45 protein-coding genes and 1 pseudogene (1 of these 46 running past the window's edge) are annotated in these 57671 nt (G+C 68.0%); 23 read left to right on the top strand and 23 right to left on the bottom strand.

Translation table 11 applies throughout. The features are described from left to right. A protein-coding gene (locus LGR69_RS16965; RefSeq protein ID WP_050732348.1) for an SH3 domain-containing protein crosses the window boundary here: on the bottom strand, window positions 1-190 show its 5' end (the start). 374 nt of this gene lie to the left of the window's left edge; only the first 190 of its 564 coding nucleotides appear in the window; it begins with the start codon at window positions 188-190; the stop codon falls past the left edge of the window. Window positions 191-522: 332 nt separating this feature from the next. Here LGR69_RS16965 and LGR69_RS16960 point away from each other — a divergent pair, with 332 nt between their 5' ends. Then, window positions 523-1521: a 2-hydroxyacid dehydrogenase gene (locus LGR69_RS16960; protein WP_007559794.1), complete on the top strand. Its 999-nt coding sequence runs from the start codon at window positions 523-525 to the stop codon at window positions 1519-1521. Window positions 1522-1536: 15 nt separating this feature from the next. Here the strand turns inward: LGR69_RS16960 and LGR69_RS16955 are convergent, their stop codons facing one another. Continuing rightward, entirely contained in the window at window positions 1537-2163 is a 627-nt protein-coding gene (locus LGR69_RS16955) for a cyclic nucleotide-binding domain-containing protein (RefSeq protein ID WP_050732350.1), read from the bottom strand. 91 nt (window positions 2164-2254) lie between these two features. After that, window positions 2255-3604, bottom strand: a complete 1350-nt coding sequence (locus LGR69_RS16950; RefSeq protein WP_230366746.1) for a flavin monoamine oxidase family protein — start codon at window positions 3602-3604, stop codon at window positions 2255-2257. A 178-nt stretch (window positions 3605-3782) separates the two neighbouring features. On the opposite strand from LGR69_RS16950, the gene LGR69_RS16945 reads away from it, so the two are divergent. Continuing rightward, window positions 3783-4487 (top strand): sulfate transporter family protein, encoded by a 705-nt coding sequence (locus LGR69_RS16945; protein WP_007559788.1) that lies wholly within the window; start codon window positions 3783-3785, stop codon window positions 4485-4487. A 93-nt stretch (window positions 4488-4580) separates the two neighbouring features. Continuing rightward, window positions 4581-5867, top strand: coding sequence for an efflux RND transporter periplasmic adaptor subunit (locus tag LGR69_RS16940; protein ID WP_007559786.1), 1287 nt, complete (start codon window positions 4581-4583; stop codon window positions 5865-5867). Window positions 5868-6186: 319 nt separating this feature from the next. On the opposite strand, the gene LGR69_RS16935 is transcribed toward LGR69_RS16940, so the two are convergent. Further along, window positions 6187-6564 (bottom strand): plastocyanin/azurin family copper-binding protein, encoded by a 378-nt coding sequence (locus tag LGR69_RS16935; RefSeq protein WP_007559784.1) that lies wholly within the window; start codon window positions 6562-6564, stop codon window positions 6187-6189. A 214-nt stretch (window positions 6565-6778) separates the two neighbouring features. On the opposite strand from LGR69_RS16935, the gene LGR69_RS16930 reads away from it, so the two are divergent. Beyond that, a complete protein-coding gene (locus LGR69_RS16930) occupies window positions 6779-9646 on the top strand; it encodes an EAL domain-containing protein (protein WP_370881384.1) in 2868 nt (955 codons plus the stop codon). A 42-nt stretch (window positions 9647-9688) separates the two neighbouring features. Here LGR69_RS16930 and LGR69_RS16925 read toward each other — a convergent pair whose 3' ends face one another. The 7 genes from LGR69_RS16925 to LGR69_RS16895 form a co-directional block, all read right to left on the bottom strand. Continuing rightward, entirely contained in the window at window positions 9689-11071 is a 1383-nt protein-coding gene (locus LGR69_RS16925; protein WP_091862246.1) for a class II 3-deoxy-7-phosphoheptulonate synthase, read from the bottom strand. A 208-nt stretch (window positions 11072-11279) separates the two neighbouring features. Then, window positions 11280-11600, bottom strand: coding sequence for an RNA polymerase sigma factor region1.1 domain-containing protein (locus tag LGR69_RS16920; RefSeq protein ID WP_007559779.1), 321 nt, complete (start codon window positions 11598-11600; stop codon window positions 11280-11282). A 54-nt stretch (window positions 11601-11654) separates the two neighbouring features. Further along, window positions 11655-13037: a glutathione-disulfide reductase gene (gene gor, locus LGR69_RS16915; protein WP_230366744.1), complete on the bottom strand. Its 1383-nt coding sequence runs from the start codon at window positions 13035-13037 to the stop codon at window positions 11655-11657. Beyond that, complete coding sequence (locus tag LGR69_RS16910; RefSeq protein ID WP_370881383.1) at window positions 13034-14302, bottom strand: O-antigen ligase family protein; 1269 nt, start codon at window positions 14300-14302, stop codon at window positions 13034-13036. Before LGR69_RS16910 ends, gor begins: the two co-directional genes overlap by 4 nt. A gap of 223 nt (window positions 14303-14525) precedes the next feature. Beyond that, window positions 14526-15089, bottom strand: coding sequence for a DUF2059 domain-containing protein (locus tag LGR69_RS16905; RefSeq protein WP_230366743.1), 564 nt, complete (start codon window positions 15087-15089; stop codon window positions 14526-14528). Between the two features lie 30 nt (window positions 15090-15119). Further along, on the bottom strand, window positions 15120-15833 hold the full coding sequence (gene rpiA / locus LGR69_RS16900) for a ribose-5-phosphate isomerase RpiA (RefSeq protein WP_007559775.1): 714 nt from the start codon (window positions 15831-15833) through the stop codon (window positions 15120-15122). Between the two features lie 130 nt (window positions 15834-15963). Continuing rightward, window positions 15964-16428 carry a hypothetical protein gene (locus tag LGR69_RS16895; protein WP_007559769.1) on the bottom strand — a complete coding sequence of 155 codons (465 nt, stop codon included), beginning with the start codon at window positions 16426-16428 and terminating at the stop codon, window positions 15964-15966. A gap of 128 nt (window positions 16429-16556) precedes the next feature. Between LGR69_RS16895 and gph the strand changes: the two genes are divergently transcribed. Beyond that, a complete protein-coding gene (gph, locus tag LGR69_RS16890) occupies window positions 16557-17255 on the top strand; it encodes a phosphoglycolate phosphatase (RefSeq protein ID WP_230366742.1) in 699 nt (232 codons plus the stop codon). A gap of 4 nt (window positions 17256-17259) precedes the next feature. Here gph and LGR69_RS16885 read toward each other — a convergent pair whose 3' ends face one another. Together LGR69_RS16885 and LGR69_RS16880 are read right to left on the bottom strand one after the other, a co-directional pair. Continuing rightward, complete coding sequence (locus tag LGR69_RS16885; protein WP_230366741.1) at window positions 17260-18414, bottom strand: pyridoxal phosphate-dependent aminotransferase; 1155 nt, start codon at window positions 18412-18414, stop codon at window positions 17260-17262. A gap of 76 nt (window positions 18415-18490) precedes the next feature. Beyond that, window positions 18491-19150, bottom strand: a complete 660-nt coding sequence (locus LGR69_RS16880) for a DUF1345 domain-containing protein (RefSeq protein ID WP_007559750.1) — start codon at window positions 19148-19150, stop codon at window positions 18491-18493. A 135-nt stretch (window positions 19151-19285) separates the two neighbouring features. Between LGR69_RS16880 and LGR69_RS16875 the strand changes: the two genes are divergently transcribed. From LGR69_RS16875 to aat, 4 genes are all read left to right on the top strand, one after another. Further along, window positions 19286-20083, top strand: coding sequence for a DsbA family protein (locus LGR69_RS16875; protein ID WP_007559748.1), 798 nt, complete (start codon window positions 19286-19288; stop codon window positions 20081-20083). A 261-nt stretch (window positions 20084-20344) separates the two neighbouring features. Then, window positions 20345-20815 (top strand): acetyl-CoA carboxylase biotin carboxyl carrier protein, encoded by a 471-nt coding sequence (gene accB, locus LGR69_RS16870; RefSeq protein WP_007559745.1) that lies wholly within the window; start codon window positions 20345-20347, stop codon window positions 20813-20815. A 262-nt stretch (window positions 20816-21077) separates the two neighbouring features. Next, window positions 21078-22430 carry an acetyl-CoA carboxylase biotin carboxylase subunit gene (gene accC, locus LGR69_RS16865; RefSeq protein WP_007559733.1) on the top strand — a complete coding sequence of 451 codons (1353 nt, stop codon included), beginning with the start codon at window positions 21078-21080 and terminating at the stop codon, window positions 22428-22430. Between the two features lie 249 nt (window positions 22431-22679). Next, window positions 22680-23360, top strand: a complete 681-nt coding sequence (gene aat, locus LGR69_RS16860) for a leucyl/phenylalanyl-tRNA--protein transferase (RefSeq protein WP_230366740.1) — start codon at window positions 22680-22682, stop codon at window positions 23358-23360. Here aat and LGR69_RS16855 read toward each other — a convergent pair. Together LGR69_RS16855 and LGR69_RS16850 are read right to left on the bottom strand one after the other, a co-directional pair. Continuing rightward, on the bottom strand, window positions 23357-24016 hold the full coding sequence (locus tag LGR69_RS16855; protein WP_007559730.1) for a DUF2155 domain-containing protein: 660 nt from the start codon (window positions 24014-24016) through the stop codon (window positions 23357-23359). The genes aat and LGR69_RS16855 overlap by 4 nt on opposite strands. A gap of 219 nt (window positions 24017-24235) precedes the next feature. After that, a complete protein-coding gene (locus tag LGR69_RS16850; protein ID WP_122159139.1) occupies window positions 24236-24652 on the bottom strand; it encodes an NADH:ubiquinone oxidoreductase subunit NDUFA12 in 417 nt (138 codons plus the stop codon). A 514-nt stretch (window positions 24653-25166) separates the two neighbouring features. On the opposite strand from LGR69_RS16850, the gene LGR69_RS16845 reads away from it, so the two are divergent. The 8 genes from LGR69_RS16845 to LGR69_RS16810 all read left to right on the top strand — a co-directional run bounded on the left by LGR69_RS16845 (window position 25167) and on the right by LGR69_RS16810 (window position 37565). Then, window positions 25167-28898 (top strand): vitamin B12-dependent ribonucleotide reductase, encoded by a 3732-nt coding sequence (locus LGR69_RS16845; protein ID WP_230366739.1) that lies wholly within the window; start codon window positions 25167-25169, stop codon window positions 28896-28898. A 596-nt stretch (window positions 28899-29494) separates the two neighbouring features. Then, window positions 29495-30151, top strand: a complete 657-nt coding sequence (locus LGR69_RS16840) for a hypothetical protein (RefSeq protein WP_230366738.1) — start codon at window positions 29495-29497, stop codon at window positions 30149-30151. Beyond that, complete coding sequence (locus tag LGR69_RS16835) at window positions 30148-30747, top strand: helix-turn-helix domain-containing protein (protein ID WP_230366737.1); 600 nt, start codon at window positions 30148-30150, stop codon at window positions 30745-30747. The genes LGR69_RS16840 and LGR69_RS16835 overlap by 4 nt, the downstream gene beginning before the upstream one ends. A 3-nt stretch (window positions 30748-30750) precedes the next feature. Continuing rightward, window positions 30751-34113 (top strand): ATP-dependent helicase, encoded by a 3363-nt coding sequence (locus tag LGR69_RS16830; protein WP_230366736.1) that lies wholly within the window; start codon window positions 30751-30753, stop codon window positions 34111-34113. 84 nt (window positions 34114-34197) lie between these two features. Beyond that, entirely contained in the window at window positions 34198-34929 is a 732-nt protein-coding gene (locus LGR69_RS16825; RefSeq protein ID WP_230366735.1) for a multiubiquitin domain-containing protein, read from the top strand. Next, on the top strand, window positions 34922-35548 hold the full coding sequence (locus tag LGR69_RS16820; protein ID WP_230366734.1) for a putative metal-binding protein: 627 nt from the start codon (window positions 34922-34924) through the stop codon (window positions 35546-35548). The genes LGR69_RS16825 and LGR69_RS16820 overlap by 8 nt, the downstream gene beginning before the upstream one ends. 23 nt (window positions 35549-35571) lie before the next feature. Next, window positions 35572-36033: a Mov34/MPN/PAD-1 family protein gene (locus LGR69_RS16815; protein ID WP_230366733.1), complete on the top strand. Its 462-nt coding sequence runs from the start codon at window positions 35572-35574 to the stop codon at window positions 36031-36033. A gap of 2 nt (window positions 36034-36035) precedes the next feature. Continuing rightward, entirely contained in the window at window positions 36036-37565 is a 1530-nt protein-coding gene (locus LGR69_RS16810) for an E2 ligase fold family C protein (RefSeq protein WP_230366732.1), read from the top strand. Window positions 37566-38175: 610 nt separating this feature from the next. Here the strand turns inward: LGR69_RS16810 and LGR69_RS16805 are convergent. The 4 genes from LGR69_RS16805 to LGR69_RS16790 form a co-directional block, all read right to left on the bottom strand. Beyond that, window positions 38176-38505 carry a DUF2147 domain-containing protein gene (locus tag LGR69_RS16805; protein ID WP_230366731.1) on the bottom strand — a complete coding sequence of 110 codons (330 nt, stop codon included), beginning with the start codon at window positions 38503-38505 and terminating at the stop codon, window positions 38176-38178. Window positions 38506-38576: 71 nt separating this feature from the next. Next, a complete protein-coding gene (locus LGR69_RS16800) occupies window positions 38577-41663 on the bottom strand; it encodes an efflux RND transporter permease subunit (RefSeq protein WP_230366730.1) in 3087 nt (1028 codons plus the stop codon). Window positions 41664-41714: 51 nt separating this feature from the next. Next, entirely contained in the window at window positions 41715-42953 is a 1239-nt protein-coding gene (locus LGR69_RS16795) for an efflux RND transporter periplasmic adaptor subunit (protein WP_230366729.1), read from the bottom strand. Further along, window positions 42950-43588 (bottom strand): TetR/AcrR family transcriptional regulator, encoded by a 639-nt coding sequence (locus LGR69_RS16790; protein ID WP_230366728.1) that lies wholly within the window; start codon window positions 43586-43588, stop codon window positions 42950-42952. Before LGR69_RS16790 ends, LGR69_RS16795 begins: the two co-directional genes overlap by 4 nt. Before the next feature lie 782 nt (window positions 43589-44370). Here LGR69_RS16790 and LGR69_RS16785 point away from each other — a divergent pair. Then, a complete protein-coding gene (locus LGR69_RS16785; RefSeq protein ID WP_230366727.1) occupies window positions 44371-45387 on the top strand; it encodes a GSU2403 family nucleotidyltransferase fold protein in 1017 nt (338 codons plus the stop codon). A gap of 649 nt (window positions 45388-46036) precedes the next feature. Here the strand turns inward: LGR69_RS16785 and LGR69_RS32215 are convergent. Beyond that, complete coding sequence (locus LGR69_RS32215) at window positions 46037-46321, bottom strand: helix-turn-helix transcriptional regulator (protein WP_370881382.1); 285 nt, start codon at window positions 46319-46321, stop codon at window positions 46037-46039. A 100-nt stretch (window positions 46322-46421) separates the two neighbouring features. Between LGR69_RS32215 and LGR69_RS16780 the strand changes: the two genes are divergently transcribed. The 5 genes from LGR69_RS16780 to LGR69_RS16760 all read left to right on the top strand — a co-directional run bounded on the left by LGR69_RS16780 (window position 46422) and on the right by LGR69_RS16760 (window position 55056). Continuing rightward, window positions 46422-47318, top strand: coding sequence for a 3'-5' exonuclease (locus LGR69_RS16780; RefSeq protein ID WP_230366726.1), 897 nt, complete (start codon window positions 46422-46424; stop codon window positions 47316-47318). A 1777-nt stretch (window positions 47319-49095) separates the two neighbouring features. Next, entirely contained in the window at window positions 49096-49812 is a 717-nt protein-coding gene (locus LGR69_RS16775; protein ID WP_230366725.1) for a hypothetical protein, read from the top strand. Next, entirely contained in the window at window positions 49809-52016 is a 2208-nt protein-coding gene (locus LGR69_RS32055; RefSeq protein ID WP_230366724.1) for a Mu transposase C-terminal domain-containing protein, read from the top strand. The genes LGR69_RS16775 and LGR69_RS32055 overlap by 4 nt, the downstream gene beginning before the upstream one ends. Then, on the top strand, window positions 52013-53107 hold the full coding sequence (locus LGR69_RS16765; RefSeq protein WP_230366723.1) for an ATP-binding protein: 1095 nt from the start codon (window positions 52013-52015) through the stop codon (window positions 53105-53107). The genes LGR69_RS32055 and LGR69_RS16765 overlap by 4 nt, the downstream gene beginning before the upstream one ends. Beyond that, window positions 53104-55056 carry a TniQ family protein gene (locus LGR69_RS16760; protein WP_230366722.1) on the top strand — a complete coding sequence of 651 codons (1953 nt, stop codon included), beginning with the start codon at window positions 53104-53106 and terminating at the stop codon, window positions 55054-55056. Before LGR69_RS16765 ends, LGR69_RS16760 begins: the two co-directional genes overlap by 4 nt. Before the next feature lie 239 nt (window positions 55057-55295). Here LGR69_RS16760 and LGR69_RS16755 read toward each other — a convergent pair. The 3 genes and pseudogenes from LGR69_RS16755 to LGR69_RS16750 all read right to left on the bottom strand — a co-directional run. Beyond that, window positions 55296-56261: pseudogene (locus tag LGR69_RS16755) on the bottom strand (RNA-guided endonuclease InsQ/TnpB family protein); the annotation flags it as partial. A 15-nt stretch (window positions 56262-56276) separates the two neighbouring features. Next, on the bottom strand, window positions 56277-56480 hold the full coding sequence (locus tag LGR69_RS32210; protein ID WP_370881381.1) for a helix-turn-helix domain-containing protein: 204 nt from the start codon (window positions 56478-56480) through the stop codon (window positions 56277-56279). Between the two features lie 165 nt (window positions 56481-56645). Next, window positions 56646-57671, bottom strand: a 1026-nt coding sequence (locus LGR69_RS16750) for a sodium:solute symporter family transporter (protein ID WP_412768911.1), incomplete at its 5' end; no start/stop codon positions are given.

The following is a 57671-nucleotide window of genomic DNA, read 5'->3' as shown; positions in this document are numbered from 1 at the left end:
GGTGATCCTTGGAGGGCCCTTCGCGCAGGTTGACGCGGTCGGTCTTGAGGCTGGCGTAGCGGGGCAGCGGCAGCTTGGTGACGGGGCCGATGCCGGTCTCCGGCGCGGAGGGCGGCGGGGCCGCGTTCGCGAAGGACAAACCGCTCAGGAGCAAAGCCGCGACGGCGAAGCTGAGGCGTGACGCGCGCATGGTCCTCTCCCTACCCCCATGGAACGTTGCCGCGCGGACTCGTCTGGGGCCGATCCGCTCGGGTTCTCGATCCCGCATCCGGCACCGCCCGGCGAGACGCTGCGCGGTCGCCCGGATCGCGACGGCGCAGCCCCGTGGCAGGCGGCTTCCGATTGTGTTCCGGCCCACCTCTGGTAGAGAGGCCGACGGGTCGGAACAGGCTCCGGGACAGGTGCCTCGCACCCGACCTGTCTGGCCGAGTTCGGTTAACGGACGCTTGCCGCGGATGGTCCGGATCTGGGCTGCCGGGCGGGGATCGCCAACACGGCCGCGAGGCTGACGGGGAGAGAGACGTGTCGAAGCGCAAGCCGCTGGTGGTCGTGACGCGGCGCCTGCCGGATGCCGTCGAGACGCGGATGCGCGAGCTGTTCGACGTGCGGCTCAGTCCCGACGATTCCGCGATGCCGCCGGACGCCCTCGCGGCGGCCCTGCGCGAGGCCGACGTGCTGGTCCCGACCGTCACCGACGAGATCGATGCCGGGCTGCTGGCCCAGGCCGGCCCGAACCTGCGGCTGATCGCGAATTTCGGCAACGGCGTCGACCATATCGACGTGGCCGCCGCCCTCGAGCGCGGCATCACGGTCACCAACACCCCCGGCGTCCTGACCGAGGACACCGCCGACATGACCATGGCGCTCATCCTGGCGGTGGCCCGCCGGGTCACCGAGGGCGCCCGGATCATCCCGGACGACGACTGGACCACGGGCTGGTCGCCGACCTGGATGCTCGGCCGGCGGATCACCGGCAAGCGGCTCGGCATCGTCGGCATGGGCCGGATCGGCCAGGCGCTCGCCAAGCGCGCCCGCGCCTTCGGCCTCCAGGTCCATTATCACAACCGCCGCCGGGTCCCGGCCGCGATCGAGAGCGCGCTCGACGCAACCTACTGGGAATCCCTCGACCAGATGCTGGCCCGGGTCGACATCGTGTCGGTGAACTGCCCGCACACGCCCGCGACCTACCACCTGCTCTCGGCCCGGCGGCTCAAGCTGCTCAAGCCCGAGGCGATCGTGGTCAACACCGCGCGCGGCGAGGTGATCGACGAGAACGCGCTCGCCCGGCTGATCGAGGCGGGCGACGTCTCGGCGGCCGGCCTCGACGTGTTCGAGCAGGAGCCGGCTGTGAGCCCGCGCCTGGTGAAGCTCGCCCGCCAGGGCAAGGTCGTGCTGCTGCCCCATATGGGCTCGGCCACCTATGAAAGCCGCACCGACATGGGCGAGAAGGTCATCATCAACATCAAGACCTTCATGGACGGCCACCGGCCGCCGGACCGGATCCTGCCGAGCATGCTCTGATCCCGAGCGGCGGCGCTACAGCGCGTCGCCGCGGGCGGCCACGGGCTGCGGCGCGGTCTGGACGCTCTGGAACAGCCGCTCGCTGGTCAGCTTGAGGAAGTAGAACCCGAATTCCGGGTTCTGGTAATAGAGCTGCTTCACGTCGGAATAGGACACGCACAGCGCGTTGCCGGCCTCGATGCAGATCAGCGAGGCGGTCCGGGTGTTGCCGGGCGCGAGCAGGCCGAGCTCGCCGACGATCCCGCCCTTGCGCACCTCGATCCCGACTTCGGGGATCCGGAACGCGCCGCTCTCGACGTAGTACATCTCGCCCGCGGCATCGCCCTTGCGGAACACCACCTCGCCGATCCCGAATCGGCGCTGCGACCCGAACGGGCGCAGCCACTCGAGGGAGAGGTTGCCGTCGGCGGCGGTCTCGACGTCGCGCACCAGGCGCATCATCTGCCAGAGCCGGTAGGCGTTGAACGGGATCTGGATCGCCTCAGTGAGCACCACCGGCATGCTGCCGATCAGGATCCCGTAGGTGATCACCGCGCAGCTGGCGCAGAGCGAGATGATCCGCAGCGGGATCATGGTGCTCATCGCCGAGGCCGAGATGGTCAGCGCGGTACCGAGGTAGCCGATCGCCTCAATCCAATCCACGCGCGCCTCCGCCAGCTCCCGAGCCTTGAGCGGGATGCCCGTCCCGCCGGGCTCCGGCAAGACGCGCGGCGGCGGGCGACGCGCGTGCGCCTCAGCCTGTGCCCGCGCGGATACGCTCGGCGGCGTCCGCGGCGGCGCGGGTGCCCTCCTCGTAGGCGCCCCCGACCGTGCCCCATTGCAGCCGCGACAGCGCCTCCCCGGCGAACCAGACCGTGTCGGCGAGCGGCGCCTGCAGGAACGCGCGGGCCGGCGCGTGGCCGGGGGGCACCACAGCCCAGGAGCCGCGCGCCCACGGATCGTGCCGCCAGGCGCTCACCGCCGGGATGGTCAGGTCGCGCAGCCGCGCCCGGCCGAACTGCTCGGCCAGGACCGAGCGGACGTGGCGGCGCACCCCATCGGGCCCGGACCCGGCCGCGTCGAGCGCCTCGGCCTCGTGCACGTCGAGCTCGTAATAGTGGAACGGCGTGCCGTCGATGCGGGTGAGCAGGCCGGGGGGCGAGCGCCGCGTGCCGTGGATCGCCGCCAGCCGGTCGCGGCCCTGGAACGGGCTCGACGGCCAGTGCAGCACGGCGTGCTCGTAGAGGCCGGTGGAGAAGCCGTCGATCGCCGCCCGGACCGCGTTCGGCAGCGGCGGCGAGAAGGAAGGCCCGTCGCGCAGCACCATGACCGGCACCGTCACGATCACCGCCCGGGCCCGGTATTCCGCGCCGCCGGCGGTCTCCACGCGCACGCGCCCGTCCGACCAGTCGATGCGGGTCACGGGGCTCGAGAGCGCCACCGGCAGGTCGTTGGCGAGCCGGGCGAGGTAATTGCCGTAGCCCCCGGCCAGGAAGAAGTTCTCGCTGTATTCTAGGCTCGGGAAGTCGTGCAGCGACACCTCGCCGAGCGGCCGGCCCGAGACCAGGCCGTGGACCTGCGCCACCCGGGATCCCCAGGGGCCGAGGCCCGGCGGCAGGGCGCTTCCCGCCGGCCGGTCCGGCCCCGGCTGCGCGGCGCCGCGGGTCATCGCCCGGTCGGCCCGGTCGAAGGCTCGGGCATTGGCCCGGACCTCGTCGGGGCGGCCACGGCGGCGGTCGACCCAGACATGGCTTTCCTGGGGCGCCAGCTTCAGGCGCTCCCCGCGCGCCCGGCCGAGGGCCACCAGCGGGTTGATCGGCCCGGCATGGAGCCAATGCGCCCCCAGATCGAGGGCGTGGCCGCGCAGCGAGACCGTGAAGGCCCGGCCGCCGATCCGGTCGCGCGCCTCAAGCACCGCGACGCTTACGCCCCGCTCCACCAGGGTCCGGGCCGCCCCGATGCCGGCGGCGCCCGCGCCGATCACCAGCACCTCCGGATCCTGGGGCAGCGGCGCGAGGCGCGGCCGGTAATCGGGCGTGTGCGGCGGGTCCGCCGAGTGCCGCTCGGCTGCCCGGGGAGAAGTCGTCGAGGTCGAGGCCGTCATCCTGGCGTCCTGCACGCGCGCTCCTGTCCGCTCGCTCCGGTGCGGCGGCGCCCGGCCTTGCGCCGGTGGCCGCACCCCTTCACAACGCTGCCGCGCCGGGTCCGGCGCCCGAATCCCGACCTCATGCGCCCCTGCGGGTTCCCCCGGCGGCGCGCTCGCAAGCCGGAAACCCCGCCCGATGATCGTCGAGTCCGCCGCGGCGGCTTTGCGCCAGACCTTCTCCCCGCCCCTGCGGGCGATCCTGTGGAAGTCCCTGGGCCTGACGCTCGGGCTCCTGGTCCTGCTGTGGCTCGGCCTGACCCGTCTGGTCCAGGCCTTCCAGGCGAGCCACCACATCTCCGCCCAGTACCCGATCCTCGACAGCCTCGCCTACTACCTGGCCGGGTTCGGCCTGTTCGTGGTGCTGGCCTATCTCATGCCGGCGATCTCGATCCTGGTGGCGGGCTTCTTCCTCGACGACGCCGCCGCGATCGTCGAGCGCACGGATTTCCCGAACGATCCCCCGGGCCGGCCGATGCCGCTCGGCACCGCGATGTTCTACGCGGTCCGCTTCGCGGGTGTGACCCTGCTGGTCAACCTGGCGGCCCTGGTGATCTTCTTCGTGCCGGTGATCGGGATCGCGGCGTTCTTCGGCGCCAACGCCTACCTGCTGGCCCGGGAATATTTCGAGATGGCGGCGGCCCGGTTCCGGTCGTTGCCCGAGGCCGCCGCGATGCGCCGGACCTTCGCGATCCGCACGTTGAGCGCGGGCTGCCTGATGTCGGCGATGATGGTCGTGCCGATCCTCAACCTGCTGACCCCGCTGTTCGGGATCGCCCTGATGGTCCACCTGCACAAGCGCCTCACCGGGCGCCTGCGCCTGCAAGGTCCGGCGGCGCGCTAGCGCCCGCTGCGTCGAAGCCTCGCGCTGGTCGGCACGGACTTTGCCCGCTACCCTGGTGCGAGCCGGGCGCTGCTCGGGGTGGAGAGCCGATCGATGAAGGCGCACGACGCGGCGCAGGGCGACACCCGAGAGATTCCCCCGGCCCCCGGATTCGCCCCGTTCCTCCTGGTCGGGCTGGTGGCCGCCGGCCTGCTCGGCTACGGCGCCTACAATCACTGGCAGCGGGACGTCGAGGCCACCGCAACGCTGGAGGGGATCAAGACCCTGGTGCCCCAGCTGCGCACCATTGTGGCGGAACGGGCGGACGGGCCGCTCGATCTCACCCTGCCAGGCGAGACCCAGGCCTTCGCCACCGCGTCGATCGCCGCCCGCGCCACCGGCTACATCGCCGAGCGGCGGGTCGATATCGGCTCCCGCGTCAAGGCCGGCGACCTGCTCCTGCGCATCGCCGCCCCGGATCTCGACCAGCAGCTCGTCCAGGCCGAGGCGCAGGTCGGCCAGCTGCGGGCGCAATTGCTCCAGGCCCAGGCGCAGGTCGAGCAGGCCCGCGCCAACGTCAATCTCGCGAACCTGACCAACAACCGCACCTCGACCCTGGCGGTCCAGGGCTGGGCCTCGCGCCAGAATGCCGACACGTCGCAGGCCGGCGTCCTGTCGCAGGCCGCGACCCTGGCGGCCGCCGAGGCGGGGGTGAAGGTCGCCACCGCCAACATCAAGTCGCAGGAGGCGGTGGTCGAGCGGCTGAAGGCGCTTACCGCGTTCGAGCGGGTGGTCGCGCCGTTCGACGGCGTGGTCACGACCCGCAACGTCGATGTCGGCGATCTGGTCAAAGCCGACAACGGCGGCACGCCGCTGCTCAGCATGGACCAGGACAGCACGCTCCGCATCACCGTGAACGTGCCGCAGAACGATGCGGTCGGCGTCAAGCCGGGCGTCCAGGCCGAGATCAGCGTGCCTCAGATCCCGGGGCGGCGCTTCGGCGGCTTCGTCGAGCGCAGCTCGGTGGCGCTCAACGCCGCCTCGCGCACCCTGACCACGCAGGTCGACGTGCCCAACCCCGACCGGGCCCTGCGGGCGGGGCTCTACGCGGCCGTGACCCTGAAGATCCCGCGCACCGAGGAGAGCGTCGCGGTCCCGGCCGAGGCGACGGTGTTCAAGAGCAACGGCCTCCAGGTCGCCGAGGTCGGCGAGGACGACCGGGTGACTTGGCGGACGATCAAGGTGCGGCGCGATCTCGGGCGGGTGCTCGAACTCGAATCGGGCTTGGCGGCCGACAGCCACATCGTCTTCAGCCCGCCCCCGGAGCTGCGCGACGGCCAGACGATCGAGCGCGTGAAGCCCACGCCCCAGGCCAGGCCGATCCGGGCGGCGGAGCGGTAAGGGCTTCCGGTCGGTCTTGAAGCGGGCCTCTGCCGCCCCTCCCACCCAACCCGCCATCCTGAGGCGACGGAGCAGAGGGGGCCTCGAACACGGCCTCCCGAAATCGCGCGGCTTCCGGAGGGCTCCGTCGAGGCCCGCTGCCGCGGGTTTTCGAGATGAGGGGATCGATGCTGGTCTACGCATCAACCGTCATTGTGAGCGCAGCGAAGCAACCCAGGGAAACACGATATTCGGGCCGCGCGCATCGCCCTAGATTGCTTTGCTGCGCGCAAGGACGGCGAGCGATCGAACCGCGACCGCGTCACCCCATCGAAGGGGTTCAATTCACCTTCACCACCAGCTTCATCTTCGGATGGATGCCGCACAGCACTTGGAAGGTGCCGCGCTCGGTGAAGGTGACCGGCGTGCGGCTGCCCGGCTCCTGGTCGCCGGAATCGAAGCTGAACGTGTCCGATTCGACGAAGACGTGATGCAGCAGGTCGCTGTCGTCGTTGACGAACATCACCGTCTCGCCCCGGCTCAACGCGAGGTTGCCCGGCTGGAACGCCCGGCCCTTCTGCGACACCATCAGCCCGGAGGCTTCGAGATCGCCGATCAGGATCAATCCGCAGATCATCCCCAGCGCCAGAGCGGCGAAAGCCGGCAGGGCCGATCGCCCGCGGGGCTGTGCGAACAAACTCGACGCTGCGGGGGGCATGCTGTTCCTCGGGCTCGTCGCGGCAATCTACCTGAGATTTTATTGAGAAATCATTTTCGCGATGCCTCGTGTTCCGGCCATTTCGGCTGTTTGGGCAGTGATCGCGATACCAAAACGGTTGTTCACGCATCGATTCGGCAATCCACCCGGCTAATCGCGTCTTAACATGTAGCAATTACGGTCCGCTGCACCTGTCACACGGCGGCCCGGTGCGATGCGAGACCCCGAGAGAGCGACGGACGAACGCGAACCCTCGGGTTCGATGCGCGCCGTGCGCGGCATCGCGGGACTGCCCGCCACGATCCGCGGCCGGATCTTCGTGGCCTTCCTGGGCATGAGCCTGCTGTCCGGCGCGCTCGGCCTCTACGCTGTCGTGGCGATCTCGCATGTCGGGGCGCTCGTCAATCGCACCTATGACGAGTCGCTGATGTCGATCAATTACGCCCGGGCGACCGCGGCGGATTTCGCCAAGATGCGCAGCGCCTTCGCGCGCCGGACCCATGCCCGCGACGCCGCCGCGGCGACCAAGCTCGATGCCGAGATCGCCGAGCTCTCGACCACCCTCTCCGAGGACCTGACCATCGCGGTCGAGCGCTCGCAATCGGACCGGTCGGTGCGCACCGCCGGGGCTGTCCAGGCCGCAGTGGCCACCTGGGAGGAGATGCGCCGCGGCCTCGATCCGGCCACAGCCCGGCCCGAGCGCTGGGACGCCCTGGACCATCAGGCCAACGTGGTGGACGGCCAGATCGACCTTCTGGTCAACTACACCGCGGGCGACGGCTTCACCTTCCGGCAGGCCGCCCGGATGCTCGTCGCCCGGGAGATGCAGGTCAACGCCATCGTGGCGGGGCTGGCCGTGTTCGCCTGTGCGATGATCGCCTGGCTGCTCAACCGTCGCATCACCGGACCCCTGGCGGATGCCTCGGCGGCGGCGGAGCGGATCGCCAGCGGCCGGCTCGACGACCGGATCCCGGCCGGCGGTCGCGACGAGCTCGGCAGCCTGCTGCGCTCTATGGCGGTGATGCGCGACAACATCCGGGCGATGATGCAGCGCGAGGTCAGCCAGCGCCGCGTCGCCGAGGCCCTGGTGACCGACGCGCTCCAGACCTCCCGCGAGGGCGTGATCGTGGTCGATGCCGAGGGCGTCATCGCGCTCGCCAACACCCAGGCGCTGCACTTCTTCGACGGGCTGGAGGCCGCGATCGCGGCCGGCCTGTCCCTGTCACGCCCCGCCCCCGGCTCGCCGAATCTCGACGAGTGCTTCCGGGCGCTCGCCCGCGACGGCGAGATCCGGCTGGCCGACGGGCGCTGGTTGCGGGTGAGCCGCAGCGCCACCCAGCAGGGCGGCTTCGTGGCGGTGTGCAGCGACATCAGCCTGCTCAAGGAGCAGGAGGACCGGCTCACCGCAACCAACCTGCGGCTCGACGCGGCTCTGGACAACATGTCCCAGGGGCTGTGCCTCTACGATGCCCAGCACCGTCTGATGGTGGTGAACCGCCGCTACAGCGAGATCTACGGCCTGCCCGCCGGTGCGATCGTCCCCGGGATGTCCGCGCAGGACGTGCTGCGGGTGAGCCTCGCGGCCGGCAACCATCCGGGCAGCGACCTCGCCGCCCTCCTCCGCCAGGAGCACGAGGCGCATCGCGGCGGCACCTGGCACACGCAGTTCCAGGAACTCGCCAACGGCCGCACGGTCTCGATCGACCGGCGCGAGACCGCCGATGGCGGCTTCGTGGCGACCTACGAGGACGTCACCGAGCGCCGGCGGGCCGAGGCGCGCATCGCCTTCCTGGCGCATCACGACACGGTGACCGGGCTGCCGAACCGGGAGGCTCTGGGCCAGCAGATCGACCTGGCGGTGGCCCAGGCCGGGCGCGATGCGGGCTTCGCGGTCTTCGCCATCGACCTCGACGATTTCCGGCCGGTGAACGAGACCCTGGGGCACGGGGTCGGGGACGAGCTTCTGGCCGCGGTCGGCGCCCGGCTGACCGCCTGCGTGCGCGAGGTCGACTGCGTCGCCCGGCTCGGGGCCGACGAGTTCATCGTCGTCCAGCGGGGCGTCGACCGGCCGGAGGAGGCCGCGATCCTGGCCCGGCGGATCCTCGAGGTGCTGAGCGCGCCCTACAGCCTGAGCAACCACGAGATCAGCGTCGGGCTGACCATCGGCATCACCCTGGCGCCGGGCGACGGTGCGAGCTGCGAGAAGCTCCTGAAGAACGCCGAGGTCGCCCTCGACCGCGGCAAGACCGAGGCCCGGGGCTCGTTCCGGTTCTTCGAGCCCGAGATGGATGCCCGTCTCCAGGCCCGGCGCATGCTGGAGCGCGACCTGCGCGACGCGCTGGCCCGCGAGGCGTTCGAGGTCTACTACCAGCCGATCTACAGCCTCGCCACGGACCGGATCTGCGGCTTCGAGGCCCTGCTGCGCTGGAACCACCCGAGCCGCGGCTTCGTCTCGCCCGCCGAGTTCATCCCGATCGCCGAGGAGCTCGGCCTGATCGTCCCGCTCGGCGAATGGGTGCTGCGCCGGGCCTGCGAGGAGGCCGCCCGCTGGCCGGACGGGCTCAAGGTCGCGGTGAACGTCTCGGCGGTGCAGTTCACCTCGGCGAGCCTGGTGACCGCGGTGCGCGAGGCCCTGCGCCGGACCGGCCTGCCCGGCCGCCGGCTGGAGCTCGAGATCACCGAATCCGTGCTGGTCGCCAATCCCGGCGCCACCACCGCGATCCTGCACAGCCTCAAGGCGCTGGGCGTGCGGGTCTCGATGGACGATTTCGGCACCGGCTACTCGTCGCTGAGCTACCTGCGCAGCTTCCCGTTCGACAAGATCAAGATCGACCAATCCTTCGTGCGCGACCTGTGCCTGAAGGACGGGACCGACTTCATCGTCCGCGCGGTGATCGGGCTCGGTACCAGCCTCGGGATGACCACCACCGCCGAGGGCGTGGAGACCGAGGCCCAGCTCGCGCATCTGCGCGCGGAGGGCTGCGACGAGGTCCAGGGCTACCTGATCAGCCGCCCGGTCCCGGTCTGCCAGGTGGGCGAGGTCATCCAGCGCTGGAACGGCGCCGCCCGGGCGATCGCCTGACGGGCCCCTCCCCCGTGGCGGGGGAGGGATTGGCGCAGCGCCTCACTCGGCCGCGTCGAGGCGCGGACGCTCCACATGGCTGCGCTCGGCCTTGACCAGCTCGGCCGTGCGGAACGCCACCTCCAGCGCCTGCTCGGCGTTGAGGCGCGGGTCGCAGTAGGTGTGGTAGCGGTCCTGCAGGTCGTCGGCGGTGAGCGCCCGGGCGCCGCCGGTGCACTCGGTCACGTCCTTGCCGGTCATCTCGAGATGGATGCCGCCCGCGAACGTGCCCTCGGCCCGATGGACGCCGAAGAAGCCCTCGATCTCCTGCATCACCCGGTCGAACGGCCGGGTCTTGTAGCGGCCGGCCGCGACGGTGTTGCCGTGCATCGGGTCGCAGATCCAGACTACGGACCGCCCTTCCCGCTCGACCGCCCGGATCAGGCCCGGCAGGTGGTCGCCGACCTTGTCGGCGCCGAACCGGCAGATCAGGCTCAGACGGCCGGGCTCGTTCTCCGGGTTCAGCAGGTCGATCAGCCGGATCAGGCCGTCCGCCTGCATGGACGGGCCGCATTTCAGGCCGATCGGGTTCTTGATCCCGCGGGCGTACTCGACATGGGCATGGTCCGGCTGCCGGGTCCGGTCGCCGATCCAGAGCATGTGCCCGGAGGTCGCGTACCAATCGCCCGTGGTCGAGTCGACGCGGGTCAGCGCCTCCTCGTAGCCGAGCAGCAGGGCCTCGTGGCTCGTGTAGAAGTCGGTGGTCCGCACCTCCGGATGCGTCTCCGGGTTGATGCCGATCGCCCGCATGAAGTCGAGCGCGTCGGTCATGCGGCCGGCGACATCCTGGTAGCGCGAGGATTGCGGCGAATCCTTCACGAAGCCCAGCATCCAGCGATGCGCGTTCTCCAGGTTGGCGTAGCCGCCGGTGGCGAAGGCGCGCAGCAGGTTCAGGGTCGCGGCCGATTGCCGGTAGGCCTCGAGCTGGCGGCGCGGGTCCGGCGTGCGGGCCTCCTCGCTGAAGCCGATGCCGTTGACGATGTCGCCCCGGTAGCTCGGAAGGCTCACGCCATCGAGGGTCTCGGTCGGCGAGGAGCGCGGCTTGGCGAACTGCCCGGCGATGCGCCCGACCTTCACCACGGGCGAGCCGCCCGCGAAGGTGAGCACCATCGCCATCTGCAGGAACACCCGGAAGAAGTCGCGGATGTTGTCGGCCGAATGCTCGTCGAAGCTCTCGGCGCAGTCGCCGCCCTGGAGCAGAAAGGCTTCGCCGGCCGCGACGCGCCCGAGCGCCGTCTTCAGCTTGCGGGCCTCACCGGCAAAGACCAGCGGCGGAAAGCTCGCGATCTGGGTCTCGACCGCCTGCAGCGCCGCCGAATCCGGATAGGCGGGGACCTGCTGGATCGGCAGGTTCCGCCAGTTCTTCGGTGTCCAACGCTCGGCCATGACCTCTCTCCGCGCACATCCTTCGTGCGATCGCGCGTGACGCGCGAAGCGCGGCTTATAGAGAGGTTCCCGGGCCCTTGCGAGTGCCGGATTCCTGAGGGCAGGCAGGAGCCTGAAGCAGAGTTGTTTGTCTGGCGCGGCTGAGCTCAGCGCTCGGCGGACGTTTCTTCGCCGATCCGGCAGGCGAAGTCTTGAGATTGGTCTGGCCTCACGCCTCGCCGTCCTCGACCTCGATCCCGTGCTCGGCCAGGATCCAGAAGATCGCCTCCAGATCCTCCGCGGAGACGTCGCGGGGGGGCAGCGCTTCCTCGAGGTCGTCGTAGGTGAGGCAGCGGCTGCGCAGGGTCTCGGCCTTGGCGAGCAGCCGGTCGATCGCCCGGCGGATGTCGGCGGGCAGCGCGTCGTGGCTGGGGACCCGGTAGCTGAAGGCCGGCCGCAGCGCATCGGCCAGCAGGCCGTCGATGATCGCCTGACGGCGCGCGTGCGCGTCGTCCTCGCGATTGCCCTTGCCTGCGCCCTGCTTGCCCATGACCCTGATATGGCTCGGCCGCGCACCGCGTCGAGACCCCGCGACGCGGCGAACTTAACCGACCCCTACGGGATGCTTGGTCACCTCCGGCACCCGCATGGTCACGAGCTCCTCGGCGGCGGTCGGGTGGACCGCGATCGTGCGGTCGAAATCCGCCTTGGTGGCGCCCATCGTGACCGCGATGCCGACCGCCTGGATCAGCTCGCCGGCATCGTGGCCGAAGAGGTGGACGCCGACGACCCGGTCGCTGGCGCAATCGACCAGCACCTTCATGAGGATCCGCTCCTCGCGGCCTGAGAGCGTCGCCTTCATCGGCCGGAAGCGCGCCTTGTAGACGTCGATCTTGCCGTAGATCTCCCGGGCGGCGGCCTCGGTATGGCCGACGATCCCGATCTCGGGGGTCGAGAACACCGCGGTCGGGATCAGCCGGTGGTCGACGCAGGACGGCTTGCCGCCGTAGACCGTGTCGGCGAAGGCGTGGCCCTCGCGGATCGCCACGGGGGTCAGGTTGGCGCGGTTGGTGACGTCGCCGACCGCGTAGATCGAGGGGACCGAGGTCTGGGAATAGGCGTCGACCGGGATCGCCCCGGCGGCGTCGGTCTCGATCCCGACCTTTTCCAGCCCGAGCCCGGCGACGTTCGGGCGCCGGCCAGTGGCCACCAGGACCTGATCGGCCAGGATCTCGGAGCCGTCGTCGAGGCGCGCGCACAGCCCGTCGGCGCGCCGGTCGATCCGGGTCAGCGTGCGGCCGAGCCGCAGGTCCATGCGCCGGCCATAGGCCTCGGCGAGGGCGTCGCGGACCTCGTCGTCGAAGCCGCGCAGCAGACGGTCGCCCCGGTGGAGCAGGGTCGTGCGGCTGCCCAACGCCGCGAAGACGCCCGCGAACTCGACCGCGATATAGCCGCCGCCGATCACCAGGATGCGCTCGGGCAGGCTCTCCAGCTCGAACACCTCGTTCGAGGTGATCGCCAACTCGATCCCGGGCACCGCGGGCTCCTTCACCGGATGCCCGCCGACCGCCACCAGGATCCGTTCGGCCCGGACGATCCGGTCCGATCCGAGCAGGCGGATCGTATGTGGATCCTCGATCACGGCGCGCTCGGGCACGATCTCGACGCCGGCGCGCATCAGGTTGGTGTCGTAGATCCCTTCGAGCCGGGTCACCTCGGCGTCGCGGCGCTGCTTGAGGACGCGCCAGTCGAAGCGCGGGCGCTCGACCGTCCAGCCGAAGCCCGCGGCGTCCTCGAACTCGTCGGCGAAGCGGCCGGCATAGACCATGAGCTTCTTGGGCACGCAGCCGCGGATGACGCAGGTGCCGCCGACCCGGTATTCCTCGGCCAGCATCACCTTGGCGCCGTAGCCGGACGCGATCCGGGCGGCGCGGACGCCCCCCGAGCCGCCGCCGATGACGAAGAGGTCGACGTCGAAGGCGCTCATGCGGGGCCGTCCATCTCGGGTTCCGTCGCGGCGGCGCGCGGCGCAGCCGCACGCATCCAGGTGATGGCAGCGCCGAGCCCGGCCGTCCACCACGCCGCCCAGCCATTGTGCTCGACGAACGCGATGGCGGCCGCGCAGGCGACGAGACCCAGTGCCGCGGCCCGGTCGGGCTGCGGTAGCCCGGCGACCCGGCCGAGCATCAGCAGCAGGACAAATGTTCCCAGGAGCGCGCCGGGCAATCCCAGCTCGGCCCAGACCTGCAGGAAGCTGTTATGCGGGTGGCCGACCCCGAGGAGGATCCGCATCTCCGGCGCGACCGTGCCGGCCACCGGGGTCTCGGCGAAGCGCGCGCTGGTGCCGAACCCGGCTCCGCGCCACGGATCGTCCGCGACGGCCGCGCCGAAGCTCCGGGCGATGGCGACCCGGGCCCGAGAGGAGGACTGGACCAGGCGCTCATGCGCCGCCTCGGGCATGACCTTGGCGAGCAGGTCGCCCTCCACGGGCGCGAGGGCCACGGCGAGGCCGAGGCCCAGGCCCGCCAGACCGATGCCGGCCCGCCGGGGCAGCAGCCGGGCCAGGGCGAACAGCCCGGCTCCGGCCAGCAGGCCGAGCTGCGCGGCGCCGCTGATCGAGCGCAGCACGCCCAGGGCAGCGCCCATCAAGGCAAGGGCCGCGAGGCCTCGGGCGCGGGTCCGCCAGAGCACGAGGGCCACGGGGCCAGCCACGAGATCGAGGGTCAGGGCCGGCCGATTGTGGACGAAGGCCGCGACCCGGCGCCCGAGCGCGCGTTCGAGGGCGAGGTCCGAGGCGAGGTCGATGGCGATGATCAGGCCCGCCAGCCCGATTGCCGCCGCTGCGAGACGGGGCGCGAAATCCGGGATCCGGCCCGGGGCGAGGCAGGCCAGCAGATAGGCGGCGATCAGGGTGGGCAGGAACTCGCCCAACACCCGCAGCGACGCGGCTGGGAACGGGCTCCAGGCGAAGGAGACGAGGCACCAGGCCAGGAAGGCGACCGTCGCGAGGCCGAGCGGCGTCCGAAGCGGCGCCAGCAGGCTTGGGACCAGGCTGTGCCGATCCTCGACCCAGCGTGCGGCGAGGTAGGCGAGCGCGGCGAGGCCGATGACGGCCGGGCTCGACCGGTTGGCGAGCACCATCGTCAGCGGCAGGACGGCGAGCAGCGTCGCGCCGGCCGCGTAGAGGCGGTGGGTCGTCTGCGCGGAACGTGTCTGACCGTGCGCGCGCGCCGGCATGGAGTTCAACGGCATCGGATGTCCAAGGCGCCCCCGTCATCGAGCGAGGATGTTCACACATCTTCGGTCGTGGCGCGGGTCCCCTCTCCCGTGCGGGAGAGGGACAGGGTGAGGGGTGCGACCGTTCCGGAAGACCCTGGTCCCTCACCCCAACCCTCTCCCGCACGGGAGAGGGGGCGCGTCGCGGTTTTCGCGGGCCGAGGTCGTCGGCGTGGCGGTCGATCCGCCGGCGCAATCCTCACTGCATCTGGTGGCCGCGCTTGCCCATCTCGGCCCGGACCCGGACCATGACGTATTCGGACACTTCCTGCGTCCAGTCCTGCATCTCCTGCACCATCTCGTCGAGGAGCTGCGGCTGGGCCTCGACGTAGTGCTTGCCGGCCGGCGAGCGGAAGAAGGTCGCGATCTCCTTCAACTCGGGCTCCGGGAACTTCGCCGCGTAGGTGCGGGCGGCGATGTCGATCATGCGCTGCTTCTGCAGCTCCATCTCCGGCTGAAGGGAGGCCAGGACCTCGTCGAGATCCTTAGTCAGCTCGGGGCGGGTCACGGTCTGCTTGCGGATCTGGTCGGCGAAGGCCGGCAGGACCGAATCGAACGAGCGGGCGATGCCGGAGCTGAGCATCACCTCGCGCGCGAGAGCCAGATGGCTCGGCGTGTAGGTCGGCGTCGCGGCGGCCGGCGTGTTCGGCTGCGCCGCCGGCTTGGCGGGGGCCGTCTTGTTCGCCTGGGCCGAGGCCGCAAGCGGGAGGATCGTGACCGCGGCGAGGGCCAGGCCGAGCGCGGCGGTGAGGCGACGGGACATGCTGAACGTTCCTGCGAGGAGTATGGCGCTTCAGACCAAGCTGCCGAGAACGGTGACCTCGGCCTGCCCGTCCCGATTCGCCGCGAGGATCGCGGCGTCGGCGATGCCGAGGAACAGGCCGTGCTCGACCACGCCCGGCACCGCCCAGAGGGCGGCCCCGAGCGCGTCCGGATCGGGGATGGCGCCGAGATGGGCGTCGAGGATGTGATGACCGCCATCGGTCAGCAGCGGCTTGCCGGCCGGGTCGCGGCGCAGCCGGACCGGGCCGGAGCAGCCGACCCGGGCGACGGCCGCCTCGACGGCGCGCTGGGTCGCGGTCAGGCCGAACAGGTTCACCTCGATCGGCAGCGGGAAGGCGCCGAGCCGGGCGACGTGCTTGGCCGCGTCGGCGATCACCACCATGCGGCGGCTGGCGCAGGCGACGATCTTCTCCCGCAGCAGCGCGGCGCCGCCGCCCTTGATCAGGCGCAGCTGGTCGTCGACCTCGTCGGCGCCGTCGATGGTCAGGTCGAGCTCGGGCTGCTCGTCGAGCGTGGCGAGGCGGATGCCGAGGCCCTCGGCCTGGAGCCGCGTCGCTTCCGAGGTCGGCACGCCGACGATGTCGAGCCCGTCGCGGACCCGCTCGCCGAGCAGGGCCACGAACGCAGCCGCGGTCGAGCCGGTGCCGAGGCCGAGCCGCATGCCGGGCTCGACCAGGTCGAGGGCGCGCGACGCCGCCGCCCGGCGCAGGTCCGGCCCGCTCACGGCCGGGCTGCCCGGTCGGCGGGGTGGATCGAGATGTCGCGCATGCGGGGCAGCCGGGCTTCCTGAGGCGGTCGCGCGGCCCCTAGCACGCCGCAGGGCGGACCGGAACGCCTCCGCAGGACGGGTGGCTTCAAAAGCGTCCGCCCTGTGCCGGCGTGGCGCTGGCCCCGGCCCGGCCGGGGGCCGGCCCGGTGAGCGGCGCGTCGGAACTCGCCTCGGCGCCGGGCTTGGCCTGCTGGGTGCAGACCACCTGCTCCTTCTTCACGAGCACGAAGCAGATGCTCATCTCGCCGGTGCGGTAATTGACCCGGAACACGCCGGCCTCGCGGGTGTGGCGGCTCGCCACCAGCCCGTATTCCGACGGTGCCTGCGGGCCGGCGCCCTCCCCGGGGCCGAAGCACACGGTCTGTCCGATGCCGCCGGCCGATTCCTGCAGCCCGTACTGGCACGAGGTCACCTCGCCGGTGACCTTGTCGACCCGGTACATCCGGTTGAGGTCGGTCTGCGGCGCGGGCACGAACTCGAATGAGGTCGCGGCGGCCGGCGCGCTCGCCAGCGCGAGGCAGAGGGCAAGAAGGGGCAGAGACGGTTTCATCGCGGGATCCGGGAGCTGACGCGCCCAGCCTTTCGCTGGGCTTTCGGGCGAGTGTGGGGCGCCGCGCCGCCTTGCCGCCGGGTCCGGCCGGCTTTAGCGAGGCCGTATCCCAGCAGGAGCCCGATCAGATGCCGCCCGACTCGACCGCCCGTCCGCCGATCGCCGTGTTCGACCTGGACGGAACCCTGGCCGAGACCGCGGGCGACCTGATCGGTACCCTCAACGTGCTGATGAAGCGCGAGGGCCTGGCCGAGCTGCCCCTGTCCCAGGCCCGCGGCCTGATCGGCGCGGGCGCCAAGGCGCTGATCCGGCGCGGCTTCGAGGCGGAGGGCCGCGCGCTCTCGCCGGAGGATCACGAGCGCCTGTTCGAGGTCTTCATCGCCCATTACGGCAAGCACCTCGCCGACACGTCGCACCTCTATCCCGGGGTGGTGGAGGCGCTGGATGCGCTGGAGGCGGCGGGCTTCCGGCTGGCGGTCTGCACCAACAAGTTCGAGGGCCAGTCGGTGGAGCTGCTGCGCCTGCTCGGGATCGGCCACCGCTTCGCGGCGATCTGCGGGCGCGACACCTTCCCGGCCTACAAGCCCGACCCGAGCCACCTCACCGGCACGATCGAGCGCGCCGGGGGCGACCCGGCCCGGGCCGTCATGGTCGGCGATTCGCGCACCGACATCGACACCGCCAAGGCCGCCGGCATCCCGGTGGTGGCGGTGACCTTCGGCTATACCGACAAGCCGGTGACCGAGCTCGGGCCCGACCGGGTGATCGAGCATTTTTCGGAGCTGCCCGAGGCGGTCCGCGCCCTGGTGCCGGTGGAAGCCGCTTGAAGATTCAGCGCAGCCAGTTCCGCAGCCGCGCCACCGCCTCGTGGCACTCGGCCTCGGAGCCGGCGAACGAGAACCGGACATGGTGGTGGCCGAGATCCGGGTCGAAATCGAGCCCCGGGGTCGCGGCGACGTTGGCCTCGTCGAGCATGCGCCGGCAGAAACCGGTGGCGTCGTTGGTGAGGTTCGCCACGTCCGCGTAGAGGTAGAAGGCGCCGTCGGCCGGGTGCACGCGCCCGAGACCGAGGCCGGGCAGCGCGTCGAGCAGGATCGCCCGGTTGCGGGCATAGCCGTCGCGCACCGCGTCGAGCTCGTCCGTGGCGTCGAGCGCCGCCAGCGCGCCGACCTGCGAGAGGTAGGGCGCCGAGATGTACAGGTTCTGCGCCAGCCGCTCGATCGGGCGGACCAGGACCTCCGGCACCACCATCCAGCCGACGCGCCAGCCGGTCATGCAGTGGTATTTCGAGAAGGAGTTGATCACCAAGGCGTCGGGATCGAACCGCAGGGCGGTGATGGTCGGCTGGCCGTAGCTGAGGCCGTGATAGATCTCGTCCGAGATCAGCGGCAGGCCCAGCTCCCGGGTGGCCGCGCAGAGGTCGCGCAACGCGGCTTCCGTGATCACCGTGCCGGAGGGGTTGGCGGGGCTCATCACCAGGGCGCCGGCCACCGGGGCGCGGGCATGGGTTTCCCGAAGGAGCGCGGCGGTCGGGGCGAAGCGGTCCTCGTCGCGCAGCACCATCGGGGCCGGCACGAGATCGAGGGACGCCAGGATGCTGCGATAGGCCGGATAGCCCGGCTGCGGCACCGCCACCCGGGCGCCGGCATCGAACAGGCTCATGAAGGCGAGCACGAAGCCCGCCGAGGAGCCGGTGGTGATGATCACCCGCTCCGGGCTCACCGCGACGCCGTGGCGCTCGGCATAGTCCCGGGCGATGCGCTCGCGCAGGGCCGGTAGGCCCAGCGCCTCGGTATAGGGCACCCGGCCGGTGGCGAGCGCCGCCTGCGTCGCAGCGATCACCGCCCGCGGGGCCGGGGCCGAGGGCTGGCCGACCTCCATGCGCACCACGTCATCGCCGCGCCGGGCCTTGGCGGCGGCCGCGGCCATGACGTCCATGGCGAGGAACGGCTGGACGGCGGCGGCCCGCCGGGAGATCGGAATCATGTTGTCCTGACGGGGCGCGAGGGCGGGTCAGCGGAGCGCCGGGGTTAGCCCCTGGCGGCCCCGGCCTCAACCGGCGTCAGTGCGGCGCGAGGCCCGCGGCCATGTTGACCACCAGCGCCAGGATGCCGGTGTTGAACAGGTAGGCGCCGATCGTCTGCGCGGTGGCGATCCGGCGCATGCGCTTGCTGGTGAGATTGGTGTCGGAGGTGGCCGCCGCCGCCCCGATGGTCACGGTGAAATACAGGAAGTCCCAGAAATCCGGCTCGGTCTCGCCGTGGAAGTCCAACCCACCGCGCTCGGCGCCGGCCTCGTCCTCGGTGCCGTAATAGACGTGGGCGTAGTGCACGGTGAAGATCATCTGCACGAACACCCAGGTGCAGAGCAGGCTCGCGCCGGCGAGCGCGAGGGCGTAGCGCTCCCCGGGTCCGGCGATGCGGCCGCCGACCACCAGCACCGCCACCGAGCCGAGGCTTGCCGCCGCCGCCAGCAGGGCGAAGACCGTGATCACCCCGGCGCTGTCGTCGAGCCGTGCGGCCTCGCGGCGCATGGCGTCCCGGCTCTGCCCGGTCGCCCGGCGCACGACCAGCCCGGCATGGACGATCACGCCGGCGCACCAGCCGGTCAGCAGCCGCATCCCGGGATCGAGGCCCGGCACCAGCAGGGCGGCGGCGATCGCCACTAGGATCGCGCAGAGCAGATGCGGGCGCAGCCAGAAGGCGCGGAACAGCTTGAGCATGGCAGACCGGATTGCGCGCGGCGGGCGGGATCTGCGCGCCAGTCTCGTGATTTGACCCGGCGCCGCGAAAACGCCTAACCCACCGTCTACCGCTCGCGCCACGCGCGGGCCGGCTTGCCGCGCAAGCGAGGATCCATGCTCTTCAACCGCTCCCTGCCCGCGCTGGCCCTGGCGCTCGGTCTCGCCGCCGTCCCGGCTTCGGCGCAGGACGCCACACAATCCGCCGCTCCGGCTGCTGCGGCGCCGTTCACGGACGCGCAGCGCGCCGGCATCGAGGCGATCGTCAAGGACTACCTGATCAAGCACCCGGAGGTGCTGCAGGAGGCCCTGGCCGAGGCTGAGAAGCAGCAGGCAGAGACGCAGCGCCTCGCCCAGACGGCGGCCCTCAAGGAGGCCCGCGAGGCCCTGATCAACGGCCCGCACGACGTGGTCGCCGGCAACCCCACGGGCGACGTCACGCTGGTCGAGTTCTTCGACTACAATTGCGGCTATTGCCGCAAGGCGCTGGTCGACGTGCAGACCCTGATCAAGACCGACCCGAAGCTGCGGGTGGTGATCAAGGATTTCCCGGTGCTCGGCCCGGAATCGCTCGAGGCCAGCCAGGTCGCCATCGCGGTGCGCCAGCAGCTCAAGGGCGACAAGCTGTTCGAATTCCACCAGAAGCTGCTCGAGACCAAGGGCCGGGTGAACGGCGCCCGGGCGATCCAGGTCGCCAAGGATCTCGGCGCCGACACGACCAAGCTGCAGAAGGACATGGCCTCCCCCGAGGTTAAGGCCGCGCTCAGCGAGAATCGCGGGCTCGGCGACCGGCTCGGCCTCTCGGGCACGCCGGCCTTCATCATCGGCGACGAGGTGATTCCCGGCGCCGTCGGCGTCGACCCGATCCGCAAGACCATCGCGGATGTGCGCCAATGCGGCCACGCCTCCTGCTGAGGCGTCGGGCCGGACCTAAGCACCGGCGGATGGCGGAGGGCGCGGCCTTGTCGCGCCGGGCCGCCTTCGTCTAGAGCATCGTCCCGAAAGGCGGGTGCCGCCTTTCGGAAAAAGACGATGCAAATCCAAAGTTCTAGCGCATCGAGCCGGTTCCGATCCCCGGAACGATGCGCTAAGAGCCGCCAGCCATGAGGCTGTGATCGAGTGCCAGCGCGCATGCCGGATGAACCGACCGCCGCGGCGCGATACGAAGAAGGCCGGATGCCCAAGAACGATCCCATCGACCCCGAGCTCGTGCGCGAACTCGCCAACCTCGTCACCGAGACCGGCCTGTCCGAGATCGAGGTCGAGAAGGGCGACCTGCGCATCCGCGTGGTGCGGCGGCTCGAACCCGTGAACGTCCAGGTCGCGGGCCCTGCCCCGGCTGCTGCCCTCGCGCCGCCCCCGGTGGCGCCGCCCACCGGCGCCCTGGCGCCGGCCGAGCCGGCCCGCGCGCATCCCGGCTCCGTGCCGTCGCCGATGGTCGGCACCGCCTATCTGCGCCCCTCCCCCGAGGCCAAGGCGTTCATCGAGGTCGGCTCGAAGGTCGAGGTCGGCGACAAGCTGCTTCTCATCGAGGCGATGAAGACCTTCAACGAGATCGTGGCGCCCCGCGCCGGCACGGTCACGGCGATCTTCGTTGAGGACGGCCAGCCGGTCGAGTACGGCGAGGCGCTGCTGGTCATCTCCTGACGCATCGTCCCGGCGGCCGGCTCCGGCCGGCGCGCGGGCGAGGAGGATGCGGCGACAGAGCTTTTCGCGACGTGCCGGGCGGTGCATCTTCCGCGCGCTTCGGTCCGCGTCCCGCGCCGAGGCGGTGATCGCCCCGGCGCAGGGTGTTTTGGGCGTCTTCCGCCGGACCGGCTGCCGCTTCGGGCCTGGAAAACGCCGCGCAACAAGAGGATAGATCATCCTGCGCGGTCCCGTCGGATCGCCTGGACGCTCTAAGGGTTCGATGTTCGACAAGATCCTGATCGCGAACCGCGGCGAGATCGCCCTGCGCATCCTGCGGGCGGCGAAGGAACTCGGGATCGCCACCGTGGCGGTTCATTCCACCGCCGACGCGGACGCCATGCATGTCCGGCTCGCTGACGAGAGCGTCTGCATCGGGCCGCCCTCGGCCCGGGACAGCTACCTCAACATCCCGTCGATCATCGCGGCCTGCGAGATCACCGGGGCGGATGCGGTGCATCCGGGCTACGGCTTCCTGTCGGAGAACGCCCGGTTCGCCGAGGTTCTGGCGCATCACCAGATCGGCTTCATCGGCCCCAAGGCGCAGCATATCCGCACCATGGGCGACAAGATCGAGGCCAAGCGCACGGCGGTGAAGCTCGGCATCCCCTGCGTGCCCGGCTCGGAGGGCGGCGTCGAGGATGCCGACGAGGCCAAGCGCGTGGCCGCCGAGATCGGCTACCCCGTCCTGGTCAAGGCGGCGGCGGGCGGCGGCGGTCGCGGCATGAAGGTCGCCCGCAGCGAGGCCGAGCTGGAGCAGGCGATCGGCATGGCCCGCTCCGAGGCCAAGGCCGCCTTCGGCGACGACGCGGTCTATCTGGAGAAATACCTCGAGAAGCCCCGGCACATCGAGGTGCAGGTGCTCGGCGACGGCCGCGGCGGCGCGGTCCATCTGGCCGAGCGCGACTGCTCCCTGCAGCGCCGCCACCAGAAGGTCTGGGAGGAAGGCGGCTCGCCGGCGCTCAACGAGTCGATGCGCGCCGAGATCGGCGGCATCTGCGCCAATGCCATGAAGGAGCTGGGCTATCTCGGCGCCGGCACCGTCGAGTTCCTGTACGAGGACGGGCGGTTCTACTTCATCGAGATGAACACCCGCATCCAGGTCGAGCATCCGGTGACCGAGATGATCACCGGGATCGATCTGGTGATCGAGCAGATCCAAGTCGCCTCGGGCGGCCCGCTCTCGGTCTCGCAATCCGACATCAAGGTCGAGGGTCACGCCATCGAGTGCCGGATCAACGCCGAGCACCCGGAGACCTTCCGGCCCTCCCCCGGCCAGATCACCCATTACCACACCCCCGGCGGCCTCGGCGTCCGGGTCGATTCGGCGGCCTTCCAGGGCTACCGCATCCCGCCGCATTACGACTCGCTGATCGGCAAGCTGATCGTCCACGGGCGCACCCGCAACGAGTGCCTGATGCGCCTGCGCCGGGCGCTGGACGAGTTCGTGATCGACGGCATCGACACCACCCTGCCGCTGTTCCGGACCCTCGTCCGCAACCCGGACGTCCAGAACGGCCTCTACGACATCCACTGGCTCGAGCACTTTTTGGACGATGGCGGGATGAAGGTCTGAGGCCAGCGATAGACGGGAACCCGTTCGCGACCGGCCCTTCCGACCCTGGCCCTCATCCTGCGGCGACGAAGCGAAGCGGAGGCCTTCTTCGAGGCTCGCTGCGCGCGCACCTCAGGATGCGGGGTGTGTTCGGGACATCCGCATTCCGACCGCGATCGTGTCTTCAATCCAACTTCGAAATTGGGCTTGCGGCGATCGCAGCCGGTGCCGGCTCTGGCATTTGGACCGGCCCCGCGCGACACTCGCCTCATGCACGATCCGACCCGCGTGGACATCACCCCCGAGATCCTGCTCAAGGCCTACGCGGCGGGCATCTTCCCGATGGCCGAGGATGCGAGCGACCCGACCCTGTACTGGGTCGAGCCGCGGGCGCGCGGCGTCCTCCCCCTCGACGGGTTCCGGGTGTCCCGGCGCCTCGCCCGGACGGTGCGCTCCGACCAGTTCGAGGTCCGCTGCGACACCGATTTCCACGGGGTGATCACCGGCTGCGCCGCCCCGCGCCGGGACAGCGAGAAGACCTGGATCAACGGCCGCATCCGCGAGCTCTACGGCGCGCTGTTCGACCTCGGCCACGTCCATACGGTGGAGGTCTATGCGGGGACGGAGCGGCGCCTGGTCGGCGGCCTCTACGGCGTCTCTTTGGGCGCGGCCTTCTTCGGCGAGAGCATGTTTCACGAGGTGCGCGACGCCTCGAAGGTCGCTCTCGTCCACCTGATGGGCCGCCTGCGCGCCGGCGGCTACCGGCTCGCCGACACGCAGTTCGTGACCGACCATCTCACGCAATTCGGCGCCGAGGAGCTGCCCCGGCACATCTACAAGCGGCGGCTGGCGGCGGCCCTCGATCAGGGCGCGGATTGGAACGTCTGGCCCTGCGACGGCTCCGTGCCGGGCGCGCAGGTGCTGGCGGCTCTCGGCGCCGTCGAGACCTAGCGGAAGATCGCGTCGAACAGGTTCTGCGGCTGCGGCGGAGCCGGCGGGGCCGGAGCCGGGCCTTCGTTCGACGGAAAGAATTTGCGCGAGGGCTTCTGGCGCGGCTGCACCGGCACGCCGCGCGGCGCCTCGACATCGACCTGGCCGGCGGCATTGAGCTGCTGGGCGGTCTTAGTCGAATCCCGGCCGGCGCGCTTCGTCCGCTCCGGCTTGGCGGCCACCGCCGGCACGTCCTCCTGCTCCTTCGCCTCGGCGATCACGTCGCTGCCGCCTTTGCAGTCGACCAGCCAGACGTCGTAGATCGGATGCTCGATCGCGTGCAGGCCCGGGCTCGACGCGAACATCCAGCCGGTGAAGATGCGGCGATACTTGTTGTCGAGGGTGACCTCGTCGACCTCGAGGAACGCCGTGGTCTTGGCGCTCTCGGTCGGCGGCCGGGTGTAGCAGACCCGCGGGGTCATCTGCAGCGAGCCGAACTGCACGGTCTCGTCCACCGCGACCTCGAAGGACACGATGCGGCCGGTGATCTTGTCGAGGCCGGAGAAGACCGCGGTCGGGTTCTTGATCTTGTCGGCGGCGGCCGGGCCGGCACAGAGGCCGAGCGCCAGGGCGGCGGCCGTCAGGACGGGGCGTGCGAGGGCTTTGGTGCGGCTCAAGGCTCGGACCCCTAAAGCATCGTCCCGAACGGCGGCGGCCGGCCTTCGGACGACGACGATGCGAAACAAGGACCCCAGAACCGCGTCCCGGATCCGGAACGCGACGCTAGAGGGAGGCCGGTCGCGCCGTCACGGGCGCGGCGGTCGGATCGGATCGCCTACCAGAACACCGGAACGGTGGCGGCAAAAGGGCGTCCGGGCACCGCCGGCCGAGGAGGCTTACTCGCCCGGCGTCCAGGACACGTAATCGCCGGTCGCGGCCGGGCGGGACCCCCAGGAGAGCTGCGAACCCTGCGGCCGGTACGCGTTCGGCGTCCCGGTCTGGTTCTCGACATGCGGCTTCTGCCAGGGGCGCGGCGTGTAATCCTCCTCGCTCGGGGCGAGGTCGACGTTGTGGCACAGCCAGGCGCGCCAGCCGGGCGGCACCTTCGAGGCGTCGGCGTAGCCGTTATAGATGACCCAGCGGCGCTCCGAGCCGACCGAGCGGTCGATCAGCGCGCCTTCCGCCTTGTAATACTTGTTCCCGAGCTCGTCCTCGCCGACGAAGATGCCGGAGCGCGCGGTCTGGAGCGCCAGCGAGACGGTCTGGCCGTTCCACCACGTGAAGACGCGCAGCAAAGTGTCCTTCAGCGCCATCGCCGGTCCCGGTATCAAGCCGCGCCGCACGGGCGCTTCGTGGCGCCGTTATGGTGAGCGCGCGCCCGCGAGTCCAGCGCTTCGGCCCAACTGTCGCTGCGCGGCAACGCCCGGTTCGGCCATCTGCGGCGTATTCGCGGGCCGCCCGGAGGTGCCTCTACTTAAGGGTGTGGATTGAAAATTTTTCCGATCCGAATCCCGAATGCCGGAAGGGCACTTATCCGGGGTGGCCGGGATATCCACAGACTTTTGGTTGCCAGCACAACATCTAGCGGGGAACCGGCCGGCCGCACACCACTTGTTGACGTGAGAGCGATGGCGGCGGTAATGTCCCTGCATCGGTCGCGCCGCCCCTGTGGTGCGTTTCGGCAGGTTCGACCGTCCCTGAATCATCTTCGCAGATTCGCCACGCGCCCGGCTTCCGGGCGCGGGTGAACGCGACCCCCTTATTGGGCATCGACTCCGCGTTCAGCGGGGCCGGGACACACGTGTCCCGACGGGAGAGGTGTGTTTCATGCGGTTCGAGCGTCGCTACACCACGGCCGGACAGTCGCCTTACACCGGCATTCCGTTCCGCAAGGCCCTGAGCGAGATCCGCAATCCCGACGGCTCGGTGGTGTTCCGCCTCGACGGCATCGACGTCCCCGAGAGCTGGAGCCAGGTCGCCAGCGACGTGCTGGCCCAGAAGTATTTCCGCAAGGCCGGCGTGCCCGCCCGCCTGAAGAAGGTCGAGGAGAACGACGTCCCGTCCTTCCTCTGGCGCTCGGTCGCCGACGAGGCCGCGCTGGCCGAACTCCCCGAGGAGGAGCGGATCGGCTCGGAATCCTCGGCCACGCAGGTGTTCGACCGGCTCGCCGGCTGCTGGACCTACTGGGGCTGGAAGGGCCGCTACTTCTCCTCCGAGGAGGACGCCTCGGCCTTCTTCGACGAGCTGCGCTACATGCTCGCCAAGCAGATGGTGGCGCCGAACTCGCCGCAATGGTTCAACACCGGCCTGCACTGGGCCTACGGGATCGACGGCCCGAGCCAGGGCCATTTCTACTGCGATTACCGCACCGGTGAGCTGACCCGCTCGGCCTCGAGCTACGAGCATCCGCAGCCGCATGCCTGCTTCATCCAGGGCGTCCAGGACGACCTCGTCAACGAGGGCGGCATCATGGACCTGTGGGTCCGCGAGGCGCGCCTGTTCAAGTACGGCTCGGGCACCGGATCGAACTTCTCGGCGCTGCGCGGCGAGAACGAGAAGCTTGGCGGCGGCGGCAAGTCGTCCGGCCTGATGAGCTTCCTGAAGATCGGCGACCGGGCGGCCGGCGCGATCAAGTCCGGCGGCACCACCCGCCGCGCGGCCAAGATGGTGATCGTCGATATCGACCACCCGGATATCGAGGCGTTCATCGACTGGAAGGTGAAGGAGGAGCAGAAGGTCGCCGCCCTGGTGACCGGCTCCAAGGTCGTCTCCAAGCATCTCGGCCTGGTCATGAAGGCCTGCACCCAGTGCGAGGCCGAGGGCGACGCCTGCTTCGATCCCGAGCGCAACCCGGCGCTGAAGCGCGAGATCAAGGCCGCCCGCAAGGCCTCCGTGCCGGACGCCTACATCAAGCGCGTCGTCCAGTTCGCCCGCCAGGGCTTCACCAAGATCGACTTCCCCGTCTACGACACCGACTGGGATTCCGAGGCCTACCTCACGGTCGCCGGCCAGAACTCGAACAACTCCGTCTCGCTGACCGACGACTTCCTGCGCGCGGTGGACGCCGACGCCGACTGGCACCTCACCCAGCGCACCACCGGCAAGACTGCCAAGACCCTCAAGGCGCGGGACCTGTGGGAGAAGATCGGCGAGGCCGCCTGGGCCTCGGCTGATCCGGGCCTGCACTTCAACACCACGATGAACGACTGGCACACCTGCCCGTCGGGCGGCCGGATCCGGGCCTCGAACCCGTGCTCCGAGTACATGTTCCTGGACGACACCGCCTGCAACCTGGCCTCGGCCAACCTGCTGACGATGTACGACCGGCAGACCAAGCGCTTCGACGTCGAGGCGTTCGAGCACCTGAACCGCCTCTGGACGGTGGTGCTCGAGATCTCCGTGATGATGGCGCAGTTCCCGTCCAAGGAGATCGCCGAGCTGTCCTACCGCTACCGGACGCTGGGCCTCGGCTACGCCAATATCGGCGGCCTGCTGATGACCATGGGCCTCCCCTATGACTCGCATGAGGGCCGCGCCCTCGCCGGCGCCCTCACCGCGATCATGACCGGCGTGGCCTATGCGACCTCGGCCGAGATGGCGGCCGAGCTCGGGCCGTTCCCGGCCTATGACGACAATGCCGACGCGATGCTGAAGGTGATCCGCAATCACCGCCGCGCCGCCCATGGCGAGGCCGAAGGCTACGAGTTCCTGAGCATCGCCCCGGTGCCGCTGGACCACGCCAACATCCCGCAGGACAATCTCGGCGCCCATGCCCGCGCGGCCTGGGACCGGGCGCTCCAGCTCGGCGAGACCCACGGCTACCGCAACGCCCAGACGACCGTCATCGCGCCCACCGGCACGATCGGCCTCGTGATGGATTGCGACACGACCGGCATCGAGCCCGACTTCGCCCTGGTGAAGTTCAAGAAGCTGGCCGGTGGCGGCTACTTCAAGATCATCAACCAGGCCGCACCGGACGCGCTGCGGGCGCTGGGTTACCGGGAATCCGAGATCGCCGAGATCGAGGCCTACGCGGTCGGCCACGGCTCCATGGGCCAGGCGCCTGCGATCAATCCGACCACCCTGCGCGCCAAGGGTTTTTCCGACGACAAGATCGCGGCGGTGGAGAAGGGCCTGAAGTCGGCCTTCGACATCAAGTTCGTCTTCAACCGCTGGACGCTCGGCGACGACTTCCTGACCCAGACCCTCAAGGTCCCGGTGGAGAAGCTCTCGGACCCGACCTTCGAGCTGCTGCCCTTCCTCGGCTTCTCGAAAAAGGACATCGAGGTCGCCAACACCCATATCTGCGGGGCGATGACGCTGGAGGGCGCGCCGGGCCTCAAGCCCGAGCATTATCCGGTCTTCGACTGCGCCAATCCGTGCGGCCGCATCGGTAAGCGTTACCTCTCGGTGGAGAGCCACATCCGCATGATGGCGGCGGCCCAGCCGTTCATCTCGGGCGCGATCTCCAAGACGATCAACATGCCCAACGACGCGACCGTCGAGGATTGCAAGGCGGCCTACCGCCTGTCCTGGACCCTGGCGCTGAAGGCGAACGCCCTCTACCGCGACGGCTCGAAGCTGTCGCAGCCACTCAACGCCGCCCTGATCGCCGATGAGGACGACGAGGCCGAGGACGCCCTGGAGGCGGTGCTGCAGGCTCCGGCCGCCGCCCGCGCCGCCCAGGTGGCCGAGAAGATCGTCGAGCGGGTGATCGAGCGGGTCGAGCATATCCGCTCCCGCGAGAAGCTGCCGGCCCGCCGCAAGGGCTACACCCAGAAGGCGGTGGTGGGCGGCCACAAAGTCTACCTGCGCACCGGCGAGTACGACGACGGCCGCCTCGGCGAGATCTTCATCGACATGCACAAGGAGGGCGCGACCTTCCGGAGCCTGATGAACAACTTCGCCATCGCGATCTCGCTCGGCCTCCAGTACGGCGTGCCGCTCGAGGAATATGTCGAGGCCTTCACCTTCACCCGGTTCGAGCCGGCCGGCTTCGTGCAGGGCAACGACGCGATCAAGAACGCGACCTCGCTCCTCGATTACGTGTTCCGCGAGCTGGCGGTGTCGTATCTCGGCCGCGCCGACCTGGCCCATGTCAGCCCCGCCGAGATCGGCGGCACGGTGATCGGCGGGGGCGAGACGGCCGACACGACCCGCGAGGGCCCCAAGCCCGCCCCGGCCTCCTCGATCGTGTCGCGCGGCCTGCTGCGCGGCTCGGCCGACCGGCTCACCCTGATCCAGGGCGGCCCGGCGGGCGGCGCGGTCGGCGTCGGAGCCCCGAGCACCGGACAGACGGCCCCGGCCGGCGGGACGGTCCACGCGATCCACGGCACTTCCGCGCTGAAGGCGCAGCCCGCGGTCGCCGCTCAGGCCGAGACCATCGCCGACACCCTCCCCTTCGCCAAGGCAGAGCGCACCGTCGCCGACCGCCGCGCCGAGGCGAAGATGAAGGGCTATGTCGGCGAGGCCTGCCCGGAATGCGCGAACTTCACGCTGGTCCGCAACGGCACCTGCCTGAAATGCGACACCTGCGGGTCCACGACGGGGTGCTCGTAATCGTCGCGCCGCAAACTCAGTTGTGACGTGCAGCAAAGTCCGACCAGTACATGCGAATATGCTTCCAGTTTGTGACGGACTGTGAAGCGTAAGATGGGCCTGGGGAACCAAAGCTCGAGCCGGTCCGAAGCAGAGCATGGCGATCACCAAAGACTGTCGATCTAAACGTGACCCTTGCTACGATCACGGCATATGTTGACCATCTGTCTACGCCGAGCGGTCTACGACTAGCACGCAGACGAAGTCCGGACGGGCCCCGTCCGGATCCGTGGGAAGGAAGATCGGTCAGTCGAACTCGCAGGCGGCCTTACCGGGTCGCCTGCTAAAAAGATTCGGCCACCGAAAAGGATGAGACCGCCAAAGGCATCCGCGAACGGCACGACCGACTCTCGACGACCGCGGAGCATAATCGCGGTTCTACCGTGGGGGATACAAAACCCGCCAGACCACCTTGTAATGGCCGGCGTTTCGGGCCGCTCGCTTCGGGTTATCCAACCGAAGCTCTGCCGCTGCGATGCTAATTTTTTAGCCCGCATTACCGGATTACAGCCGGCCCTTTCGCTATGGGGGCAGGCTCTCGCAGGACGAGGGCTCGTATGAACGCCAGCATCGGTGCCTCGCAGGAGCGACTGCGTGAAAAGTGGAAGACTATCGTCGCCGAGAATGGTTTGCCGGGCCAGGACGCGCGGCAAATCGTGGCCGCGTGCCGCCAACTCTATTCGCGCGGTGATGAGCGTCTGCGCGGCGTGTTGGTCCTTCATCTCGCAGAACGTGCTGATCGCATTCTGCACGCGATGCTCGGGTTTCGCCAATGGAACGACGGCTACGACCCGGTGGCCGACGTCGTCGAGAATATGATCGATGACATTCTCGATCTCCAATCCGCGGATGGTGCCGGGTTCGAAAAGTCCTTCAGAGGCAAACTGCGGCACCGTCTTATCGACAAGATTCGCAGGCGTAAGGTACGGCAGAACATCGAACAGCCTGCCCCGTGCGATGCCGCCAATCAGCCGATCGAACCATCAGATGGATCGTCCTTGGGCCCGGAGGATCAAGCCGTGATCGCTACCGTGCTCAAGCAGATTCCAGACAAACACCGATTGGCATATCAGCTTCATCAATCGGGTTTTAAGTATAGCTCGAAGAAAGGATCGAGCATCTCGTCGATGTTGGGGATCACGCCGAAAACGGCGGAGGATTGGGTCGACCGTGCCACTCAGCGCATTCTGCAAGAGCTCGATCGTAGCTCATGAGCGATCCTAGCGAGCAATTGAACGACGTGCTCGTCCGCTTTCATGAAGCGGTCGATGCGATCACGCCCGAGGTTATCGACGCTTGGACTTCGGCCTACCCTCAGTACGCCGATGCAATTCGGTCCGAAGCTCTTGAGATCCTCAATTTGGGCTATCATGGCGGCGCAACGGAAACGGATTCTCAATCACGAGACTACGCTGCCAAGGTCCAGGCTGCCGTAGGCCGTGCGGCCGAGCGAGAAGACAAGACTGAGGTTCCGGATCTCCGGGCGGCGCTCGAACGACAGCATCTCGATGTGCGTACCTTCGCGGGTAAGCTCGGCATCGCGCGGTCGATCGTGTCAGATATCGGCACTGGCCAGATTGTCCCTTCGACGATCCCGGCGTGGTTCAGGCGCGCGGGTGCCGATTGTCTCGGATGCGCCATCGAATGGTTCGAAGCCATCCTGGAGAACTCGCGACCCCGCCCCATGACGGCGGCATTCAAGGCTTCCGACCTACCGACGACGGGTCGGGCAAGGACATGGGAAGAAGCCATTCGTGCGTCCAGCATGTCTGAGGATCGCAAAACGTTTTGGCTAACCGGGAAGGAGTAGGCGGTGGACGCTTGGCGCGGCATCCGAGTCATCGCTCGGCGCGCACACGCCGAAGCTGCCGTACGCGCCGTCGACGAGACAGCAGCAGCCCTGGTCGCGGCGGCCCTCGAGATCGCCGACCTTGAAGTCGATACGCTCGAAGCCGGAACGGTGTACGGCCCTGAGGTCATCGGGGTGCTAGAGCGAGGTGACGGCTTCATTCGTCTTGCAGGGCACCTCGAGGCCGACCAACGGACAATCGTCACCGCACACGAAATCGGGCACTTCTACCTGCATGACGAGCGCCAATCCCTCGTGCGCTCGGCCGAGGCAGGCTTCGGCGGTCAGGCCTTCGAGATCGGAGCGGAGCGGGTCGTTGCCTACTCACCGCGCGAGCGGCGAGAGACGCAAGCCGACGTCTTTGCTCAGGAGTTCTTGCTCCCGGCCGACCTGCTGCGGCAACGCTTGGTGCGTGACCGGCAAACGCCGTCGCAGATCGCAGCGGAGATCGGTCTTCCGATCTCGTTCGTGACGATGCAGTCGATCCGGGCTCTCCTGCTACCACCGCTTCCGGAACCAAGCGCGGTGGAGGAGCCGCCACCGATCATCCCGCTCGACCCTGATCAGCGCGCTGCTGCGGAGTGGGACGAACGCCCGCTCATTCTCGACGCCGGGCCCGGTACAGGGAAGACGCGTACGCTCGTGGGGCGGATCGAGTACCTTCTCGGGACCGGCGTCCAGCCCTGGGAGATCCTCGCGCTCACGTTCTCCAACCAATCGGCCGCGGAGATGCGTGAGCGCATCGCTCTCCTGGACGAAGCCGCAGCCGCGCAAATGTGGATCGGCACCTTCCACGCGTTCGGCCTGGAACTTTTGCGTTTGTACGCGGTGCAAGCGGGCCTGAGGGGCAACTTTGACGTCTTCGACGAGGCGCGGTGTCTCGGCCTACTCGAAGATCTCCTTCCCCACCTGAAACTTCGCCATTTTCAAAATCTGTGGGACCCGACACTGGAGCTGCGCCCGATCCTGCGAGCGATCTCGCGGGCGAAGGATGAGATGGTCGGACCAGCCGAATACCTAGCGGCAGCAGAAGACGCGCTCGCAGCTGGCGGCCCCCCGGACGTGGTGGAGGCTGCCGAGAAGGCTGTCGAGGTCGGCGGCGTCTACAAAGTATATCAAGACGCGCTCCACGCCATGGGCGCTGTCGATTTCGGCGATCTGGTCGGCAAGGCGGCGCAGTTGCTGACCGACCACGCTGGTGTGCGGGCCACCGTCAGAGATCGCTACCGTTGGATCCTCGTCGACGAGTATCAGGATGTGAACGCGGCGAGCACCGCCTTGCTCGACCAAATCGCGGACGATGGTCGACGTGTTTGGGCGGTCGCCGACCCGAGGCAATCGATCTATCGGTTTCGTGGCGCGGCACCGGCTAACGCCGCCGGCTTCGCGGCTCGATATCGGGACGGGCAGAGCAGGTCGCTGACGACGAATTACCGCTCCGGTGAGGCGGTCGTGAAACTGTTTGAGCAGTATGGTGGCAAGATCGCCGCGGCTCCGAAGCCAGCGGTGGTATGGCATCCTCACCGTGGCGCGGTGGGATACGTCGACCACCTGCAAGCGGATGACCTACGCTCGGAAGCCGGCGCGGTACGCGATCAGATCGCGCGTTTCGCGTCCGAGGGGATCCCTCACGATCGCCAGGCCATCCTCGCACGGACACACCTGTGCCTGGCTCGGTTCGGTCGGTTGCTACAAGAATTCGGCGTTCCGATCCTGTATCTCGGCGACCTCTTCGAGCGGCCTGAGATCCGGGACCTGCTCTCCCTCGTATCGCTCGGAGCTGACAGGGACGCGGCGGGGCTGATCCGCGTTGCACAGCTCCCGGAATACGGTGCGACGCGCCGTGATGCGCTCTTGGCGATCCGAGAGGCGGAAGCCTCAGGCGAGGACATCCTCGCTGTCTGCGCACGCGCCGAATTAGTCGATGGGCTGACGGAGGTTGGACGGAAGGGCCTGATCCTTCTGGCCGGGCATCTCGCCGGGGTGACACGGGGTACGACGGCTTGGCGGATGCTGGCGGATTACCTGTTCGAGGCAAGTGGGTATCTCCAACGCTTCGTCGATGATCCGGGTGTTCAGTCTCAGCAATGCCGCGTCGCCATCTATCAGCTTTTGAAATTTGCTCGTGAGCAAGCTGAGGCGACCGGCGGCCAAGGCAGTCGGCACGCGTTTCTCGAGCGAATCCGTAGGCTCGAGCGCCTAGACGATGATCGGGCATTCCGTGTCGTGCCGCCGGAGGCCGACGGCATCCCCGCCGTGCGGATGATGACCGTGCACGCTGCCAAAGGGCTGGAGTTTCCGGCCGTGCACTTGCCCCAGGTGGCGACCCGGTACGTGCCGGGCAAACGCCAGAGCGTGCGCTGCCCAGCCCCACGCGGGATGGAACGTCTCGGAATTCTGCCGAGCGATCATGACGCCGAGGAACAATGCCTCTTCTTCGTCGCCCTCTCGCGCTCGCGAGACGTTCTCTCGATCAGCAGCGCGAAACGCTACACCGCGAAAGCGACTTGCAACCCTTCCAAGTTCCTGAAGGACCTCGGGGTACGCCTACCGAAAGCGCGCGTCGCCGCGGTCATCGCCGCAGCCGCGCCACCGATGGAGGTCGTGACCATCGTACCCACAGAGGTCCACGACGCACGCGAGCTGCTGATCTGGACGAAATGCCCGGCGCGCTACCGCTACGAAGTCGTCGACGATCTCGGTGACCGAAGCGCAGCCAGCGCGTACCTCGCGTTTCACCGATGCGTGCGCGCGACCCTGGAGTGGATCTCAGACCAGCGCACTGAGGGTAACACGATCACTCCGGCCCAAGCCCGCGAGCGACTCGCACAGATATGGATTAACCGGGGACCGATCGATCACGGCTTCGAGCCTGTCTACCGTACTGCAGCCGAAACCATGGTCGAAAACGCTGTCGGACTGCTTGACGAAGACGGGACGACCGTCGACCGCCAACGGCGTGTCACCACTGCAGGGGGCAGCATCAGCGTCCGCGCCGACCGTATCGTGGAAAAGCCGGATCGAACCATCGTTGCTCAGATCTACCGGACCGGTCGCAAATCGAAGAGCGAGCACGAGAAGGCGATCTGGGAACTCCTCGGCGAGGCGATGGGCCAAGCGTATCCCGGACGGAAGGTCGTCCTGCAAGCGGTCTATCCAGCCACCCCTGAGGCGGCGGATATCGATCCCGATCAGGGCGGCGCGGGTCTGACCGAGTACGCCGACGCCATCACTGGGATCAAGGCTGGCCGTTTTCCGACGAAGCCGTCGAGCGATTGTCCGACCTGCCGATTCTATTTCGTCTGCACTGCCGAGGATTCTTTTTAGCCGCACTACCGATTCGCCGACCCTGCCTGCGCTGGAGGGATCAGAAGGGCAGCCGCGTGGCTGTCCACCCATGGCGAGCGCACGATGCACGAGCATGAACACGTTGAGGACCGCGTCGCGGTTCAGGTCTTCGACGAGAATCTGAACGCCAAAGACGTCCATCTTACGGATCCGGTGCCGACCGGGCGGCAGATCATAAAGGCGGCGGGCAAACACCCGGTGGACGATTACGCCGTCCTCGCCTGGATGCCGGACAACGCGCTGCGGCCGCTGCATCTCGACGAGACCTTCGACCTACGTCAACACGGGGTCGAGCGAATTCTGGTGGCCCCAAGCGATACGCTCTACCGCTTCTTCATCGACGGGCAGGACCAGGAGTGGCCGGTCCGAGGCATCACCGGCGTCGTTCTCAAGACGCTGGCCGGTGTCGACCCCGCGGCGTTCGAGGTGTTCCTCGTCATCCCCGGGGATGACGACATTCGCGTTGAGGATCACGAGCTGTTCGATCTCGCTCGCAAGGGGGTCGAGCACTTTCAGACCGTGAAGCGGAAGGCCCCCGCCGAACACGGCATCGCGCTTAAAGTCGTCGTCAACGGCACCGAGACCGAGCTTAAAGTTCATGCGGGAACGCCGCTGAGGCAGGTCCGCACCGAGGCGCTGCAAAAGTCTGGGAACGTTGGGCGCCCGGAAGACGAGTGGCAGCTGAAGGACGAGCACGGCAACCCGTACGACCTGAACCAAACCGTCGCCGGCGTCGGGCTGCACGATGGCGACCTCGTGTGGCTCAGCCTGAACGCTGGAGTTGCCGGTGTCTGAGTTACAGACGGTCGACCCCGAGGTCTCCCGCGCGAAGTTCGCGCGGGAGGTCGCCGATTATCGAGCGCTGGAGGATGTCTATCGCAAGCGCGGCCAGATCCTCCTCGACGCGACCTTCCCGGAGGTGTGCGTGATGTTCGCAGCCCCCAAGCTGCGCCCGTCGCCCGTGTTAGCGTGCGTCATCGTCAATTTCACCGATTACGACGTACAGCCGCTCTCGGTACGCTTCATCGATCCTTTCACCCGAGAGCCGGTCAAGGCGAAGGATCTGCCTCTTCCAATGCTGCGGCGGCCGCCGGTGCCGCCCGGTATGCCGATGGAGATGTATCTGCAGCTGCTGCAGCAAGGTCAGATGCCGGTGAACCTGCTGCTGCAAAATAACGGTCCCGAAGAACCACCTTTCCTGTGCTTACCTCGCGTCAGGGAATACCACGACAACCCCGCGCACACAGGTGATTCATGGTTTCTGCACCGTCATTCTGGCGAAGGATCCTTGGCCTTCATCCTCGACACGATCTGGAGCCACGGGATCAACCCGGTCGAGCATTACCAGTTCGTGGTGCAGGCCCAGATGCCGATGATCGGAGTGGGGGTCAACTTCGGGCGCGTGCCGGATTGAGTGGGCTTTCGGCGGTTCGATTCGTGACGATCCCCCGGGCGTGCGCCGACGAAGCGCAGCAGCACATGCACTCCGTTGGCCGTGATGGACATGAGGGGCTAGCACTCTGGGTCGGACGTCAGGACGGCGAGCGGTTCCAGGTCGAGCAGACCTGGATCCCAGCCCAGCGACACATCCGCACCGACGACGGCGTCTGCGTGTGCATCGGACCGGATGAACTCCATCGCATCAACGTCCGGCTTCACCGCGAGAAGCTGACGTTGCTGGGACAAATCCACAGCCACCCGGGCCGAGCCTACCACTCTGACGCGGACGACGCCTACGCGATCGCGACCGCGGTCGGCAGCCTGTCGCTCGTCGTGCCCGACTACGCGGTCCGCCCGTTCGCGCTCACCGATATCGCCGCCTACCGCCTCGAGGCCCGTGCGCGATGGGCACGGGTGCCTCGGAGTGCATTGCTGCAACTCCTCACGATCACGGATTGAGCATGGCCCTCGCAAATTTCTTCGACCGCGCCGCCACCGCCGCGTCTCAGGTCTTGGCCGGCTTCGGCATGGCCGCCTTCTCCGAACGGTTGCAGGCGCAGGTCATCGGCATCGCCTTCGACGGGGAGGCCGCTCGCTCGGCAGAAGGCGCCGCGCTGCTGGACATGACGATCCGCCTGCTGGCCCGCCTCTACCCAACGCTCATGATCCATGCCGTGGACGATCGAGCCACTGCGCACGCGGCCGGGTTGGCTAGCGTGGCCCAATCGATCAATCCCGCCATCCACTTGGAGCACGACGCCAATCGCGTGACGATCGCGATCTGCGTCGGGCAGGCGACACCTGACATCGCAGGAACGAAATTCTTTGCCGGATCCAACGGCTGGACGGCGCGTTTTTCCTCTTCTGACCCGATAGGATGCGGGGCGAGCGCCAATCCGTTCGGTGCAGGCGCGGCAGCCTGCATCGCCGTCGCCAACGTGTTCCGCGCCGTGTTCGCCGATCAGATCCCGAGCGGCAGCCTCGATACGGACATCGCACTCGATCTGCGCAGCTATCGCTCGAAGACCACGGCGGATACGGACGATGAAATTGGCCCGGTCGATCTTGGGGAAACGCATTTGGTCGGGCTTGGGGCCATCGGGAATGGTACCGTTTGGGCGCTCTCCCGGCTGTCCTCCCTGACAGGCACCTTGCATCTGATCGATCACGAGACCGTCGATCTGTCGAACCTGCAGCGCTACGCGATGATGGGACAGGCCGACATTGATGCCGCGAAGGTGGATGTTGCAGCGTCCCTGCTCGCCGATACCGGTCTGAAAGTCGTGCCCCACCGCGCCACCTGGGGAGCATACCTGGCCGCTCGTAACGACTGGCACCTCGAACGTGTCGCTGCCGCCCTGGATACGGCACGCGATCGCATCGCGGTCCAGGGTGCCCTCCCCCGTTGGATCGTCAACGCCTGGACCCAGGAGGGCGATCTCGGCGTCTCCCGCCACGGGTTCACGGACGGTCGTGCATGCCTTGCGTGCCTTTACCTGCCTGCTGGCGAGGTCAAGGACGAAGACGACCGCATCGCTGAAGAGTTGGGGTTGCCCGAGGCGCAGCCGGAGGTCCGGCGGATGTTGCAAACTTCCGAACCCGTAAGTGTCGCGTTCGTCGAGCGAATCGCGACCGCACTCGGCGTACCGTTCGATGCGCTGAGGCCTTTCGCCGGTCAGCCGCTACGGAGCTTCTACCAAAGCACCGTATGTGGTGGTGTCGTGTTTCGGTTGACCGATGGTGGGCGACCGGTCGGCATCACGGTACCGATGGCATTCCAATCCGCGCTCGCCGGCATCTTACTGGCAGCCGACCTCAGCAAAGACGCCAGGGGTGGACTTAAGACGGTTACAACCGTAACCCGTTTCAATCTCCTGCGCCCGCTCGGCACCCACTTCAATGATCCTCACGCGCGTGATGCGACCGGTCGCTGCATTTGCGCAGACCCTGACTACATAAAGATCTACAACGATAAGTATATGTGCTATTAATATAAAGAGTTTTAATTGCGTATCTATAGATACTTGCATGTAACAATCTATATGAATTCCGCAGTCCTGTGCGAGCGGCGCGCCAAGGTGCTGCCGATCACCGGCGTCGCTCGCGCGTAACTCGCTCGCGCCTACGACGTCGATCTGACCTGCGCCTCCACGGCGCTGACCGGCAGCAGCCTCGCCCTGCACGAAGTCGGGCTTGTCATCGAAAGGATCTGGCCATCGGCGGCAAGCGGCTCGTCGACCAGCTGATGGTGATTGCCCGACATGCGCTCCGTCGTCGCCGATCGGCCCGACGAAACCGACAATTCCGACAATAAATCTGTGAGGTCGGTCTGCAGGTGGCGACAATCCCGTTGGCTGAGGGCGCGAAACTCACCTTGCGTGCGCAGCCGATCCCTCGTGTGCGGAATTCTTGGCGGAGATAGCGCCGCTCCGCGGCCCCTTCGATGCCAACCTCGGATCGAAGCGCGGACCCCGGGGCCGTCTGTTGGTCCCTTGAGCTGGCCGGGGACGACGTCGGCCACGCGCTCTCATGACTGCGAGGCGCAAAACACCAGCATGCACCCCTTCACAGTCAGCGCTGACGGTTGATCGCTCCACACCGTCAGGTCGTAGATTTGCCGTTGTCAGCGTCGTAGATCTTGCCCTCGTAGCGCCCCTCCGCGTTCGGCCTCAAGCCGAGCAACATCTTGTGGCCGAGCTGGTGCCGGGCCTGCCAAGCCGAGTTTGGGTTGTAGCGGTCGATCTTCGGCCTGCTGTCCTGGTCCAGCGGCTCGTTGCCCCAGACGACGAAACCGCACAGGCGGGCTGCATCGGACCCGCACCGTTCAGTTCTGATGCGCGCGCGGCCGTCTTCCGTAAGCCACGTGCCGAACGGCTCGGCAGCACGGGTTGCTTCCGGCAGGCCGCACGTGAGGGTCACGACGGCCGCCATGGCGACACCAGCCACGCCGGTGGATGGGAGCGGTCATCGCAATGCTCCGAAATGTAGTTAAATGGTGGCGCTCACGGCGCGGTCGCCGCCTGCCCGGTCTCGTCGCCGGCCGGTCCCACGAACCGCCCGAGCAGGCGCCCGAGAAGATCGCCCAGGCTGTCCATCAGCAGGAACACGGCCGGGACGAAGACGAGCGACAGCAGGGTCGAGACGATCAGGCCGGCGATGACCGCCACCGCCATCGGCGCGCGGAACTCGCCGCCGATGCCGAGCGCCATGGCGGAGGGCACCATGCCGGCTGCCATCGCGATGGTGGTCATGACGATGGGACGCGCCCGCTTGCGCCCTGCATCGACGATGGCTGTGACCCGGTCGACGCCACGCCCCATCTCTTCGACGGCGAAGTCGACCAGCATGATGGCGTTCTTGGTCACAAGCCCCATCAGCATTAGGATGCCGATCACCACCGGCATCGAGATCGGCATGTGGAAGATGAGCAGGCCGAGGATCGCGCCGCCGATGGACAGCGGCAGCGAGAACAGGATGGTCAGCGGCTGCAGGAACGAGCCGAACAGCAGGACGAGCACAGCGTAGACCATCATGATGCCGGCGCCCATCGCCATCAGGAAGCCCGAGAACACCTCCTGCATGATCTCGGCGTCGCCGGTCTGCTTGATGGTCACGCCCGGCGGCAGGTTCCTCGCGGTGGGGGTCTGCAGGGCCTCGGCGATGAGCGAGCCGAGGGCTTCCGAGCCCTCCATGTTGGCCTCGACGGCGACGCGCACGGCGCGGTCGTAGCGGTCGATGGCGCCCGGACCCTGGTCGAGCTCGATGTCGGCCACGACCGCCAGCGGCACGGCGGACCCGTCCTTAGCCGGGACCTTCAGGTTCTCCAGCCGCGAAACCGCGCCGCGGGCGCTCTCCGGCAGCTGCACCCGAATTGGCACCTGGCGGTCGGCGGCGTTGAACTTCGCCAGGTTCAGGCCGATGTCGCCGATGGTCCCGACCCGGACAGTCTCTGCGATGGCGTCGGTCGAGACGCCCACGTCGGCTGCCACGCCTTCCTTGGGCCGGATGCGCACCTCCGTCCGGTTCAGCGGAGCGGTCGACATCACCGCCACGAGGTGCGGGATGGCCGCCATGTCGCGCTGCAGGCGCGCGGCGACCTCGGTGACTACGTCGGCGTCAGGCCCGCTCACCACCAGGGCGAGGTCGCGCTGTCCGCTGTCGCGCAGGGTCCAGGACCGGATGTCGGGCTCGTCGGCCAGCAGGGCGGCGATCTCAGCTTCGACCGTCCACTGTCGCTTGGCGCGCGAAGCCTTCGGCGTCAGGTTGACGGTCAGCGTCGCGAGCCGAGTCTCCTTTTTGCCGCCGACCTGACGGCCGCCGTCGACGAAGACCGAGGTCACCTCCGGCAGCGCCCGTATCCGCGAGACAACGCGGTCGGACACCGCGACGGTGTCGGCGAGCTTCGCGCCCGGCGCCAGCTCGACCATGAACAGGGTGCGGGCATTGTCCTGCTTCGGGATGAAGCCCGAGGGCAGCAGGCCGGTCGACACGATGGAGGCGGCGAACAGCGCGAGGCCGGCGAACAGCGTGACGACCCTGTGGCGCACCGACCAGCCGACGAGGCGCCCGTAGGCGCGCATCACCGGGCCCTCACGCTCCTCGGTATGGCCGTGGTCGCGCAGGAAGTAGGCGGCCAGCATCGGCGTGATCAGGCGCGCCACGAGCAGCGACATGAACACCGAGACCGCGATGGTCAGGCCGAACTGGATGAAGTAGCGCCCGGCGATGCCCGGCATGAACGAGACCGGGGCGAACACCGCGATCAAGGTCGCCGTGATGGCGATGACCGCCAGCCCGATCTCGTCGGCGCCCTCGATGGCGGCCCGGAACGGCGACTTGCCCAGCCGCATGTGCCGGACGACGTTCTCGATCTCGACGATGGCGTCGTCGACGAGGATGCCGGTGACCAGCGTGATGGCGAGCAGGCTGATGCCGTTCAGCGTGAAGCCGAGCGCGTCCATCGCCCAGAAGGTCGGGAACACCGAGAGCGGCAGGGCCGTGGCCGCGATGAGCGTGGCGCGCCAGTCGCGCAGGAACAGGAGCACCACGATGACCGCGAGGAGCGCGCCCTCGATCAGGGTGTGCATGGCGGAATCGTACGAGCCGATGGTCGACGCGACGGAGGAGTCGATCAGCTCGAACTGGAGCTCGGGGTAGCCCGCCTGGAACTCGGCGATCTTCCTCTGCACTCCGGCCGCGACCTCGGCGTCGCTGGCGCCGGAACCGCGCGAGACCGCGAAGGCGACGACCGGCTCGCCGTTGAAGCGGGCGAAGGTGCGCGGCTCCTCGACGCCGTCCTCAACCGTGGCGAGGTCGTCGAGGCGGACCTTACGCCCGCCCGGCAGGACGATGGAGGTGGCTTTGAGGTCGCGCAGGGTGCGGGAGGCGGCGAGCGTCCGGATCGACTGCTCGCGCCCGCCGACCTCGCCCCGCCCGCCGGCCAGGTCGGCGGAGGTGAGCCTAAGCTGCCGGTTCACGTCGGCGGCGGTGATGCCGAGCGACAGCAGCCGGTCCGGCTGGAGCACGACCCGGACCTCGCGCGCGACGCCGCCGACCCGCTCGACGCCGCCGACGCCCTTCACGCCCTGGAGCGCGCGGGCGATCTTGTCCTCGACCAGCCAGGATAGGTCGGCCGGCGTCATCGCGGGCGCCTTCACGCCGTAGACGAGGATCGGCAGGCCGGCGATCTCAACGCGGCTGATCACCGGCTCGTCGATGGTGCGCGGCAGGTTGATGCGGACTTTGGAGACCGCGTCCTTCACGTCGTTGACGGCGCGGTCGGTGTTCACCTGCAGCCGGAACTCGACCGTGGTTACCGAGGAGCCCTCGGTGATGGCCGAGGTGATGTGCTTGACGCCCCGGACGCCAGCGATGGAGTCCTCGACCCACTTCGTGACCTGGGTCTGCAACTCGGACGGCGCCGCACCGGACTGGGTGATGGCCACCGAGACGATGGGCACGTCGACGTTGGGCATCTTCGTCACCGCCAGCCCGCGGAAGCTGACGAGGCCAAGCACGACCAGCACGAGGAACAGGACGAGCGGCGCGATGGGGTTGCGAATCGCCCAGGCGGAGACGTTGAGGCGCATGGAACGGCCTTGGCTTCCGTGATGGTGGGATCGGCGGCCGGGGGCGTCGGCTTACGGCACGCCCGCTTCGGCGGTATCCTGTGCGGTGGACAGCGCCGGCATGGCGGCTACCGCCGGCGCGGACGCCGGGGCTTCGAGCACCGGCCGGACACGGTCGCCGTCGCGCAGGAACGAGCCGGCCCGGGCGACGACGCGCTCGCCCTCACTCAGGCCCGTGCGGATCTCAATCGTGTCCTCGTCGGCGATGCCGATGCGGACGGTGCGATCCTCGACGCGCTCACCCGTCACGACGAGCACACTGCGACGGCCGCCGCCGTAGAGCACGGACGCCTGGGGGACGCTGACGCCGCGGCTGCGGGCGAGCTCGACGGTGCCGCGGGCGAAGGTCCCGATGCGCAGGCGCGGGTCGGGGTCGAGGCGCACGCGGACCTTGCCCAGGCGCGTGGCCTTGTCGACCTCGGGGTAGACGGCGCGCACGCGACCGGCGACGCGGCCGCCCTCTCCCATGTCGATCCAGGCCGGGGCGCCCTCGCGCAGCAGGGGCAGCTTGGTCTCAACGACCTCGCCCTCTAACTCGATCTCGCCCCGGGCGATCAGGCGGAACAGCGGCTCGGACGCGGCCGAGGCGGCAAGGCCGATGCGAGCGGTGCGGCGGCTGACGATGCCGGCCTCGGGGGCGCGGATCTCAGTGCGTGCCAGACGTAGGGACAGCTCGTCGCGCACGGCGCGAGCCTGGGCGAGGTCGGCCTTGGCCATGGCCAGCCCGTTGCGGGCGAAGGTCAGCCTACTCTCGGCTTGGCGCAGGGCGGAGGTCCGAGTCTCCATCACCACCGCCGTGGTGTTGCCGGTCGCCATGAGCGAGCGCGCCCGCTCCAACCCGAGCCGGGCCTCGGTCTCGGCGGCCTCGGCCTGCTCGATATTGCTCTGGGCCTGGGGCACGGCGGATTCCGCCTTTGCCACCACCGCGTCCTGCTGCGCGATCTGGCGATCGATCAGGTCGCGCGACAGGCGCGCCAGCACTTGGCCCTTGGCGACCCGCGCGCCCTCCTCGACCAGCACCTCTGTGATCCGGTAGCCGTCGATCTCGGGCGTCACCAGGACTTCGTCGCGCGGCACCAGGGTTCCAGTCACCGTCACGGTCTCGATTGTCTCGCGCCACGTCGCCTCGACCACGCTGACGGCGGGCGCGAGGAGTGGCCTGGCCGAGGCAGGGGCTTCGTCGCGGGCGGAGGCGGCCGTCAGGCTGAGCGCCAGAAGCGCAGGACCGGCGAGGAAGGCGACGCGGGTCATCGGCTGGTCTCCGCAGTGACATCGACGGATCGTGGGAGCGAACCGTGCAGGCCGGCTTCGATGAGGGCTTGGAGGTGAGCGGCTGCGTTGGCCGGGTCGTACCCGGGCAGAGTGGCGCGGCTGACGATGATGCCCTTCATCAGCGGGTTGACCACGTCGAACATCGCCACTGGATTGCATTCGGGCGAGGCTGCCAGCGCGGCGAACATCCCGCACAGCCACTCGCGGGCCTCCGCCTCACTCCGATCGACCAGCGCAGCGATAGCGGGATTCCGCGTGGTCTCTGCCCAGAGGTCGAGGCGCAACACCGCGGTTTCGCGGGTGATATTGGTGAAGTAGCGTTCGAGGATGCCCGTCAGGAGCGCGCGGCGGTCCCCCGCCCGCTCCATCTCGGCGACGAGGATGGCGCCACGGGCGCGGTCGCGCTCCGCCATCGCCAAGACGATGTCCTCCTTCGAAGCGAAGTAGCGGTAGAAGTTGCCCTGGCTCATCGCGGCCTCACGCGCGAGGTCTGCCATGGTGGTCCGGTGGAAGCCGTTGCGGACGAAGCAGGCCTCGGCGGCATCGAGGATCTGCTCGCGCCGCGCGGCCTGGGCGTCGCGGACCTCCACGACAGTGCCGGTCACCGCGCCCACGATGCGAACTCCGCCGTATGGAGAACGACCGGGCTGGCGTCCTTGACCGGACCAATCTCTGAGCAGGCACGCGACGCTAAGTCGTGGCGTGCGCAGGTACGGGCCTGCCAACCTCCGGGCCCGTTACCGGTCCAGGAGAGCAGCGCAGCCCAACCCAGGAGCAACACAAGGACGGCGAGCAGGTTGGCCGGGCGGGACGCCGTCGTCACGACTGAGCACAGAAGGCCGCAAGCCTCTTCCGCAGGACAGGTCAGGTCCGTCAGCACATCAAGTCCGTATGCCATTCCTATGCCCCCCCCTTCACCGAATGGACGATAGTGAACGTTCATTCTCATGTCAATGAACGTTCATTCACTGCTTACTGGCGGTGCTTCAAGCATATCGGGTGGCGTTCCCGGACGCGGCCCGATGGCGTTTTTGTATTCTGGCGTTCGTCTGGGATCTGCCTGACGGCCGATGGCTCTCGACGACTTCGAGGATAAGCGCTCGACGCCCTTGACGCTCAGCCGCGCTCTTGAGGCACAAGGAACTTCTGATCGCCCGCAAGGCGGCAGGCACGTCTCGAACTCCGCGCAAGTCTTTCGCGAGATTGTAGCGGTAGGAGAACACCCCGTATGGCACCCCGAGCCCGCTCGGATTTCAGGCGCACACGGTCCGACATCGCTAGGGCAGTCGGCCGTAGGCCACGAGGTTGTCGGTCCCCACGATGTATGTATTCTATCGGTTTGCATACATCGTCGTCTACAATGGTACGATCGCTCTCGCTCGCTCAGCACACTCTGTTGGCCGACCTCTTGCAACAGAGTGCGGACGAGTTGTTCGACCCCGAATTTCCGGAAAACGGCAGCGTCCTCGTCCGGCCCGGCCGAGCAGGCGCGCGGTCCGGCCACGTGTATTATCAAGGCTATCGCCGGGACGGCGGCGAGACTGACCGGGGTCAACGTTTTGCTCGCTACATCGGACGCTCTGACGACCCCGGTGTCATGGCGTGGGTCGTGCGGTTCCAGCGGATCAAAGCTGTCCGAGCCGAGCGCACAACCACCGTACGCGCGCTGATCGGAGCTGGGGTGCCGCAACCCGACAGGATCACCGGGCGGATAATCGAGGCCTTGGCTAAGGCTCGCCTGTTTTCCGACGGCGCGGTCCTCCTCGGCACTGCCGCCTATCAGACCTACGGCGGCGTCCTCGGAGTGCGGCTATCCAGAGCCTTGAGCAGGCCAGCCGAGCACGACGAGGGTCGATCAGCCCGCATTGCGCTGCGCGCGGCAGATCAGATCCCAAACCTCCTTGCCGCGCTTCGCGGCATCGATTCGAGCTTTGCGCCCATCGCCAGCGCGGCCGACGTGGTCGGCACGACACGCTTTCGGAATGCGGGCCACCTCCAGATCAATGTCCATGTCGCGAGCGAATTGGCCGTCCTCGTCGACGAGTCGGTCCAGTCAATCGTCCTGCACGGTCCGGGGATCCCAGTGATCGTTCCGGCCCCCGAATGCTGGGTCGTCAGCACGCTGCTCGAACAGGGATGGTGCATCAACAGCACAGACGATCCGAACCAAGCGTTTGCCCGGGCAGCCGAAGTGATTGAGGCCTTGAGCATGGTCGGACGGGAGCACGCTCTCGCGAGAGCATTCGACGCAGCTTGGCACCGCGCCTTGAAAGCGAAGGTAGACCTGCGAGCGAGCGTGCAACACCTCCCCGCGCCCGCACGCGCAATCCTCCAGAGGCACGCGGGAATACGGGAGGCGAGCAGCACGCCAGCCTCGAGCAGCGCCTTGAGGCCTATCGCAGACAGTGCATAAGTCAGCGCTCTGCCCGGCAAGGCGAGCGAACTCAAGGACTGCCGCCTCGCCGATCCCGATGGTCTCGGGCGCTGGTCGCTCTCGGCCCTGGAGCAAGTGCTGCGCCGGCTCCACCAAGCCTACGCCGCTATCTTACAGCGTGGGCACGCGTTCCCGCGCTTTCGCGCCGCTGCCACGCCGCCACGTTCCGGTTCGGCGACGGGCTGACACTGAAGAGGGACCGTCGCCTCGGAATCGTCGCCGTGCCGGGCAGGATCAAAACAGTGTGGCACTAAAACTTGCCGGAGGACGCGACGCTCGGGACCGCTATCCTCACGCGCCAGCCGGGCAAGTGGTACCTGGTATTCCTGGTCGAGGCCGCCTTCGCTGAGACCTGCGGAGCCGGCATCGTCGGCATCGACCTCGGCCTTGACAGTCTGATCGCGACCAGAGACGGCGAAACGATCTCGGCCCCGCGCTACGCCCGTCGCGCGCGCACGTCCGAGCGCCGCCGTCGGCGCCAACTCGCCAGATGCCGCATCGGCAGACGGCGCAGCCGCATGTTGGGGCGGACCAATCCGCGGGGCATGCTCGGCCCAGCCGTTAACGAAACGAGGCGCGAAGCACCATCGCGGGCTTTAACGGCCAGCTTGGCACCGAGAAGATCTTCTCAAGGCGCTGGGCGCCTTCTGTGAACACGGCTCTCCAATAAGGCCTCCTCGCTCAGTGTAAGGCCGATCGCCCCAGATGCGGTCCGAGTAAATTCGATCCCGGCTTCGCGGAATATGGACGCCATTTTCTTCAATGTTTCTTCCTTCGCGCTGTGGATGCCATGCTCATAATTTATGAGTGAACGGCGCGATAGGCCGATGCGCGCTGCCAAATCATCCTGAGACCAACCCAGCATGGCACGTGCTGCTCTGACCTGCTCGGGCTGAATATTAATCAAAGTCATCTACCAACAACGCTAAATTAGCCACGTTACTGCACAAAATGTGCAATTCGGCAGCGGCCGCATTACATCATTGTTGTCGCCAACAACTGTGGTGCAGACCATGTCGAAAAATCTCCATCTCGATCAACTCGCCAGCCTGCTGGAGCAAACTGGCGAGTACCGCGTGCTGCGTCGGCTGACGCCGCGCGCAACCTACGATCAAACTGCCGACGCTGCGGTGGCCCGCGGCGTCTTCCTGGATCTCGAGACTACGGGACTCGATCCCGAGATGCACGAGGTCATCGAAATCGCCCTGGTACCGTTTACCTACTCGGCCGACGGCCGGATTTTGAACGTGGAGGAGCCGTACTGCTCGTTCCAAGATCCCTTCATGCCGATCTCGCCGGAGATCACCAAGCTGACCGGCATCACGCCTGAAATGGTCCAGGGCTCGATGATCGATGTGGCCGAAGTCGAGAGGATCATCGCCGACGCATCCTGGATCTGCGCTCATAACAGCCGCTTCGACAGACCCTTTGCCGAACAGATCACGCCCGCCTTCGCGCGGAAGCGATGGGCTTGCTCTCTCACGCAGGTGCCCTGGAAGGAGGAAGGGTTCGGCGGAGCCAAGCTCGGCTATCTGCTGGCGGATCTCGGCTTCTTCGCCTCGTTCCACCGCGCGCACGAAGACTGCCTCGCAGCCATCGAAATCCTGTCGCGGCGTTTGCCGAAGTCCGAAACCACGGCCTTCGCCAAGCTCATCGAAGCCGCAGAGGCGCCAGTCTACCGGGTTTGGGCGTCGCTGGCACCGTTCGAGCGGAAGGACGCGCTCAAAGCACGTGGGTACCGCTGGAATGGGACGCCCAATCCGGGCCGACCAAAGGCTTGGTATCGCGACTTGCCCGAGGATCTCGTCGGTTTGGAGTTCGAGTATCTGCGCCGCGAGATCTACGGCTACGACGCAGATATCCTGATCACTGAGGTCACGCCCTACGACCGCTTCTCGAACCGCATCTGACCTGAATGGGAGGTCCACCTTGGACACTTGCCAAAGCGTCCGCACGCTCAGGCGCGAAGGACGAACGCCGGTGCACTGCGATGCGATGACCTCGATCGCCGACGCGTACACAACCTGGGTTGCCCGAGAGGAAGTCAGAGGCGCGGAAGCAAGCTGCGCCACCTGGCCACGCGTCCCCGATCGTCCCACCCGCATTGATCGGCTCGCGGCGGCTCTCCGTGCGCTCGCGCACGAGGACCCGCGCCACGCGTCGGCGGCCGAACCTCGGTGATCCGCCGCCGCCCGGATCCGGAACAGCGCGGGTCGTTGCTGTAACCCTCGCGCCTTCACCAAAGCCCCAACTCAGATCGCGCTGAGGCCGACGTCGCCGCGAACGCGGTCAGCGAACGCGGCAGAGCGGCTGAACGGATCTCACGATATAACCCGTAGGAGAGGCTCGTCATGTACACACATATGCGTCTCATTCCGATCCCGGCTTTTCCCGACCCAGATCCCGGCAGTTCTGCCGATCGGCGATCAATCCCACTGCGAGGCTGGCCGAAGGGCACGACACGATCGAACGCCGGAAGCGGCCGTGCCGTCCCAAACGGCGGCGGAGCGGGCAGTTGCCGCGTCTTCCGGACGGAGGTGTTTGATGCGCTCTGGAAAGACGTCGTCGTACCGCGAGCGTCGCTGATGAACAGGCCAATCACGCCCGAGACGCGACGGCGCCTCTGGCTGAACGGGATCAGCCACCTTTGCGCCTCCGATTCCAGGCTCTACAAGTCGACAGCTCACGACCTCGAACGCATCATCGCAATCCTGAGCCCGGTGATCGGCCGGATCGAGGCCGATCTAAAACCGCCTGGTAATACTTCGGAGGCCCGTGGACCAAGCCTGGATGGCCGACGGCGTCCGCCAACTGCTGCGACGCTTGCCCGATGGTTGCGAGAAGATCGGGACGGACCTGTACCCATTCAGGACCTGTCATCGCAGCTCGACGGAACCGGCCCGGCTGAAATCGCTTCCGGTCCCACCCTCCGCCGCCAACGGCTGCGTCAAACCGGCGCAATCTAGTGGCTGCTAGCTTGGCGGGAGCAGGTCTTGCCGTTGCTCCGCCCCTTCTTGCGTGGTCTTCGCCAGTTCTTGCGCGGTCTAGGGCCCTTCTTGAGGCTTTTTCAAGTAAAGGCCGAGACTGAGTTAGGTCATTGTCGGGACAAAAGGCGGTTCTGAACGAACTCGGATCATTGACTCGACGGCAGAGCTGAGTCGTTCTTCGCGGACACCACAAAGGAGATCCCCATGTAGCTTTGTGCCCCACGATCCGCTCCGCTGGAGGGCGCGGTCACAGACCGCGCACCTCCAGGGCTGGCCGCTTCGCACGATCCGCCAACGTTCCAAAGCGTCGGAGCGTGCGCTGTACATGATCACCGCCGCCCAAAGGGCATGCGGTATCGGCTGGCCGAGGACGCTGATCCGGTACGGGTCACCCCGTATCGTCACCGCCCCAAATCGATCCAACCCCCAGTCCGCTCCAACAACCACATCGGTAAGACCGGTGGGTCGAAGGATGCTGGCTGAATAGCCGAACCTGCACGAGGATTCGCATGGGTTCGTCGGCCTCGCAAGCCCGTCTTGGGCGAGTGTGCCTGCGTCACCTCGACTCCCCCTTCAGGTCGATCGGCTCCCCCCTCGAATGAGGACGGCGCCCGTCGGGCCTCCAGCCTGACCGCGCGCCGCCTCCCAACCGTGACGCGCCGAGCGATGCCGGCGCAGTCTTGGCGCACGAGGTCGGCCCATGGTTCGGAATAACACCGTCTTGTTCGACGCTTGCCGGGACTGGCCGCCGCCATTCTCGGAAAGCCTTCCCAGTCTCTCCAGCCGCACGCTGCCACGCCGGTCGCGGGTCTCCGCCATCGGGCAACTCGTCACCACGACAGACCAGCGACGCGTGGTGTTTCAGAGCATGATCGAGTGTCATTCGGCCCTGCACCTGCTGGCCGATCCCGAGGTGGAGACGCTGATCGATCAGCCGCCGGCCATCACTTACACGCGGGGCGGTCGGCAGCACCTGCACACCTTTGACTTCCTGGCTGTTCTGCGCAGCGGCCAACGCGTCGCCGTAGCTTGCAAAGCCTCGATCCGCGCGGAGTTGAAGGATCTCGCCGGCTTCTACAGGAGCATCGCCCACCAGATCCCGCGCAGCTTCGCGGACCGGATCGTCATCTTCACCGAGCTGAGCTTCTCGCAGGCCGATATCTACAACGTCGGCCTGCTGCACGACTGCCGGCGCGACGTCCCAGGATCTTCCGACGCCGCGATCGCCCAGTACGTGGGACGCCTGTACGGTCGAACCACAATCGCCAGCCTCGTCGAAGCGACAGGCCTGGGCGCCGACGCGTTCCGTGCCGCGATCCGCGCGATCGGAGATCGCACGCTGCTGCCCATCCAGGCCGGTCGCTGGGACTACGACACCCGTGTCGCGCCGCCTGCGGAGACGGAGGTTGCCGCGTGATCCGGCTCGAACGGACGATCCCACGCTACGAGCTGGGTCGCTATGACCAGATCATCCTCCCCGACGGTCTGGCCTACACCTGCCCACGCTCGCTTCCCGACCACTACGTGCTGGTGCAGGTGGGCAGCAACCTCGCCCAGGAGATCACCTTCGCCGAATTCGAGGCTTTCCGGCGCTCACCGAAGTTCCAGCACAACCGGGACTACTACAGCCTCGGGCACGTCGAAGCTCGAGCCCGCTCCGGCGTCGCCTCGGTCCTGGACCTGCCACGGGACGAACTCGCGGTCGTGCTCTTCCGGGAAGCCTGTGTCGAGGATCTGATCGACCTCCACGCCGACGGGCAGACCACCATCGACGATGCCGCGATTCAGAAGGTTCTGGGTGAGATCGAGCGTCGCGTCACCGCACGTGGCCTGTCCAAGCACATCGTGCTCGTCGAGGATCGACGCGGCGAGGCCCTCGAGCGCAAGGTCGAAAAGCGACGGCGCTATGTGACCACGACGCTGACCTTCAGGTTCCCGAAAGCCCGGACGCTGAGGGAATGGTACCGCATCTACCAGACCTGCGGCTGTCTCGCGTACGCGCTGCGCGACCGCCTGCGTCATTGCGGCAATCGAGTGCCGCGCAAGAACCCCGACGTGCTCGCGCTGATGCACGACCACGTCCACGGCTACATGTCCGAGACGAGGCCCACGCAGAAGGCCTGCTACAAGGCGTTCTGCCGCGCGCTGGAGAAGTCCGGATTCAAGCCTCGCGCAGGCGAGGATCCCGAGGCCTACCGAGTCTCGTTCACCACCTTCTCCGCGGCCGTGCGGGCGCTGCCGAAATTCGAGGTCTGCGTCGCGCGCCGCGGGCTGCCGTTCGCGCTCCGACGCTTCAAGGCGGTGACCCAGACCTTCGGAGCCCACCGCATCGGCGAGCTCGTGCAGATGGACGAATGGCAGGTCTCGCTCATGAGCCTGTGCGTCCGGTCCGGCGCCTGGAAGCTCATGAGTCTCGCCGAACGCAAGCTGGTCCGGCGGGAGCGGCGCTGGCTCGCGGTCGTGCTCGACGTCGCTTCGCGCTGCATCCTCGCGATGCGCCTGAGCCGCACGGTGACGGCGGAGTCGAACCTGCTGACCTTGCGGATGATGCTGAACGACAAGACCGCCGTCGCGCAGGCCGCCGGATGTCGCACCCCGTGGGACTACACGGCGCATCCGCTCACGCTCCGTAACGACACCGGGCCGGCCTACGTCTCCGACCGCTTCAAGCTGGCCACCGCCGACCTGAGGATCCTCAACGTCTCGCCGCCGGCCGGAATGCCCGAATTACGCCCGCACATTGAGCGGCTGTTCGGCACGATCCGGACGGGCCTGATGGGCTACTTCACCGGCCAGACGTTCGCGAACGTCACCGACAAAGGCGATTATGACGCGGAGGCGCGGGCCAGCCTCACGCTCGACCAGCTGTGCGATCTGATGATCCTCTGGTTCGTCGACATCTATCACAACATCCCGCATGAAAATCTCGGCGGCAAGACGCCCAGACAGCGCTGGACCGAGCTCGAGGCCCTGTACAAGCGCGGGCCGGTGCCGCCCGGGCCCCACGACCAGCGCGCGATCTTCGGCATCACGGTCCGGCGCACGCTCAACAATCGCGGCATCCGGGTCATGGGCTTGTACTATCTCTCGCCAGCTCTGGTGCGGCACTTCCGCGATCACGAAGAGGTCGAACTCGACGTCCGGATCGACCAAGACGATCTGGGCTGGATCTCCGTGCGCATCGGAACGGAGTGGCACCACGCGAAGTGTCGAACGCCCGGCTTCGATGGCGTTTCGGCCGTCGCCTGGCAACGCAGCGTGAAACAGGCCCGTATCGATGCCGGTCCCGGTCAACACGAGGCACGGGCGATCGCCGAGGAGGCTCTCGATCGGATACGATCCAGTGCCGACGCGGCCCACGCTCAGGCCGCGCTGACCGGCATCGTCCTCGATCCCAAGAGAGTGGAGCGGATCGAGCGCGGGACCATTCGCACCCTCGAGATCCTCGACGACGAGCACGGGGCGCCGACCGACCTGGAGGATCTCTCCCGCGGCATCCCCGTGACAGGCCCCGCGGAGCCACCGATGAACGACACGCTCGTGCAGCCTGAGCGGACCTCACCGCCCGAGGTGACGGACGAGGACGATCAGGGCCTCTGGCAGGTGCGGAGGCCGACGTGACGGTGCCCAATGCCCTCGCGACGATACGCGCCGGCCTCCGGCCGGCCGACCTCGACGTCGTCGCCACCATGGAACGCGTCAAGGCGACCTACTTCGCGACGCCGACACACGGCGCGGTCGAGAAACAGCTCAACGTCGTCCTGCAGCAGCTGCTCGAGCGCCGTGATCCGGCCCTGCCGGTGGGGCCGGACAACGTCGTCGAGGCGCGCGGCTTCGTCCTCAGCGGGCAGGCCAGGGCCGGTAAAAGCCGGGCACTGAGCGAGGTCTTCCGCGGTCACCCGAGCCTTCCAGGCTACGGCGATGCGAGGGCCGATTGTCCGCTGGTCACGGTCGTCCCCCAGGGCGCCTGCACGCTCGGCCGGTTCGGCCAAGACGTCTTTGAGCAACTCGGATTGCCGATCGTCAACGTTCCCACCGGCAAGAATTACGAGCTGAAGCTCGCGCACATGATCCGGAATCGACTGAAAATTCGCGGTATCAAAATTCTCCACGTTGACGAGGCGCATCACGTCACGGAGCCAGCGAATAAGACCGAGATCAAGAAGATCATCAATATGTTCAAGTACCTCATGATCTACTTGGATTGGCCGGTTGCAGTCATACTTTCCGGTATTCCCGAGCTGGTGAGCGCGATCCGGAATGACCCGCAGCTCTCCGGCCGCATGGCGTTCACGGCCGCCACCGGCCTCGTCCCGAAGACGGATTATCGCCGCATCGAGCATGTCGTCGGTGAGCTGGCGAGCGTCGCAGAGTTGTCGATCGCATCCGGAGAGCTCGCAGCTGTCGTACCCCGCCTCATCCATGCCGGAAATCGGCAGCTCGGGCGCAGCATCGAGATCACCTACGATGCGATCCGGTCCGCACTCACGGAACGCCAGACGGCGCTCAGCCTCCACACGTTTGCACGCGCTTACGTCCAATCGCGCGGGGTCGCGCCCGAGCACAACCCATTCGTGGCCCGAGACTGGCGGCTGACCGATCCCTTGTTGGTCCTGGAGAAGCCGCCGAAGCAGCGCCTCCTGCGCGCCCAGAAGGTCAAGCGCGCGTCACTCGCAACCGACGACGATTTCGATGAGGAGGATGAGGCGTGAGCGTGCTGTGGCCTCACCTCCCCTTCCAGCCCGGCGAGACACCGGCGAGCTTCATGGGACGCCTCGCCATGCGGCACGGGATCGACGATCCCAAGCTGCTGGGCCAGATGCTCGGGATTGATTTCCGCGCGGTCGCTCAAGGGGAGCCGCGGCACCTCAAGGCGCTCGCCAGGGTCGCCGACGTCGACGCATCCGGACTGGTGGAGCGCGCGATCCGGTTCGACCGACAGCGTGGCGGGACCTATCGGGGCGAGAAGCTCGCCGCGTCTGCCCTGCATCGCGGCTACCGCAGGGTTTGCCCGCGTTGTCTCATCGAGGATGCCGAAGCGAGCGGGCTTCCGGCCTCGTGGGCCGCATACGGCCGAACGCTCTGGATGTTCGCGGCGATCCGGACGTGCCCGGTTCATCGCCTGCCGCTGGTGGAGGTCGGCCTGCCGGCCGAACGGTCCGTCGTGCACGAATTCACCCGCTGTATCGCACCGGCGCTCCGCGATCTCGAGCATCTCGCTGCGTCGCATGGTTCGCGTCCGCTGTCCGACTTGGAAACCTACCTCCTCCGGCGTCTGGACGCCTTGAGCGGCCAGGTTCCGTGGCTGGATAGCCTCGACTGGCATGTGGCCGCGAAGCTTTGCGAGATCGTCGGCCTCGTCTCGCTGGATGGTCGCCGGGCGAAGATCCGTGGCTGTCCCGAAAGCCGTTGGCAGGCCGCCGGGCATGCCGGTTTCGCGATTGTCTCCGCGGGACCGGACGGACTGCATGCCTTCATAGACGATCTCTACAGGACCTACCGTCCGCACACGTCGGCGTTGGCCCACGGTCGTAAGCTGTTCGGAACATTCTACGAATGGTTGACCAGCGCCGGGCGCCGGTCCGACTTCGAGCCGGTGCGCATCCTCGTGCGCCGATCGATCGCACAGATCATGCCCCTCGGCGCCGGCGACAAGATCCTCGGTTCCACGATCGAGGTGCGGACGCTGCACTCGATCCGAACCCTCTCGATCGCCACCGGCCGAGACCCCCGTCGCCTACGGAAGATCCTCTTCGCTGTCGGGCTGGCCGCCGCAGAACAGCACGAAGACTGGGACCATCACATCGTCTTCGACGCCGCCACGGCAGAGCGTGTCATCGCCAAGTACAGCGACGCCCTGACGCTACCGGACATTGCCACGCTGCTGGGTTGCTCGCTCGTGCAAGCAAAGCGCCTGGCCGCAGCCGGCTTCATCCGACCGATCCCGCTGTTTGCCAACGCGCCCGGGCTCGCACCGGTCTACGCGCGAGCGGGGATCGTCGCGTTCCGCGATGCCATCCTGAACCATGCCGTACCGGTCGACACGGTCCACGACCACATGTGTCCGCTCACCGACGCGGCGCGCAGGGCGAACTGTGCCGTCAAGATAATCATCCAGCTCGTCATCGGAGGCGAGCTCCCGACGATCCACCTTGATCGTAGAAAGGCAGGCTACGCCGCTTTGCTCGTCGCTCCGCGGGAGATCGCCGCCGCACTTGCGCAGCCCGATGAGGTCGATCTGCTCAAGCTGCGCCAAGTGGAAGAAATCCTTCATGTCAACGGAAAGGTGATAAGCCGGCTTATCCGCGCGCGAGCCATGAAGGCGTGGTCAGGCGTCCGTCCTTCGACGCGACGACGGGTCACGCTCGTCGCACGTCGTGACCTGGACGCGTTTCGGGGCCGATACATCTCTGCTTCGGAACTCGCCCGTCTCAACGCGACGAGTTGCCGAGGTGTTGTCAGTTACCTCAAGAAACTGGGTATCGAACCCGAGATCAGACGGGCTCGATGCGGCGTGAGCTTCTATCTTCGAGACGTCGTTCTCAAGCCCGGTGTGCAGGAACGCCTCGCCAGGGCACTGTGCAAGCGGCGAGGCAGCCAATTCGGTCGAGCGAACACGCCAGGACCTGATCCAGGCTTTCCAGCGACGATTGAAGCTTGAGGTCAGGAGCGGCGCAACGCCTCTATCCGAGCAACGCGGACCGTTCGTCGTCTGCGGGCGACCCGCAACCTGTCGCAACCGAACGCATCTCGCGACCTTACCGCCCAGTCCAAACACGCGATCCTGACCTGTCGCTCCTGAGAAGGACCAGCCGGGATCTGAAGGTGCGGAACGCAGGGCGAACCTGGAAGCGATCTTGACAGAGCCTCCTCGCCTTTCAAGGCGAGGATTCCTACGGCTCACGCCGCAAGTTCCTGTCTCACCGGGGTTGCGCTCCGGGTCAAGCCCGGCGCGTCTAACATCCCCTCCACAGGCCATCGCCGGGGATCGGACCCGGCCCTGACCGCGTGCCCCGCGGCCAGAATGTTTTGCGATGCATTCACGTCGCGGTCGTGCGTGACGCCGCAGGCGTCACAGGTCCACGTCCGGACGTGCAGCGCGCGCTTTGGACCGACGCCGCCGCAACACGAACACGCGCGCGTGCTCGGGAAGAACCGGTCGATCGCGACCAGATCGCGCCCGTACCACGCCGCCTTGTACCGGAGCATCGCGAGGAGCAAGCCCCAGGCCGCGTCGTGGAGCGAGCGCGCCAGCCTTGTGCGCGCAAGCCCGCGCACGCTGAGCGTCTCGACGTGGATCGCTTGGTTCTCGCGAATCCACTGCGTCGAGAGCTTGTGATGGTGATCCCGGCGCGCGTCGGCGACGCGCGCGTGCAGGCGCGCCACTGCGCGCCGAGCCTTTTCCCGGTTGTTCGAGCCCTTCCTCTTCCTCGCGAGCGCGCGCTGCGCCCGCCTCAAGCGATGCTGGCGCTGGCGCAACCAGCGCGGATTGGCGACTGACTCACCGTCCGAGGTGACGGCGAGCGTCATCAGCCCGAGATCGATGCCGATCGCCGGCCGCAGCGGCTCCGGCGCGGGTTCTGGCTCGACCTCGACGCGGAATGCCACGTGCCAGCGGCCCGCAGCGTCGCGCGAGATCGTCACAGACGATGGCGCGCTCGGCAGCGCCCGCGACCAGCGGATCGCGAGCGGTTGCTTCATCAGCGCGAGCGTTAGTTGACCCTCGCGCCAGCGGAACGCCGTCTTCATGAACGTCGCCGACTGGCGATCCCGGCGCGACTTGAACCGAGGCTTGCGCCCGAGCCGCTGGAAGAACCGGGCATAGCCCGCTTCCAGGTGACGAAGCGCCTGCTGCACCGGCACCGAGGAAACCTCGGCGAGCTACGGCCACTCAGTCTTCCAAACTGGCAACGAGCGTGAAATCACTTTGAACGGAATGCGCTCGCTCCGCTCGCGCCACGCTGTCTCCCGCTCATAGAGCGCGCGGTTGTAGACCGCCCGGACGCACCCGAAAGTGCGCCGGAGCAGGTTCGCCTGCTCCGGCGTCGGGTCAAACCGGTACCGGTAGCCCGCCGCAAACGCCATCACCGAAAGCTAGACGTTCACGGACTGTTCGGCAACGTCGCTTATGCGCTTACATCCCCGGCCTGAAGTCCGGGGCCTTTCGCGCACATCAGGTAAGGTGGCATGCCACACCTTCGTTGGCGTTAAAGGGCTGTCGTGGCCCGTCAGGACCACGACATGTGCCGGTCAGTGGGCGTTTGCGCCGACCGCTCCGATGCCGGTCTCGGAGCGCACGTACTGCGCCTCGAACGCGGCCCGCTCGCGCTGGGCCCTGCGGGACTTGTCCATCAGCGACACGACCCAGATCGTCGCGAAGGCCAGCGGCATCGAGAACAGCGCCGGGTTGTCGTAGGGGAACAGCGGCGCCGGGTTGCCCAGCGTCGCCACCCACACCGCCTTCGACAGCACGACCATGATCACCGCCGTGAGCAGGCCGACGAGGCCGCCGGTGAGCGCGCCCCAGGTCGTGGTGCCGCGCCACAGGATCGACATGGCCAGAACCGGGAAGTTGCAGCTCGCCGCCACCGCGAAGGCGAGGCCGACCATGAAGGCGACGTTCTGGTTCTCGAACACGTAGCCGAGGTAGATCGCCACGATGCCGATCACCACCGCCGAGATCTTCGAGAGGTTGACTTCATGCTTCTCGGTGGTGCGCCCGCGGGCGATCACCTGGGCGTAGAGGTCGTGGCTGATCGCCGAGGCGCCGGCCAGCGTCAGGCCGGCGACGACCGCGAGGATGGTCGCGAAGGCCACGGCGGAGATGAACCCGAGGAAGTACGGGCCGCCGACCGCGTTGGCGAGGTTCACCGCCACCATGTTGGTGCCGCCGATCATGTCCTTCAGCTTGTCGAAGGTCCCGGCCGCGCCGAGCTTGAAGTAGCTCGGATCCGACATCAGCAGGGCGATGCCGCCAAAGCCGATGATGAAGGTCAGGATGTAGAAGTAGCCGATCAGGCCGGTGGCGTAGAACACCGACTTGCGCGCCGCCTGGGCGTCCGAGACCGTGAAGAACCGCATCAGGATGTGCGGCAGGCCGGCGGTGCCGAACATCAGGCCGACGCCGAGCGAGATCGCCTCGACCGGGTTCGACACGAGACCGCCCGGCGCCATGATGGCGTCGCCCTTCGGATGGACCTGCACGGCGCTGGCGAACAGCGCCTCCGGGTTGAACCCGTACTTGAACAGCACCGCAACAGCCATGAAGGTCGCGCC

This window comes from Methylobacterium brachiatum (assembly GCF_020523825.1).
In the GTDB taxonomy this organism is placed as follows: domain Bacteria; phylum Pseudomonadota; class Alphaproteobacteria; order Rhizobiales; family Beijerinckiaceae; genus Methylobacterium; species Methylobacterium brachiatum.
The sequence above is the reverse complement of the archived record's forward strand: the minus strand, read 5'-3'. Positions and strand labels throughout refer to the sequence as shown.

What these genes read in the sequence shown, in the direction of transcription:
- aat (WP_230366740.1), top strand. Translation starts at nt 22,680, where the DNA reads ATGCACGATCCGACCCGCGTGGACATCACCCCCGAGATCCTGCTCAAG.
- LGR69_RS16895 (WP_007559769.1), bottom strand. Translation starts at nt 16,428, where the DNA reads ATGAAACCGTCTCTGCCCCTTCTTGCCCTCTGCCTCGCGCTGGCGAGC.
- LGR69_RS16875 (WP_007559748.1), top strand. Translation starts at nt 19,286, where the DNA reads ATGCTCTTCAACCGCTCCCTGCCCGCGCTGGCCCTGGCGCTCGGTCTC.
- LGR69_RS16835 (WP_230366737.1), top strand. Translation starts at nt 30,148, where the DNA reads ATGAGCGATCCTAGCGAGCAATTGAACGACGTGCTCGTCCGCTTTCAT.
- accB (WP_007559745.1), top strand. Translation starts at nt 20,345, where the DNA reads ATGCCCAAGAACGATCCCATCGACCCCGAGCTCGTGCGCGAACTCGCC.
- LGR69_RS16920 (WP_007559779.1), bottom strand. Translation starts at nt 11,600, where the DNA reads ATGGGCAAGCAGGGCGCAGGCAAGGGCAATCGCGAGGACGACGCGCAC.
- LGR69_RS16930 (WP_370881384.1), top strand. Translation starts at nt 6,779, where the DNA reads ATGCGAGACCCCGAGAGAGCGACGGACGAACGCGAACCCTCGGGTTCG.
- LGR69_RS16800 (WP_230366730.1), bottom strand. Translation starts at nt 41,663, where the DNA reads ATGCGCCTCAACGTCTCCGCCTGGGCGATTCGCAACCCCATCGCGCCG.
- LGR69_RS16950 (WP_230366746.1), bottom strand. Translation starts at nt 3,604, where the DNA reads ATGACGGCCTCGACCTCGACGACTTCTCCCCGGGCAGCCGAGCGGCAC.
- LGR69_RS16910 (WP_370881383.1), bottom strand. Translation starts at nt 14,302, where the DNA reads ATGCCGTTGAACTCCATGCCGGCGCGCGCGCACGGTCAGACACGTTCC.
- LGR69_RS16840 (WP_230366738.1), top strand. Translation starts at nt 29,495, where the DNA reads ATGAACGCCAGCATCGGTGCCTCGCAGGAGCGACTGCGTGAAAAGTGG.
- gor (WP_230366744.1), bottom strand. Translation starts at nt 13,037, where the DNA reads ATGAGCGCCTTCGACGTCGACCTCTTCGTCATCGGCGGCGGCTCGGGG.
- LGR69_RS16945 (WP_007559788.1), top strand. Translation starts at nt 3,783, where the DNA reads ATGATCGTCGAGTCCGCCGCGGCGGCTTTGCGCCAGACCTTCTCCCCG.
- LGR69_RS32215 (WP_370881382.1), bottom strand. Translation starts at nt 46,321, where the DNA reads ATGACTTTGATTAATATTCAGCCCGAGCAGGTCAGAGCAGCACGTGCC.
- LGR69_RS16810 (WP_230366732.1), top strand. Translation starts at nt 36,036, where the DNA reads ATGGCCCTCGCAAATTTCTTCGACCGCGCCGCCACCGCCGCGTCTCAG.
- gph (WP_230366742.1), top strand. Translation starts at nt 16,557, where the DNA reads ATGCCGCCCGACTCGACCGCCCGTCCGCCGATCGCCGTGTTCGACCTG.
- LGR69_RS16940 (WP_007559786.1), top strand. Translation starts at nt 4,581, where the DNA reads ATGAAGGCGCACGACGCGGCGCAGGGCGACACCCGAGAGATTCCCCCG.
- LGR69_RS16805 (WP_230366731.1), bottom strand. Translation starts at nt 38,505, where the DNA reads ATGGCGGCCGTCGTGACCCTCACGTGCGGCCTGCCGGAAGCAACCCGT.
- LGR69_RS16775 (WP_230366725.1), top strand. Translation starts at nt 49,096, where the DNA reads ATGGTTCGGAATAACACCGTCTTGTTCGACGCTTGCCGGGACTGGCCG.
- LGR69_RS16935 (WP_007559784.1), bottom strand. Translation starts at nt 6,564, where the DNA reads ATGCCCCCCGCAGCGTCGAGTTTGTTCGCACAGCCCCGCGGGCGATCG.
- LGR69_RS16845 (WP_230366739.1), top strand. Translation starts at nt 25,167, where the DNA reads ATGCGGTTCGAGCGTCGCTACACCACGGCCGGACAGTCGCCTTACACC.
- LGR69_RS16850 (WP_122159139.1), bottom strand. Translation starts at nt 24,652, where the DNA reads ATGGCGCTGAAGGACACTTTGCTGCGCGTCTTCACGTGGTGGAACGGC.
- LGR69_RS16885 (WP_230366741.1), bottom strand. Translation starts at nt 18,414, where the DNA reads ATGATTCCGATCTCCCGGCGGGCCGCCGCCGTCCAGCCGTTCCTCGCC.
- LGR69_RS16825 (WP_230366735.1), top strand. Translation starts at nt 34,198, where the DNA reads ATGCACGAGCATGAACACGTTGAGGACCGCGTCGCGGTTCAGGTCTTC.
- LGR69_RS16780 (WP_230366726.1), top strand. Translation starts at nt 46,422, where the DNA reads ATGTCGAAAAATCTCCATCTCGATCAACTCGCCAGCCTGCTGGAGCAA.
- LGR69_RS16925 (WP_091862246.1), bottom strand. Translation starts at nt 11,071, where the DNA reads ATGGCCGAGCGTTGGACACCGAAGAACTGGCGGAACCTGCCGATCCAG.
- LGR69_RS16905 (WP_230366743.1), bottom strand. Translation starts at nt 15,089, where the DNA reads ATGTCCCGTCGCCTCACCGCCGCGCTCGGCCTGGCCCTCGCCGCGGTC.
- LGR69_RS16795 (WP_230366729.1), bottom strand. Translation starts at nt 42,953, where the DNA reads ATGACCCGCGTCGCCTTCCTCGCCGGTCCTGCGCTTCTGGCGCTCAGC.
- LGR69_RS16880 (WP_007559750.1), bottom strand. Translation starts at nt 19,150, where the DNA reads ATGCTCAAGCTGTTCCGCGCCTTCTGGCTGCGCCCGCATCTGCTCTGC.
- accC (WP_007559733.1), top strand. Translation starts at nt 21,078, where the DNA reads ATGTTCGACAAGATCCTGATCGCGAACCGCGGCGAGATCGCCCTGCGC.
- LGR69_RS32210 (WP_370881381.1), bottom strand. Translation starts at nt 56,480, where the DNA reads ATGGCGTTTGCGGCGGGCTACCGGTACCGGTTTGACCCGACGCCGGAG.